This window comes from Lacticaseibacillus songhuajiangensis, from assembly GCF_003946025.1.
Classification (GTDB): domain Bacteria; phylum Bacillota; class Bacilli; order Lactobacillales; family Lactobacillaceae; genus Lacticaseibacillus; species Lacticaseibacillus songhuajiangensis.
On record NZ_RHNR01000009.1, the window covers coordinates 1 to 57,110 of the forward strand.

The window sequence follows — 57,110 nt, forward strand, 5'->3', positions numbered from 1 at the left end:
AATGCGGAAGTAGTTCAGTGGTAGAACATCACCTTGCCATGGTGGGGGTCGCGGGTTCGAATCCCGTCTTCCGCTTTTTTAATACAATCGGGAAATAGCTCAGCTTGGTAGAGCACCACGTTCGGGACGTGGGGGTCGCAAGTTCAAATCTTGTTTTCCCGATCAAAGTAATCATCCTCCGGGATGATTTTTTTGTGTCTTCGCAGCTGTATCTTTGGCATTTGCGATGAAAGAATGTATAATGAAAGTCAAAATTAGTCAAAGAGGAGGGTGGATTGTGCAATCGCAAAACATGTCGGACACAATTGAATCATATTTGAAGGCGATTTTGGCGCAACAGGAACAGATTGAAATTCGCCGCGCGGAAATTGCGGATCGGTTCAACTGTGTACCGTCACAAATCAACTATGTCATTAAGACACGCTTCACGCCGCAACGGGGGTACGTCGTGGAGAGCAAGCGGGGCGGTGGTGGTTATATCCGCATCGTCAAGACACACCTGCGTGATGATCAGACTTCACTGGCCGTCATGCGGGCGAACGTACCCGCACGTCTGCGAGTTCGGGACGCGCAGGCGATGACCCAGCAGCTGTTTGACGCCGGTGTGATTAGCCAAGAAACGGGTAACGCAATGCTGGCGGCCATGAGTCACCACACCCTCGCCGTGGCGGATTCGCGTCTCGAGGAAATGTTGCGCGCGCGACTGTTCTTATCATTTTTGGATAGCTTGCGCTACGAATAAATTGTTACTTACTGAATATACAAACCACATATGGGAGGTTGCCTATGGATAACCTATTTACCACGAGTGCCAAGAATGTTTTGATTATTGCTCAGAAACAGGCGCGGATTTTTCACCATCACGCGGTGAGCACGGAGCACCTCCTCCTTGCGATGACCATGGAAACAGAGGGCATTGCTGGGAAAACTCTGCGTCAGTTAGGTGTTACGGACGAACTGGTGCATGATGACGTCGAAACTTACACTGGCTATGGCGCCTTGCCTGACAGTGCGACTGGCTCGGATGCCTACCTGCCATACTCGCCGAAGGGCAAAGAAGTCCTGGCTGGTGCGGGCGATGAGGCCAAGCGTCTGGGCGCCAGCAAAATTGGCACCGAGCACATTCTGCTCAGTCTGTTGACTGACGAAGAGAGCATTGCCAGCCGGATTTTGAATAATAGCTTTAACTTGACCGGCAAAAAATTACGGCAGCTGATTCTCAAGAAGCTAGGCGTTAGCGACGCACTGATTGCTGGCAGCAAGAACAAGAAGCGACAGACGACAAGCAATGCGCCAACGCCCACCCTTGATGGTTTGGCGCGTGACCTGACGCAACTGGCTCGTGATGGTCAAATTGACCCCGTTGTTGGTCGCGATAAGGAGGTCCGGCGGCTCGTGCAGATTCTTGCACGCCGGACGAAGAACAATCCGGTTCTGATTGGTGAACCTGGGGTTGGTAAAACCGCCATTGCAGAAGGTTTTGCAGAGCGGATTGTTGCCGGACAGGTACCACTGGAAATGCGGACCAAGCGGGTGATGATGCTCGACATGGGGGCGTTAGTTGCCGGCACTAAATACCGTGGTGAGTTCGAAGACCGCTTGAACAAGGTGATTGAAGAAATCTACAAGAATGGGCAGGTTATTTTGTTCATCGATGAACTGCACACCCTTATCGGTGCCGGTGGTGCTGAAGGCGCGATTGATGCCTCTAACATTTTGAAGCCCGCCCTGGCTCGCGGTGAACTGCAAATGATTGGGGCCACCACCCTTGATGAGTATCAGAAGTACATTGAAAAGGATGCGGCCTTGGAACGGCGTTTTGCGACCGTGCAGGTGAACGAACCAAGTCAGCAGGAAGCTGAAGAAATTCTGCGCGGGCTGCGACCACGCTACGAGGAACACCATGGTATTACCATTAGTGATGCTGCGCTCCACGCGGCGGTGGAATTGTCGAGTCGTTACATCACAACCCGCTTTTTGCCAGATAAGGCGATTGATCTGATTGATGAATCTGCGGCGAAGGTGCGCTTAGATAGTGCCGACCGGCCAACCCGTCTTGATAAACTGGAAAAGCAGTTGCACGATCTTACCGAGGCCAAGGATGCCGCAATTACGGCCCAAGACTTCGAGCAGGCAGCAAGTATCCGCGAGAAAGAGCAGAAGCTGCGCGGCAAGATCGAAGCACTGGACGACGGCGACGACAGCAAAATTCGCAAGGACATTGTTGTTAGCGATGAGGACGTCGCCGAAGTAGTTGCCCAGTGGACCGGCGTTCCCGTTCAGCAGATGACCAAGAAGGAAAGCGAACGGCTGCTGAACCTCGAAAAGGAACTGCACAAGCGCGTTGTGGGTCAGGATGAGGCGACCACCGCTGTGGCCCGTGCCATTCGCCGTGCCCGTAGCGGCTTGAAGGCACCGAACCGGCCAATTGGGAGCTTTCTCTTCTTGGGCCCAACTGGTGTCGGGAAGACGGAGCTGGCCAAGGCACTTGCGAACGCGATGTTCGGCAGTGATGACGCGATGATTCGGGTTGACATGTCCGAGTACATGGAGAAATTCAGTACTAGCCGCCTCGTCGGGGCTGCACCTGGTTATGTCGGTTACGAAGAGGGCGGTCAGCTGACCGAGAAGGTGCGCAACAAGCCATACTCCGTTGTTCTCTTAGATGAAGTGGAAAAGGCGCACCCTGATGTCTTTAATCTGTTGCTGCAGGTACTAGATGATGGTTACCTGCGCGACGCAAAGGGGCGGCAGGTTGACTTCCGCAACACCATCCTCATTATGACCTCTAACCTAGGGGCGAACGCCGCCGAGCAGGAGAAGAGCGTTGGTTTTGGCGCCAGCAACGCAGCCGATGACTACGCGGCACTCAAGGCACGGATTATGGGGGCCACCAAGCGCTACTTCCGGCCTGAATTCCTGAACCGGATTGACGAAACACTTGTCTTCCACAGTCTGGGTAAGCCAGAGCTGCACAGCATCGTCAAAATCATGGCTAAGGATCTCCTCGACCGGGTGCGTGAGCAGGGGATGCAGGTGCGGATGACGCCGGCTGCCATTGATGCAGTCGCCAAGGCGGGTTATGATCCTGAGTACGGGGCACGGCCACTGCGCCGGGCACTGCAGCGGGATGTTGAAGATCCGCTCAGCGAATTGCTCCTGGCCGGAACTGCCCACGCCGGGGCCACAATCGTCATTGGTGCCAAGAAGGGTAAAATTACCTTCAACACCAAGGACGCGGAGGCTGAAACGCCAAGTAAGGAACTCGCAACTAGTGCTAAGTAGGGCTTAAAAGCAGATCTGCCGGATAGGCGGTCTGCTTTTGCCTTCGTTAACAGGTGTAAGTGCAGACGTCGGTATAATCACGGTCAGTCACTATAGCGAGTGCGGTTGACAGTGAGAAATACCACTGCTATACTTACAAACAGTTATGTATCGTTACGGCAGGTACGCCCAGTGATCTATTGTCCACGGGGTGTACGGAGAGAAGTCAAAAGTAGCAGCATGTGAAGTGCTACTTTTGGTTTTTTTTTGCCTAAAATAGGTGAAAATCTCGTTTTGTAATCAAACCGTAACATACATGGTTAGCACTACTATTTAATTGTTAACTGCAAATTTACTAGAGGGGTGAATAACTTGGCAGGACACTTAGTCAACTACGGTAAGCACCGCACACGACGTTCCTACTCCCGCATCAAGGAGGTTCTGGATCTTCCTAACCTGATCGAGATTCAGAGCAATTCTTACCAGTGGTTCTTGGATGAAGGACTGCGGGAAATGTTCGACGACATCATGCCAATTTCTGACTTCCAGGGTAACCTGAGTCTGGAATTCGTCGACTACCAGCTTCTTGAACCTAAGTACACGGTGGAAGAGGCGCGCCAACACGACGCGAACTACTCCGCACCGTTGCACGTAACACTGCGTCTCACTAACCACGAAACTGGGGAAATCAAGTCCCAGGACGTGTTCTTTGGTGACTTCCCATTGATGACTGAACAAGGTACCTTCATTATCAACGGGGCAGAACGTGTTATTGTTTCTCAGCTTGTGCGTTCACCTGGTGTTTACTACAACAGCGCGATCGACAAGAACAGCCGCACCACTTGGGGGACTACGGTCATCCCTAACCGGGGTGCCTGGCTTGAATACGAAACCGACGCCAAGGACATCTCTTACGTCCGGATTGACCGGACCCGTAAGATTCCAATGACGGAACTGGTGCGCGCACTTGGTTTTGGCAGCGACCAGGATATCATCAACATGTTTGGTGACAATGACTCCCTGATGCTGACGCTGGAAAAGGACGTGCACAAGAACACGGACGATTCCCGTACCGACGAAGCCTTGAAGGACATCTACGAACGTCTTCGCCCAGGTGAACCAAAGACCGCGGACTCCAGTCGTTCACTGCTGTACGCGCGTTTCTTCGATCCAAAGCGCTACGACCTGGCAAAGGTTGGTCGCTACAAGATCAACAAGAAGCTGTCTTTGAAGACCCGTCTTCTGAACCAGACCCTGGCTGAAACTTTGGCTGACCCAGATACTGGGGAAGTCATTGTGAACAAGGGCGAGAAGATCAACCGTCAGGTGATGGACACGCTTGCGCCATACCTGGACCGTGAAGACTTCAAGATGGTCACCATGCAGCCTAACGCTGATGGTGTTCTCCAGGACCCAGTCGACCTGCAGATCATCAAGGTTTACTCTCAGGAAACTCCTGATAAGGAAATCAACCTGATTGGCAACGGCCACATCGATGAAAAGACCAAGCACCTCACACCTGCCGACATTTTGGCAGCAATGAACTACTTCCTGAACCTTCAGGAAGGACTTGGCACTACCGATGACATTGACCACTTGGGTAACCGCCGGATTCGTTCCGTTGGTGAACTCCTGCAGAACCAGTTCCGGATTGGGCTTTCCCGGATGGAACGTGTGGTTCGCGAACGGATGTCCATTCAGGACGTTTCGACCGTGACACCACAGCAGCTGATTAACATTCGGCCGGTTGTTGCTTCCGTTAAGGAATTCTTCGGTTCATCCCAGCTGTCACAATTCATGGACCAGACCAACCCACTCGGGGAACTGACGCACAAGCGTCGTCTCTCCGCCCTTGGACCTGGTGGTTTGACTCGTGACCGTGCTGGTTATGAAGTTCGAGACGTGCACTACACCCATTACGGTCGTATGTGTCCTATCGAAACGCCAGAAGGTCCTAACATCGGTTTGATTAACTCCCTTGCGAGCTACGCCGTTGTTAACCCATACGGTTTCATCGAAACCCCTTACCGTCGTGTAAGCTGGGAAGACCACAAGGTTACCGACAAGATCGATTACCTGACCGCTGACGAAGAAGATAACTACATCGTTGCGCAAGCGAACTCCCCACTGCTGGACGACGGGACTTTTGAAGAAGCCACTGTTCTTGCCCGGCACAAGGATGACAACATCGAAGTTAGCCCCGAAAAGGTTGACTACATGGACGTTTCGCCTAAGCAGGTAGTTGCTGTCGCTACCGCCTGCATTCCTTTCCTGGAAAACGATGACTCCAACCGTGCCCTCATGGGTGCCAACATGCAGCGTCAGGCTGTTCCTCTGATCAAGCCACACGCACCACTCGTTGGTACCGGGATGGAATACAAGGCTGCGCATGACTCAGGTACCGCTATCCAGGCTAAGTTTGCCGGGACCGTGACCTACGTTGATGCGAAGACAATCAAGGTTCGTCGTGAAGACGGTGCCGAAGATGTCTACAAGCTGATGAAGTTCCGTCGTAGTAACGCTGGTAAGAACTACAACCAGACACCAATCGTGCGCCTCGGCGACAAGGTTGATGTTGGTGAACTGATTGCCGACGGTCCTGCAATGGACAACGGTGAACTTGCTCTTGGTCAGAACCCAGTTATCGCGTTCATGACTTGGAACATGTACAACTATGAAGATGCGATTGTGCTCTCCGAAAAACTGGTTCGTGAAGATGCCTACACTTCAATTCACATTGAAGAGCTGGAATCCGAAGCACGTGATACCAAGCTTGGACCTGAAGAGATCACCCGCGAAATTCCTAACGTTGGGGATGACGCACTCAAGGACCTCGACGAATACGGGATTGTCCGGATTGGTGCCGAAGTTCATGACGGTGACATTTTGGTGGGTAAGGTAACGCCTAAGGGTGTAACCGAACTGTCCGCTGAAGAACGTCTCCTGCACGCTATCTTCGGTGAAAAGGCCCGCGAAGTCCGTGATACTTCCCTCCGTGTTCCTCATGGTGGTGGTGGTATCGTTCAGGACGTCAAGATCTTCACTCGTGAAGCCGGCGACGAACTGTCTCCTGGTGTTAACATGATGGTTCGTGTCTACCTCACCCAGAAGCGGAAGATTTCTGTCGGTGACAAGATGGCCGGTCGTCATGGTAACAAGGGTACCGTTTCAATCGTGGTTCCTGAAGAAGACATGCCATACCTGCCAGACGGTACACCAGTTGACATCTGCCTGTCACCAATGGGTGTGCCATCCCGTATGAACATCGGGCAAGTGCTCGAATTGCACCTGGGGATGGCCGCACGTAAGTTGGGCATTCACGTTGCCACACCAGTCTTTGATGGTGCACGTGAAGATGACCTCTGGAACACCGTTAAGGAAGCCGGCATGCCATCAGATGGTAAGTACATCCTCTACGATGGTCGCACTGGTGAACCTTTTGAAACTCGTGTCTCCGTTGGTGTCATGTACTACATGAAGCTTTCGCACATGTCCGCCGACAAGCTGCACGCTCGTTCCATTGGACCTTACTCTCTTGTTACGCAGCAGCCACTGGGTGGTAAAGCTCAGTTTGGTGGCCAACGTTTCGGGGAAATGGAAGTTTGGGCCCTTGAAGCTTACGGTGCCGCTTACACCTTGCAGGAAATCCTGACCTACAAGTCTGATGACGTTGTTGGGCGTGTTAAGACGTATGAAGCCATCGTGAAGGGCGATCCTATTCCTAAGCCTGGTGTGCCAGAAAGTTTCCGCGTTCTTGTGAAGGAACTGCAGGCACTTGGTCTGGACATGAAGGTTCTGGACGCCGCTAAGAACGAAATTGAACTGCGCGATATGGATGATGAGGACGACGAGGTTGTTAGCGTCGACGCCCTTGCTAAGTTCGCCGCAGAACAAGAAGAGAAGAAAGCCAAGGATGCAGCAGCCAACGCCGCCGCTTCCGACAGCCCAAAACAAGATAAAGAATAGGAGGTTACCCTGTGATAGACGTCAACAAGTTTGAAAGCATGCAGATTGGTCTGGCTTCCCCAGACAAAATCCGTAGCTGGTCTTACGGGGAGGTTAAGAAGCCTGAAACCATCAACTACCGTACTCTGAAGCCAGAGCGCGACGGGTTGTTTGATGAACGGATTTTTGGCCCAACTAAGGACTGGGAATGTGCTTGTGGTAAGTACAAGCGGATTCGCTACAAGGGTATCGTTTGTGACCGTTGTGGTGTTGAAGTTACCCGTTCTAAGGTTCGCCGTGAACGCATGGGTCACATTGAGCTTGCCGCTCCTGTATCCCACATCTGGTACTTCAAGGGTATTCCTAGCCGCATGGGTCTCGTGCTTGACATGTCCCCACGCTCCCTGGAAGAAGTTATCTACTTCGCCTCTTACGTCGTTATCGATCCTGGTGACACTCCGCTGGCTAAGAAGCAGCTTTTGACCGAACGCGAATACCGTGAAAAGCGGGACGAATACGGTCAGGGCTTTAACGCCAAAATGGGTGCTGAAGCGATTAAGGAACTCCTCGATGACGTTGACCTCGAATCCGAAGTCAAGGAACTCAAGGAAGACCTGAAGTCCGCTCAGGGCCAGAAGCGTACCCGTGCCATCCGCCGTCTGGACATTATCGACGCGTTCTACAAGTCTGGGAACAAGCCTTCCTGGATGGTTATGGACACGATTCCGGTTATTCCACCAGACTTGCGGCCAATGGTTCAGCTCGAAGGTGGCCGCTTCGCAACGTCCGACCTGAATGACCTGTACCGTCGTGTCATCAACCGTAACAACCGTCTCAAGCGTCTGCTTGACCTGAACGCACCAAGCATAATTGTTCAGAATGAAAAGCGCATGCTGCAGGAAGCTGTCGATGCACTGATTGATAACGGTCGTCGTGGCCGTCCTGTGACCGGTCCTGGTAACCGTCCCCTCAAGAGCCTTTCCCACATGCTCAAGGGTAAGCAGGGTCGTTTCCGTCAGAACCTGCTTGGTAAGCGTGTTGACTACTCTGGCCGTTCCGTCATTGACGTTGGTCCTACACTGAAGTTCTATCAGTGTGGTTTGCCACGTGAAATGGCACTGGAGCTGTTCAAGCCATTCGTCATGCACGAATTGGTTGAACGCGACATGGCCAGCAACATCAAGAACGCCCGCCGCAAAATTGACCGTCAGGATGACGACATCTGGGATGTTCTGGAAGACGTTATCAAGGAACGCCCAGTTCTTCTGAACCGAGCACCTACCCTGCACCGTCTTGGTATCCAGGCGTTCGAACCTGTCCTCGTTGATGGTAAGGCGATGCGTCTGCACCCAATCGTGTGTGAAGCTTACAACGCTGACTTTGACGGTGACCAAATGGCTATCCACGTGCCACTGTCTGACGAAGCGCAGGCTGAAGCACGTCTGCTCATGCTCGCTGCACACCACATTTTGACTCCTAAGGATGGTAAGCCTATCGTTACGCCATCCCAAGATATCGTTCTTGGTAACTACTACCTGACGATGGAAGAAAATGGCCGTGTTGGTGAAGGCATGATCTTCAAGGATGCAGCCGAAGTTGTTATGGCTCACCAGAACGGTGATGTGCACCTGCACACCCGGATTGGTTTGGCTGTCTCCTCTATGCCTGAAAAGCCATTTACCGATGAACAGCGCTCCAAGATTATGGTAACTAGTGTTGGTAAGGTTATCTTTAACCAGATTATGCCTTCCGGCCTGCCATACTTGAACGAACCAACCATCGACAACATCCAGAATGGTGTCGATGACAAGTGGTTCCTGAAGAAGGGTGAAGACATTCACGACTTCCTCGAAACTGCTGAACTCATCAACCCATTCAAGAAGGGCTTCCTGTCTGACATCATTGACGAAGTGTTCAAGACCTACAAGGTTCAGCGCACTTCCGACCTGCTGGATGACATGAAGACGCTGGGTTACACCCAGGCAACGAACTCCGGTCTGACCGTTGGGGTTGCCGACGTGCCTCACGTTCCTGAAAAGCAGCAGATTGTTGACGATGCCCACAAGCAGGTGGCAACAGTCTCCAAGCAGTTCCGTCGTGGTCTTATCACCGACGACGAACGTCACGAACGTGTTATCAGCATTTGGAACAAGGCCAAGGACGAAATCCAGCAGAAGCTGGTCGACAACTTTGACCCGAAGAACCCAATTTCCATGATGAGTGACTCCGGTGCCCGTGGTAACATTTCTAACTTTACGCAACTCGCCGGGATGCGTGGTCTGATGGCTGCGCCTAACGGTGGGATGATGGAAGTTCCTGTTACCTCGAACTTCCGTGAAGGCCTGTCCGTTCTGGAAATGTTTATGAGTACTCACGGTGCCCGTAAGGGGATGACCGATACCGCGCTGAAGACCGCTGACTCAGGTTACCTGACCCGTCGTTTGGTTGATGTTGCGCAGGACGTTATTGTCCGTGAAGAAGACTGTGGCACCGACCGCGGCCTGGTTGTTTCCGCCATTCGTGAAGGAAACGAAATGATTGAACCTCTGTACGACCGTTTGCTCGGCCGTTACACCCAGAAGTCCGTCATTGACCCACAGACCGGTGAAGAGATCATTGGTAAGAACCAGATGATTGATGAAGACATTGACCAGGCAATTATTGATGCCGGTGTTGAATCCGTTACGATTCGTTCTGTCTTCACATGTAACACCCGTCACGGTGTTTGCCAGAAGTGCTACGGCCGTAACCTGGCTACCGGCCAGCAGGTCGAAGTTGGTGAAGCCGTTGGGACTATCGCCGCTCAGTCTATCGGTGAACCTGGTACTCAGCTGACCATGCGTAACTTCCATACTGGTGGTGTTGCGGGTGGTGACGATATCACGCAAGGTCTTCCTCGTGTCCAGGAAATCTTTGAAGCACGTAATCCTAAGGGGCTTGCCGTTATTACCGAAGTTACTGGTGAAATCACCGGTATCGAAGAGAACCCGGCAGAACACACGCGTGAAATCACCGTTAAGGGTGTCAATGATGAACGCTCCTACAGTGTGCCATACGCATCTAGTGTGGCAGTTGCTGAAGGTGACCACATCAAGCGTGGTTCCCGTCTGACTGGTGGTTCCATCGATCCTAAGGAACTCATCAAGGTTACCGACGTGATGGATACCGAAAACTACCTGCTTGGTGAAGTGCAAAAGGTTTACCGTATGCAAGGTATCGAAATCGGTGACAAGCATATCGAAGTAATGGTTCGCCAGATGCTTCGGAAGGTGCGCGTCATGGACCCAGGTGACACTGACATTTTGCCAGGGACACTTCTGGATATCGGTGACTTCACTGAACAGAACCGTAAGACCCTCATTGGTGGTGGGATTCCTGCCACGAGTCGTCCGGTTCTCCTCGGGATTACCAAGGCTTCTCTTGAAACCAACAGTTTCCTTTCCGCCGCATCATTCCAGGAAACCACCCGTGTCCTCACGGATGCTTCCATTCGCGGCAAGAACGACCCACTGCTCGGTCTCAAGGAAAACGTTATTATCGGGAAGATCATTCCTGCTGGTACTGGTATGGCAACATACCGCCACATGGAACCAAAGACCGTCGGCGCAATGTCCGACAACGTCTACTCCATCTCTGACATTGAACAGAAGATGGCCGATAAGGACGAAAACAGCGACAAGTAAACACTGTCCTTAAGCAAAAAGGCGTAGCCATTATGGCTACGCCTTTTTGTGTGCGCAGGCGGCGGGTGCTTGTCCTTTGGAACGACCACTTAAACGTTTGAATAACCTACTGACGAACGAAGATTCTGTATTCTGTTATCGGTAACAAGCATTAAATAATTGTGGGCGTCGGCGTAATCAGATAGATTTGTGTTTAGAGGGGGAATCAGCCTATGAGTTCATGGTATGATCACGCAATTATTTATCAGGTATATCCGAAGTCTTTTCAAGATAGCAATGGGGATGGGATTGGCGACCTTAATGGGATTCGGCAACGGATTCCCTATTTACAAAAGTTGGGAATTAACGCCGTGTGGCTTAACCCCATTTTCGTGTCGCCGCAAGTTGATAACGGTTATGATGTGGCGAATTACTACGCGATTGATGAGCAAATTGGCACAATGGCAGAAATGGATAGCCTGATTAAGGAATTGCACGCAGCGGGAATTCACCTCATTCTCGATTTTGTGCTTAATCACACGTCAGACCAACACCCATGGTTCAAGGATGCTTTGGCAAATCCGGACGGCTTGTATCGTGACTACTATATTTTTAAGGGACATGACAACCGGCGGCCGAACAACTGGGGAAGTTTTTTTGGTGGCTCAGTATGGGAACCGGATCCATCGGGAACGGGAGAATCATATTTCCACCTTTTCGACAAACACATGCCGGACTTAAACTGGGCTAATCCGGAGGTACGTTTGTCGATGGAAGACGTTGCCCGTTTCTGGCTTGGGCGTGGTGTTGATGGATTGCGAATTGATGCTTTCATTCACATCGCGAAGGCAAATCTTGATCAGGACTTTCCGACAACTGCTGACAATTCACAACCGGTGCTTGCGGAGCCGTTCTACGCCAATTTACCGCAAGTACAAAGCTGGTTGCGTCCGTTCAGCCAGCGCATACGTGCCGATTATCCGGACGTTTTTCTGCTAGGGGAGGCGGCCAGCGCTAACGTTAACTTGGCTGTTGACTACACTAGTCCGGAGGCACACCTGATGGATTCAGTAATCACTTTCCGCTACTTTCCAACCACAAACACAGGAATTGACAGCGCAATTGCGACCAACTTACAACCAGCATCAATCGACTGGCCGGAATTCAAGAAAACACAGGTGACGTGGCAACAAACCCTTAGTGGTGTGTCACGACCAATTCTATATTGGGGTAACCATGATATGGCGCGAGTGATGACCCGCGTTGCCCACACGCCAGTTGCAGCTGCCAGTCTGGCAATGTTGATGTATTTGCAGCAAGGAACCCCGATTATTTATTATGGCGAAGAGTTGGGCATGGAAAACCTGCACTATGATACCGTTGCGCCTTTTGCAGATGGTAGCGTAGACGATTTTGTGGAGACGGCACAAAAGGCAGGCTATTCTGCCGCAGACGCCCTCACGATGGCAAGTGCCACGCACAAAATGCCAGCGCGGGGACCGATGCTGTGGGATGACTCCGCGCACAATGGATTCTCGACGCACAAGCCCTGGAACGATGGCCGGAGCGACGAAACTGCGAGTGCTGAGCGGCAGAGCAGTGACCCGCACAGCATGCTAAGTTTTTACCAGCAATTGATTCAGCTCAAGCAACAAGCGCTTTTCGAAGACGGTGACTACTGTCTACTCAGTACGGGTGATGATACTTATGTCTACCGGCGCCAACTAGGCCAGCAGACTGCCTACGTTGTCATTAATCTCAGTAGCCAGAAGACGGTAATCACCTTACCCGCTGCAGCGGCGCAAGTTATGCTGAGTGCAGGTGATTATACAGTGAATGACCAGCAGATTATTCTGGGGGCACATGCCGGACTTGCGCTTAGCGTTTAAGTAATATGGTGGCTATCTCAATCTCTTCAAATATGGAGGAACAACAGATGAATTCAGCAGCATTTAAGCACCGTCCAGAAAGCGAAGACGCCTACCTCGTGGATGCAGACCATTTGCAGATTCGTTTCCACGCGGCAAAAGATGATTTGCAGTCAGTTGAATTGATTTACGGCGATCCGTACTGGACCATTCCGAACGCAAGCGGCGAAACCACTTTTGCATACAGCCACGTTCCGATGGTCAAAATTAGTACCGGTGAAACACATGATCACTGGGAAGTAACAATCGGTGGGCCATACCGTCGCGAGCAGTACCTGTTTGCAGTGATGGATCAGGACGGAAATCGAGAAGTATTTGGTGATCGGGGGTTGCGGGCCGATACCGAAGAAAACCGGTTGACGATGACGAATTATTTCCGCATTCCGTACTTTCATGTCATTGACATGGTACAAACCCCAGAATGGGTGAAGGACACGGTCTGGTACCAAATCTTCCCTGAACGTTTTGCAAATGGGGATCGTAGCAATGATCCCGCAGGAACTAAGCCATGGCGGCCAGAAGATCACCCCGGTCGGGAAGATTTTTACGGCGGCGATTTGCAAGGTGTCTTGAATCACTTGGACGACTTGCAGGAATTAGGCGTGAACGGGCTATACTTCTGCCCAGTATTCACTGCAAGCTCAAACCACAAGTATGACACGATTGATTACTTGGCAATTGATCCAGCTTTTGGTGACAAGGCCTTGTTTGCCCATCTTGTGACCGAGGCACATAGGCGTGGTATGAAGGTCATGCTGGATGCCGTGTTTAACCACATGGGGTATGAGTCCATGCAGTGGCAAGACGTTTTGCGAAACGGTGCACAGTCGCGTTTTGCAGACTGGTTCCATATCCACGAGTTCCCACTGACGCCCTTCCGTGATCCAATCAAGGGCGAAGGTGAACCGCAGTTTGATACCTTTGGGTTTGAACCGCACATGCCGAAGCTCAACACCGCCAACCCGGAAGTGCAGGCGTACTTGCTGGAGGTGGCAACCTACTGGATTCGTGAATTTGACATTGATGCTTGGCGTCTGGATGTCGCAAATGAGGTGGATCATCATTTCTGGAAACAGTTCTACACCGCGGTCACGGCCGTCAAACCAGACTTTTACGTTCTTGGCGAAGTGTGGCATTCCAGTCAGTCATGGTTGAATGGTGATGAGTTCTCGGGCGTTATGAACTACGCGTACACGCAATTGGTGATGGACCATTTCCTGACTGGTGAGCAGAGTGCTGGGCAAATGCTGGCACGCCTCGCCGATCAGCTGATGCTATATCGGGACCAGACGAACCAGGTGATGCTTAACATGTTGGATTCTCACGACACTGCACGCATTTTGACCTTAGCCGGCGATAATTTTGACCTGGCCTTGCAGACTCTTGCTTTTGTCTTTGTACAGACTGGAGCTCCGTGCATCTATTATGGCACCGAGATGGGCATGGATGGCGCCAATGATCCAGACGACCGGCGACCGATGGATTGGTCGCAACTTGGCGGATTGCAGTGGCAGCGGGTCGCAGCACTGATTCACATGCGCCGCAGTCACGCCCGGATTTTAGGGCGAGGTGCGACGCACTTTGAACTAACGGCGACCGGCTTGATTCGTGTCCGCCGGGGCAGTAGCCACGGTATTGAGGCCTACTTCAACACGACGAAGACAGCGGTCAAGGTGGACGCGACTGCCTTGTTGGAACAGGGCTTCACGGCCAGTGAACTGCAACCAAACGGTTTTGTAATTGCTGAGTATTGATATTCTGATAGCGGTAACAGAGATTTCAATCTAGAAATAGCGCTTTCTTTCCGTAATACTAGAACTTGTAGCAAGCGCCAGTGCGGCGCGAACCTGCGACCATGGGCACAGCTCATGAGTGCAAACAAGAAGCCAAGGGTAAGCACAAGGCCCTTGGCCACGGAGAAGAACATGAAGAGAATATTTGAAATTGATCCGTGGCTGGTTCAGACCCATGAGTTCAGCAAAACGGATAAACGCTTACAAGAAAGTATTACGGCGATTGGCAACGGTTATATGGGGATGCGCGGTAACTTCGAAGAAGGTTACTCTGGTGATCATCTGCAGGGTACTTACATCGGGGGGACATGGTACCCCGATAAAACGCGCGTTGGCTGGTGGAAGAACGGTTATCCCGAGTATTTTGGCAAGGTGATCAACGCTCCAAGTTTTATCGATATTGGTATTAAGGTGAACGGGGTCAAGGTCGACCTTGCGACGAGCCAGTTTCGTGACTTTGCGTTAAGCCTGGATATGCATCAAGGATTGCTTAAGCGCAGTTTCGTGCTTGAAACTGCGGACGCCGAGGTGCGTTTTGACTTCCGCCGTTTCCTCAGTTCGACGGTTAAGCAAGCCGCACTGATTGAACTTGAAGCCACGTTGCTTAGTGGGCACGCGCAACTCGAACTCGATGCCGGCATCAACGGTCAGGTTGTTAACGAGGATAGCAACTATGACGAACACTTCTGGGTGACGGATACGCAGGACGCGGCCGCTGGTTACTTGCAGATGACCACTAAGGCCAATCCGTTCGGAGTTCCGCGGTTCACGGTGGCACTAGGACAGACAATTCGGGTCGACGGTGTACCAACTCAGGGAGCGCAAAGTGCTACTTCTGGATGTGTGAATGCGCACTTCGAATTCAATCTACGTCGGGATGAAACATTGCACTTTGAAAAGGACGTTGCCGTCATCACTAGCCGGGACGTTGAGCCGGCGCGGCAACGTGCAGCAGTCGCCGAGACTCTGACAGCCGTGCAGACGCAAAGCTTTGCGTCTAACTTGCATGCGCACGAGTCCGTCTGGCAGAAACGGTGGGCCCAAAGCGACGTGACCATCACTGGTGATGACGCGGCACAGCAAGGAATTCGCTTTAGTCTCGTGCAGATGTTCATGACCTACTACGGTGAAGACAAGCGTTTGAACATCGGGCCGAAGGGTTTCACCGGTGAAAAATACGGTGGTGCAACCTACTGGGATACTGAAGCGTATGACGTCCCAATGTATCTGGCAGTGACACCGCCGGACGTCACACGTGCACTGCTTCAGTACCGGCACGACCAGCTGCCTGGTGCATACCATAACGCCCGGCAACAAGGTCTCGCCGGCGCCCTCTTCCCTATGGTTACTTTTAACGGGATTGAGTGCCACAACGAGTGGGAAATCACCTTTGAAGAGCTACATCGGAATGCTGCCGTCGCCTTCGCGGTGCGTCAGTACACACAATACACCGGTGACGAAACGTACGTTAATGGCCCGGGACTAGAGGTGCTAGTAGGCATCGCCCGTTTCTGGGCTGATCGGGTGCATTTCAGCCGCCGTAAGCAGCAATACATGATTCATGGTGTAACCGGGCCGAACGAATACGAAAACAACGTCAACAACAACTGGTATACCAACACCATGGCGTCATGGTGTCTGGAATACGCACTTGAGCGGCTACCGCATGGTAACGCCGCGGTGCTGGCAAAGTTGGCAGTGGGCGAAGAAGAACGTGCCCACTGGCAGGACATCATTGACCGGATGTACAAACCAGTTGATGACAAGCTGGGTATCTTCGTTCAGCATGACACCTTCCTGGATAAAGATATCCGTCCGGCTGCCAGCATTCCTGCAGACCAGCGACCAATCAACCAACACTGGTCTTGGGATCGTATTCTACGTTCACCATTTATCAAGCAGGCGGACGTACTCCAGGGCATTTATTTCCTCAATGAACGTTTTACGCGGGAACAAAAGGAAGCTAACTTTGACTTTTACGAACCGCTAACTGTGCACGAAAGCTCACTAAGTGCGTCCATCCACGCCATTTTGGCTGCCGAACTTGGCAAGGACGAAAAAGCTGTTGAATTGTACGCTCGCACGTCCCGCCTGGATCTTGATAACTACAACAATGACACCGACGATGGACTGCACATCACATCGATGAGTGGTGGCTGGCTCGCCATTGTTCAAGGATTTGCTGGGATGCGCTACGACGCTGCCGGCTTACGCTTTAAGCCATTTCTCCCGCGGAAATGGGAGAACTACGGATTTAAACTCAATTACCGGGGACGCATTCTCGGCGTCCAGGTCGGTAAGCAAGCGGTGTTTACCCTGATTCAGGGTGATCCATTGACGATTGAAGTAAACGGGCAAAAGGTTCAGCTTGAGGAGGGGACAGCGCATGCTCAAAGGCTTGATATTTGATTTAGACGGCGTGATTACCGACTCAGCCCGGTTTCACCTCGCAGCCTGGAACGAATTGGCACGGCAATTGGGCATTGAATTACCACCAGAGGCAAATGATGACCTGCGCGGTCGCTCGCGGATGGATTCACTAGCGGTGATTCTAAATTACGGAGGTCAAGTGGGACGCTACAGCGAGGAAGAACTTGCTGCATTTGCCGCACAGAAAAACGCCGCGTACACGAAGTTGATCGCTGGGATGACGGAAGCGGACGTATTGCCTGGCATTCACCGCCTGCTCGATGATGCAAAGACGAGTGGTTTAACAATGGCAATCGCGTCGGCATCGCGTAACGCACCCGTGATTTTGAACCAGCTACGGCTTACGGATTACTTCACGGCAACCGTGGATCCGAATGATTTGCAACATGGAAAACCCGATCCGGAGATTTTTGTCAGGGCGCAGAAGCTCCTCGGACTGCAGACAGATGAGGTGATCAGCTTTGAAGACGCCTCCGCTGGGGTGCAGGCAATTAAAGCTGCGGGACAGTATGCGGTTGGAATTGGGGATGTGCATGTACTGGCGGCAGCTGATTACAATGTTCCGGATACGGGTGCGCTCGTGCTAAGCAAAATAAAAGTAGCGTTTGACACCCAAACGCAAACGAAAGAAGAGATGAGTCATGGTTGAAATTGATCTGAACCACCTGTACAAGCAGTATGAGCATGCAGATTCGCCATCGGTCATGGACTTTGACCTGCACATCAAGGATAAAGAGTTCATTGTGTTTGTCGGACCGTCTGGTTGTGGGAAGTCCACCACGCTGCGGATGATTGCGGGCCTTGAAGACATTACGAAGGGGACGCTCGAAATCGACCACGATGTGAAGAACGACGTGGCCCCCAAAGATCGCAACATTGCGATGGTTTTCCAGAACTACGCGCTGTACCCACACATGAGTGTGTACGACAACATGGCTTTTGGGCTCAAGTTGCGTCATTACAAGAAGGGCGAGATTGACCAGCGTGTAGAGAATGCGGCTGAGATTCTTGGCCTGACTGATTTTCTCGAGCGCAAGCCGGCCGATCTGTCTGGGGGGCAACGCCAACGTGTAGCCCTAGGGCGCGCGATTGTCCGGGACGCCCCAATCTTCCTCATGGATGAACCACTCTCGAACCTGGATGCCAAGCTGCGAATCTCCATGCGTGCCGAGATTGCCCAGTTGCACCAGCGGCTGGGGACCACGACCATTTATGTGACCCATGACCAAACCGAAGCGATGACCATGGCCGACCGCGTTGTCGTCATGTCTGTTGGTAAAATTCAGCAGATTGGAACCCCTGCAGAAATCTACCAACACCCAAAGAATCAGTTCGTGGCGGGCTTCATCGGCTCCCCGGCAATGAACTTTTTCCAAGTGCATTACAAGGATGGTCAGATTAGTGATGGCAAGGGCTTGGTACTTAGCGTGCCGGCCGGCCGTGCCAGCATTTTGAACGAGAAGGGCTATAACGACAAGGACATCATCTTCGGAATTCGCCCTGAAGACATTCACAGTGAGGAAGCCTTCCGCGAAACTTGGCCAGATGCCGTTGTTACCTCCGAGGTTGTGGTTTCTGAATTGTTGGGTGCCACCTTACAGATGTACATGAAGGTGGACGGTACAGAATTCATCTCGATGATTCCTGCTCGCGACTTGCACCAACCAGGCGAAACGATTGAAATGGGTTTCGATATCAACAAGGCGCATTTCTTCGATAAGGACACCACAGACGCAATTGTGGAGGATTCGCCGCAAGCCGGAGTTGCTGCTGAGAACGCCGAGGTCGCTGCAAGTTAGGTGATGACACCTGAAGGAGGTGGTTGCATGGCCCAGTGGTGGCAAAAAGCCGTGATTTACCAGATCTACCCGAAGAGTTTTCAAGATAGCAACGGGGATGGCATTGGTGATATTCCGGGAATTATTTCCCGGCTTGACTACTTGGCAGGTTTAGGAATTGATGCAATTTGGCTGAGCCCAGTGTATCAGTCGCCCGGCGTCGATAACGGCTACGACATCGCGGACTACGAAGCTATCGACCCGCAGTACGGCACAATGGCCGATATGGACGAGTTGATCATGCAGGCACGTAAGCGCGGTATCCGAATTATCATGGATCTGGTCGTTAATCACACATCAGATCAACACGAATGGTTTAAGCAAGCGCGTAGTAGCCGTGATAATCCATATCGTGATTACTATGTCTGGCGTGATGGGCGAGACGGCAATCCGCCAAATGACATGCAGTCAACGTTTTCCGGATCTGCATGGACCTATGACAAAGCCAGCGGCCAGTATTATTTGCACCTCTTTGCAGCGCAGCAACCTGATTTGAATTGGGAAAATCCGGAACTACGGCAGGCTGTTTACAAGATGATGAACTTCTGGATTGCCAAGGGAATCGGTGGCTTCCGAATGGATGTGATTGATCTCATCGGCAAAATTCCGGATGCGCAAATTCGCGAGAACGGGCCGCATTTGCATGACTACCTGAAGGAGATGCGCGCCGCCACCATCGGTGATCAGGACCTGATGACCGTGGGTGAGACTTGGGGCGCTACGCCAGCAATCGCGCAGCAATATTCTGACCCAGCGCGTCATGAGTTGTCCATGGTTTTTCAATTTGAAGCCATGCAACTCGACCAGCAAGCGGGTAAAGAAAAATGGGATTTAATGCCGCTTGATCACGCCACGTTGAAGGCAGTGCTTGTGAAATGGCAGACTGAACTTGATTACACGGCCGGGTGGAATAGTCAATTTTGGAACAATCATGATTTGCCGCGGATTGTCTCTCGCTGGGGTGACGACGGTCAGTACCGCGTCAAGAGTGCCCAGATGTTTGCCATCCTGCTACACCTGTTGCGCGGAACACCTTACATTTATCAGGGCGAGGAAATCGGCATGACCAATCACCACGTCAAGTCCATCGATGAAGTCAGTGATATTGAAAGTCGCAACATGTATCGTGAACGGCTGGCCGCTGGTTATTCGGAATCAGCAATCTTACATTCAATTAACGTTAAGGGGCGTGACAATGCGCGTACCCCAATGCAGTGGACAGACACACGAAATGCCGGCTTCAGTACTGGTCAACCCTGGCTCGCCGTTAATCCTAATTACAAACAGATTAATGTCACAAATACACTGAGGGAAGCGGACTCGGTGTACCGGACATACCGGCAGCTCATCAAGCTCCGGCATGAGGAGCCGATCATCACGAGCGGTAGTTTTACAAACATTACTAACGTTCCGCGGACGGTAATGGCCTACTACCGCCAGGCGAATCAGCAGCGGTGGCTCGTTGTTGCCAACATGACCGCTGAAACACCGACGATTGATTTACCGGATACCGCTAAGCAACTCGTCATTGGTAACGAGCCTGACAGCGATTTGAACCTGCAGAAACGTGTACTAAGACCATATGAAGCATTTGTTGTTGAAGTTTAGCGAAAAAACACATTATTCGACATATGAGGAGAAGAAGATTATGAACATTTGGAAGAAAATTGCACTTGGTAGTAGCACTGTTATTGCGATGACCTTGCTTGCAGCTTGCGGGAGCAGTTCGAGTTCCTCCAGCAGCTCCAGCTCAGACAAAGTTAGCGGTTCCGTCAAGCTGTGGGTAGACACCACTCAGGTGTCTTACTACAAGACAATCGTCAAGAAATTCAATAAAACCTATCCAGATGTGAAGGTTAAGGTCACTCAGAGTCCTAACGGTTCTGCAAACGCCAAGACCGATGTAGGTAAGGACCCATCCAAGGCAGCTGATGTTTTCGAAGTGCCTAATGACCAGCTAGGTTCCATGGCTGATCAGGGATACATCAACCCACTGTCCCCAGCGGCAACTAAGACCATCAAGAGTGACAACACCGAGGCGTCCGTTAAGGGTGTCACCTGGAAGAACAAGTTGTATGGGTTCCCATTCGCCGAACAGGCCCAGGTACTTTACTACAACAAGTCCAAGCTTTCCGCACAGGATGTTAAGTCATGGGAAACGCTCACTTCAAAGGGGACGGTTGCGACTGACTTTACTAACGCGTACGTCTTCTACCCAATCTTCTTCTCTGCTGGCACTCAGCTATACGGGAAGAATGGCGAAACCCTCAAGGGCACCAACGTTGCCAGCCAGAAGGGTGTGAACGCCTTAACCTGGATTGCACAGCAGAAGAGTAACAAGGGTGTGATGCAGACTTCTAACGCACTGAATCAGTTGAAGTCCGGCAACGCGTCGGCAACCATCGACGGTCCTTGGAATACTGCTAACATCAAGAAGATTCTTGGCAAGAATTTTGCAGTCGCACCATACCCAACCATCACCGTTGGTGGTAAGACAGTGCAGATGAAGGCCTTCCTCGGTATTGAAGCTTTTGCTGTTAACTCCCACACGGACACCAAGAACCAGAAGGCAGCCGCAACATTGGCGCAGTACATCACCAACAAGCAGTCCCAGCTGACCGTTTACAAGGAATCTGGCCAGATCCCAGTTGATAAGTCTGCACAAAAGAGCACAACCATCACCAGTGATGAAGCAGCCAAAGCCGTTATGACCATGGCTAAGTCTGACAAGTCCGTGCTGATGCCAAAGATGTCCCAGATGGCAACATTCTGGAATCTGGCCGCACCGCTTATCAACGGTTCTTACACCGGCTCCATTAAGGCGAGCGACTACAGCGCAAAACTGGCAAGCTTCCAGAAGTCAATCTCACAGAAAAACTAGTGTTGTTGACCAGTAGTTATTTACGATAATGCCGCGCTGATTGACAGTCGTAGCACGAGGAGGGTGAAGCACAATGTTTAAACGGAAGAGCAGACGGCCTAAGTCGGCGACGTACAAAGAAGTATGGCAGCGCGGTAACCTCGCAACCAAACTTTCTTTCATCTTCATGGGCTTGGCACAACTAAAGCACAAACAATGGGTCAAGGGATTAGCGTTCTTAATCACCGAAATTGTTTTCCTAATCTGGTTTGTGTTCAGTGGGGTAAGTGCACTGAGCATGCTGACCTCGCTGGGGAGCATTAAGAGTAAGCGTGTTGTTTACGATAGCACGCAGGGCGTTTACATTACCAAAATGCCGGATAACTCGGTTGTCATCCTCCTGTTTGGGGTTTTAGCCGTGATTCTTGTTCTCGCAATGATTGGTCTGTACATCGCCAATCTGCGTTCGGTGCGAAAATTGTACGTCCTCGAACGCGACGGGAAGCACGTGCCGACAAATGGCGAAGACTTAGCAGCGCTTCTAGATCGCAAGTTGTACGCCACGTTACTGGCAGTACCCATCATTGGTGTGGTGGCCTTTACGGTGTTACCAACCATCTACATGATTTCGATGGCGTTCACTAATTACGATTCCAAACACCCAATTGGGTTCTCCTGGACCGGCTTTGCGGCGTTCAAGAACGTATTGAGCGGTGATCTAGCCGGCACCTTCTTCCCAGTATTGGGTTGGACGCTTGTCTGGGCAGTCTGTGCGACGGCAACCACCTTCTTCTTCGGTGTACTGCTGGCCATGCTCATTGAATCCAAAGGAATTAAGCATAAGGGTTTCTGGCGGACAATTTTTATCATTGTCTACGCCGTACCACAGTTTATTTCACTGCTCATGATGGCGCAGTTCCTGGATCTGCAGGGCCCGCTGAACACACTGCTCATGAACTGGGGCTGGATTAGTCATCCCATTAACTTCATCAGCGCATCTGCCAATCCGATGGTTGCGCGCATCACGGTTATCATCGTGAATATGTGGATTGGGGTGCCGGTCTCGATGTTGGTATCCACGGCAATCATCCAAAATCTGCCGCAAGACCAGATTGAGGCAGCCCGGATTGACGGTGCGAACTCGTTCCAGATCTTCCGTTCCATTACTTTCCCGCAAATCTTGTTTGTCATGGCGCCAGCCTTGATTCAACAATTCATCGGGAACATTAATAACTTTAATGTGATTTACCTGTTAACCGGTGGGTACCCAATGAACAACAACTACAACGGCGCGGGGGATACCGACTTACTGGTAACCTGGCTGTACAACTTGGTGTTCGGGCAAACGCAGCGGTACAATGCGTCCGCCGTCTTGGGGATTCTCATCTTCATCATCAGCGCGACGGTCTCACTGATTGCCTACCGACGGACCAACGCATTTAAGGAGGGATAGCCATGAAATCTTATCGTGCACAGCGGCGTTTCTCGCTGATTATGCGTTACATCTTGCTGGTCATTCTGGCGATTGTGTGGATTTTTCCCATCATCTGGATCGTTTTAGCAAGCTTCTCGTATAACGATACTGGGTTTGTTTCTACAATCATTCCCAGCAAGTTCACCTTGCAAAACTATATCGGAATTTTCACCAGCAAGCAGTTTCCGTTTATGAACTGGATTCTCAATACCACTTTCGTCTCTGTCGTTTCGGCGACGCTCTCAACGCTGGTGACGATTTGCGTTGCCTACGTGCTTTCACGCCTGCGTTTTCGCTTACGCAAGCCGTTTCTCCAGATTGCCCTGGTATTGGGGATGTTCCCTGGGTTCATGTCGATGATTGCCTTGTACTACATTCTGAAGAGTTTCAACATGCTCAACCTCTTCGGATTGATTCTGGTCTATGTCGGCGGTGCTGGGCTTGGGTTTTACGTGGCAAAAGGTTTCTTTGATACCATTCCAATGGCAATTGATGAAGCAGCCGAGATGGATGGTGCAACCGAATGGCAAACGTTCATTCACATCGGTCTACCGATGTCGCGCCCGATTATCGTCTACACGGCGCTGATGGCCTTTATCGGTCCCTGGATCGACTTCATCTTCTCCGGGATTATCCTTTCGTCGTCGGGGAACGCGAAAAACTACACCATTGCGTATGGTCTGTACAACATGGTGCATGCGACTAAGGGGACCTCAACACAGTACTTCACCCAGTTCATTGCGGGGTGTGTGATTATCGCAATTCCGATTACCGTGCTGTTCATCATCATGCAGAAGTTCTATGTGAATGGGATTACTGCTGGGGCAGACAAAGGTTAACAAAATATTTACAAAAAAACGCTGGGCCGGTGGTCTAGCGTTTTTTTGTGTATCGCGCCAAGCGGCGGTTCCTGGTGGCGGCATTAACAAACAGCACTTTAATAATAGCTGTTATGGTAAACTGGTCTACGTAGTGAATGAATTTACGGGGGTTGAAAACGTGATTACCTTGTCGGATGTGGCAAAAAAAGCGAATGTTTCCAAGATGACTGTTTCAAGGGTCATTAATCACCCTGAACAAGTCACAGATGAATTGCGCGAGTTGGTTGAAAATGCCATGCTTGCGCTTAACTATCGTCCGAATTCCGTGGCCAAGGCCTTGGCGAATAACCGTACGAATGTGGTGAAAGTGGTTATCTTGGAAGATACCGGTGTGGAGCCTTACTACATGAGTTTACTCTTTGGCATTGCCAAGGGACTGGACAAGCGGCAATACGCCTTGCAACTGGTAACAGATCACAACGCAATCAGCGTTGGGGTTCAGGACGGCTATATTATTACGGGTGCCCGCAGTGCCGATACCGATGAGTTAAATGCGCTGACGGATCCAGTCGTCATTTTTGGTGAGAATCGTAACGGTTTTGATTTTATTGATAACGACAACAAGGCTGGAATCACTATTGCTACTGAGTATGCGCTGGCTAAGAACTACCAGTCCATAATCTTCATTGGCATCGATGTTAAGGAGCCATTCGAATATTCCCGTGAGGCTGGTTACATCAATACCATGCAGAAACATCAGCAGATTCCCCGAATTCACCGAATGGCGAATCATTCCCACTTATCTCAAGCGTTCGTGAGTGCTCATTGGCGGGAATTTGCGCGCAATACAATCTTTATCTGCGCCAGTGACCGCCTTGCTGTCGGTATCGTGCGGGGAATTTTGGAAAATGGGGGAAACATTCCCAATGATTTTGGTGTCATTGGTTATGATGGCGTTTTTCTCGACCAGGTGTCCAATCCCAAACTCAGTACGATCAAGCAGCCTGTGCAGCGCCTTGGGGAACATTTGGCGCGCATGCTACTGCAAAAAATCGACCAGTCGGGTGCACAGCAGGGAGAATTGATGATTGAGCCGGAATTAGTCGTGCGCGGCACTACGCGTGATTAAGTTAATTCAAGAGCCGCTGGGCCGCTGGTAGAAGCAGTACAAGGCCGCTAACAGTACTCCCAAACAATAAGTGGGGGATGAACGCGATGCGATGATTGTGTGTGCACAGTGACCAGCAGAGACTGCTGAGACTGGCGCACAGCAGGGTCAGCAGCGAACCGCTTGTTCCCAGTACGGCCGTTGTCGCAGCGATGACAATAATATCGGCACTACCCAAGCCCCGCGTTAAATAAGCAAAGGCAGTCAGGATAATCGCGCCACCACATGCGGCAGCAAGATAGATGGGGCGGTAGAGGGCACTCAGTAATATGATGGTGAACAGCCAACTATCGCTGAGTAACGCCGGTACCGATAAGCAGCGTGCGTCTTCGTATGCCAGAACCATCATTCCACCGAAGTAGCATAAAAGCTGAAGAGTTAACATTTTGCATCACCTCAGCAATAGATTCCGCCAAAATGGGATGAAACACGCCTGGATGAGTTGTTTTTTAAATGAAAACGCATTTATCCGGCAAAAGGTTTGACACCCGGACTTAAACCTGGTTATACTATCAAAGGTGCTTTTTTCCAGTTAATTCGGGGTTGCCCGACGAGCTGGATGTCCGATGTCGCGAAGGAAGTTCCTTCAGACAGGCACCGGTCGATCTACTCGCCGGGCAGGCCAATTTTTTTAATCAAAAATGAACCGCCTGGATGTGTGGACTTAAAACAGCACATAAATCGAAAGGAGGAACCTTGGAAATGCCTACTATCAACCAATTGGTACGTCAAGGTCGTAAATCTCACACAACCAAGTCAAACTCTCCAGCTTTGAACTTTGGTTACAACAGCAAGAACAAGTCCCTCACTAGCAACCCAGCACCACAGAAGCGTGGTGTTGCTACTCGTGTCGGGACCATGACACCTAAGAAGCCTAACTCCGCTCTGCGGAAGTACGCTCGTGTGCGTCTGTCCAACCTGATTGAAGTTACTGCTTACATTCCAGGTATCGGTCACAACCTTCAGGAACACTCCGTTGTCCTGATCCGTGGGGGCCGTGTTAAGGACTTGCCTGGGGTACGCTACCACATCATCCGTGGTGCACTCGATACCGCCGGTGTTGACGGCCGTATGCAGAGCCGTTCTAAGTACGGTGCTAAGCGCCCTAAGGATAAGAAGTAATTTAGTAAATCTCGTCAAAAAATCTACTCCCCACTCGGGAAATAGGAGGCTATCAGGATGCCACGTAAAGGCAATGTATCAAAACGAGATGTCCTGCCTGACCCAGTTTACAACTCTAAGCTGGTTAGTCGCTTGATCAACCACTTGATGATTGATGGCAAGCGCGGTAAGGCTTCTACAATTCTTTATGATGCTTTCGACATCATTAAGACTCAGACCGGTAACGAACCCGTTGAAGTATTCGAGGAAGCCATGAAGAACATCATGCCTGTCCTTGAAGTTAAGGCTCGCCGTATCGGTGGTTCTAACTACCAGGTTCCTATCGAAGTACGTCCAGAACGTCGGACCACACTTGGTCTACGTTGGCTCGTACAGTACTCTCGCCAGCGCGGCGAACACACCATGGACGAACGTCTTGCACGTGAAATCATGGATGCTGCAAACAACACAGGTTCTGCAGTTAAGAAGCGTGAAGATACCCACAAGATGGCTGAGGCCAACCGGGCATTCGCACACTATCGTTGGTAAGAAGATTGGCTATTATATGCGGTTACCATCGTCATATAGTAGCCTTTTTTTCAGAAAAAATAGCTTAGACCTAGCCGCCTAAGTAATCAGAATTTTGCTTAATGCAAATTAACCTGAGAGGAGAAAAATATTCACATGGCTAACAAGCGTGAATTCCCACTTGAAAAGACCCGGAATATCGGTATCATGGCCCACATTGATGCGGGTAAGACTACCACTACCGAACGTATTCTCTACTACACGGGTAAGATTCACAAAATCGGTGAAACCCATGATGGTGCTTCACAGATGGACTGGATGGCTCAGGAACAGGAACGTGGTATTACCATCACGTCCGCTGCGACGACTGCCGTTTGGAAGAACCACCGTGTTAACATCATTGACACCCCAGGTCACGTTGACTTCACTATGGAAGTTGAACGTTCTCTCCGTGTCCTTGATGGTGCCGTAACCGTTCTTGATGCCCAGGCCGGTGTTGAACCACAGACCGAAAACGTTTGGCGTCAGGCAACGACTTACAGCGTTCCCCGGATTGTTTTCGTTAACAAGATGGACAAGATTGGTGCTGACTTCAAGTTCTCCGTCAACTCCATCCACGACCGTCTTGGTGCTAACGCCCACGCCGTTCAGCTCCCAATCGGTGCTGAAGACAACTTCGAAGGGGTTATCGACCTCCTTGAAATGAAGGCTGACCTCTACGACGAAGACGAACTTGGTTCAGAATGGGATGTTGTTGACATTCCTGATGACTACAAGGAAGCTGCCGAAGAAGCACGGACAGAACTCGTTGAAGCCGTTGCTGACATCGACGAAGACATCATGGACAAGTACCTTGAAGGGGAAGAAATTTCCTCCGACGAACTGCGTGCCGCAATTCGTAAGGGTACTATCAACCTTGAATTCTACCCTGTATTTGCAGGTTCTGCCTTCAAGAACAAGGGTGTTCAGATGATGCTTGATGGTGTTGTTGACTACCTGCCAAGCCCACTTGACGTTAAGCCATACAACGCTACCGACCCTGACACGGGTGAGGAAGTTGCTCTGATCGCCGGTGACGACAAGCCATTTGCCGCACTTGCATTTAAGATTGCAACCGACCCATTCGTTGGTCGTCTGACCTTCATCCGTGTTTACACCGGTACCCTGGAATCTGGTTCATACGTATTGAACACCTCCAAGGGCCAGCGTGAACGTGTTGGTCGTCTTCTCCAGATGCACAGTAACCACCGTCAGGAAATCCCAGAAGTATTCTCTGGTGATATTGCCGCGGTTATTGGTCTGAAGAACACCACCACCGGTGACTCCCTGACTGATAAGGATCACCCACTGATTCTTGAATCAATGGAAATCCCAGAACCAGTTATCCAGGTTTCCGTAGAACCTAAGTCCAAGGAAGACCGTGACAAGCTGGACGTTGCGATTCAGAAGCTTTCTGAAGAAGACCCAACTTTCCGTGCCGAAACCAACCCTGAAACCGGTGAAACTCTGATCGCCGGGATGGGTGAACTGCACTTGGACATCATGGTTGACCGGATGCGTCGTGAATTCAACGTTGACGCGCAGATCGGTGCACCTCAGGTTGCTTACCGTGAAACCTTCACCAAGACTGCTAGCGCACAAGGTAAGTTTGTTCGCCAGTCTGGTGGTAAAGGTCAATATGGTGATGTTTGGGTTGAATTCACACCTAACGAAGAAGGCAAGGGCTTCGAATTCGAAGACGCCATCGTCGGTGGTGTTGTTCCTCGCGAATACATCCCAGCTGTAGAACAGGGTCTGAAGGAATCCATGGCTAACGGTGTTCTCGCCGGCTACCCATTGATTGACGTTAAGGCTAAGCTCTACGATGGTAGCTACCACGAAGTCGACTCCTCTGAAGCCGCATTTAAGGTTGCTGCAAGCATGTCCCTGAAGGCTGCTGCTAAGGCTGCCGGTGCCGTTATCCTCGAACCTATCATGAAGGTCGAAGTTGTTGCTCCTGAAGAAAACTTCGGTGACATCATGGGTCAGGTAACCGCACGTCGTGGTCGCGTTGAAGGTATGGAAGCACGTGGTAACGCCCAGGTGGTTAACGCCATGGTCCCACTTGCTGAAATGTTCGGTTACGCAACGACACTTCGTTCTGCTACGCAGGGTCGTGGTACCTTTACCATGACCTTCGACCACTACGAAGCCGTTCCTAAGAGCATCCAGGAAGACATCATCAAGAAGAACGGCGGCCAGTAATTTACTGCTGACGCACGACTTGAAAAAGCCGCTCACTCCGAAAGGGGTGGGCGGCTTTTTTGTTGTGATGCTTCTATAGTACGGTGGCGCCGAGTACATTCTTGAAATGATCCAGGGCAAAATTTTGTCCGTCGGGATTAAATGTTGCGCAGGCATCACTGTGAATGGTGATGGTGTAACCGAGGTTGTAGGCATCGATGGCGGTGTGCAGCACGCAGATGTCGGTGCAGACACCAACGATGTGCAAATCCGTGACGTGGCGTTCGCGTAGCCACTGGTCAAGTGGCGTACCGGCAAAACTTGAGTAGCGGCGCTTAGGGAAGGCTTGGACATTCGTTTCAGCCTTGTGCTGCTGGTACCAAGGTTCCAAGTCGCCGTAGTAAGCCCGTCCCCAGGTGCCTTCTTCATTGTGGGGCGGGAACAATTTGGTTTCCGGATGGTAGGGGTCGCCGGCGACGTGCAGGTCGGTGGGGAGGAAGACAAAATCTTGTTGGGCGCGGAAGGCTTCAGCAAGGCGGTTGATTGCGGGCGCGATTGACTGTGCAGGTGTGCCTGCGGTAAGCTTACCGGCAGGCGCAACGAAATCATTGGTGTAATCAACAATAAGCAAGGCTTTAGGCATGGACAGTTCCTTCTTTCAGGGGATCAACCGTTATTTATCGCTATTATACCTGTCTTGACACCTAATGGGTAGCGAAAACATTTTCAGTGGAATCGCTACCATTTTAACGCAGCGAGTTTTTCCTGTGAATTCGCAAATTTCGTGTATAAATCGCTTGATACAGGCCTTTGCTTGCTGTATAGTACTAAGAGTGCTGATTATCAGGGGCATCCTGTGTGCCCATGACCATGTTAGCGCAGAGTAGCAAGGATGTGAGAAGTTGCGACACGCCCGGCCGCTTTGCCACGGCAGCGCGTCGGTAATTTTCACGGAGCTAGTCTACTATTGATAATAGACGAAGGAGGAAACACAATGGCAAAACAAAAGATTCGGATCCGGCTTAAGGCTTACGAACACCGGATTCTCGATCAGTCTGCGGAGAAGATTGTTGAGACCGCAAAGCGCACTGGCGCTGCTATCTCAGGTCCTATCCCACTTCCAACGGAGCGCACCCTTTACACGGTTCTGCGTTCCCCACACAAGTACAAGGACTCTCGCGAACAGTTCGAAATGCGCACCCACAAGCGTTTGATCGACATCGTGAACCCAACACCAAAGACTGTTGACGCGCTTATGAAGCTTGATCTTCCAAGTGGCGTTGACATTGAGATCAAACTTTAATCTATTAGGAAATTGGAGGTGCACCCATGTCTCGTAAAGGAATCTTAGGTAAAAAGGTCGGCATGACCCAGGTCTTTACCGAAAACGGCGAACTCGTACCCGTTACTGTCATTGACGTAACGCCTAACGTTGTTCTCCAGGTTAAGACTAACGAAACTGATGGCTACGAAGCTGTTCAGCTCGGGTTTGGCGACAAGCGTGAAGTTCTGACCAACAAGCCTGCCCAAGGGCACGCTAAGAAGGCGAACACCACCCCTAAGCGCTTCATTAAGGAACTCCGCGATGTAGTGCTTAGCGATTACGAAGTTGGCTCTGAAGTTAAGGCCGACACCTTCGCTGCTGGCGACATCGTTGATGTTACCGGGACAACGAAGGGTCACGGTTACCAGGGTAACATTAAGAAGGACGGTCAGTCCCGCGGTCCTATGGCCCACGGTTCTCGTTACCACCGTCGTCCAGGTTCCCTCGGTGCTATTATTAACAAGGTCTTCAAGGGCAAGAAGCTCCCAGGCCGCATGGGTAACAAGACTGTTACCATGCAGAACCTCGAAGTTGTCTCTGCTGACCTGGACCACAACGTATTGCTCATTAAGGGTAACGTCCCTGGGGCAAACAAGTCTTTTGTCACCGTCCGGACCGCTGTTAAAGCGGATCACAAATAATTACGAAGGGAGGACATTAACAGATGGCTAACGTTACTTTGTACAAGCAAGATGGCTCAGAAAACGGCTCCGTTGAACTCAACGATGCAATTTTCGCCATTGAACCTAACGAAAACGTCGTATTTGATGCAATCATCATGCAGCGTGCTTCTCTTCGCCAGGGTACCAGCAAGGTTAAGAATCGTCACGAAGTTTCTGGTGGTGGCCGCAAGCCATGGCGCCAGAAGGGTACGGGTCGTGCTCGTCAGGGTTCCATCCGTTCACCACAGTGGCGTGGCGGTGGTATCGTCTTCGGACCACACCCACGTTCATACAGCTACAAGCTTCCTAAGAAGGTTCGTCGCTTGGCTCTCAAGTCCGTTCTTTCCGAAAAGGTTAACGAGAACGCACTTGTTGCAGTTGACGCTTTGAGCTTCGCTGCACCAAAGACTGCTGACTTTGCCAAGGCTCTTAAGAACCTGAAGGCAGACGAAAAGACTCTGGTTGTATTGGAATCCGGCAACGACAATGCTGCTTTGTCAGCACGCAACTTGCCAAATGTTAAGGTTGTTGAAGCCGAAGGTATCAACGTCCTTGACATCGTCAACGCAAAGAAGCTGGTTGTTACACAGGCAGCTCTCCAGAAGATTGAGGAGGTGTTCGCATAATGGATGCACGCGATGTAATTCTTCGCCCGATCATTACCGAACAGTCTACCGCCGAAATGGACAACCGCAAGTACACTTTTGAAGTTGCTCTGAACGCAGACAAGACGCAAGTTCGTCGTGCTGCTGAAGAAATCTTCGGTGTTAACGTCAAGAGCGTAAACATTGCGAATGTTCGCGGTAAGAAGAAGCGCCAGGGTCGCTACGAAGGCACGACGCGTCGTCGTCGTAAGGCTATCGTAACCTTGACGAAAGACTCCAAAGATATTCAAATCTTTGGTGAATAATTCTAAATAGGAGGTAAAAATCGTGGCTGTTATTAAGTACAAACCAACCACCAACGGTCGTCGTAACATGTCTGTCTCCGACTTTGCAGATATCACCAAGAAGAAGCCTGAAAAGTCCCTTCTTGAAAGCCAGAGCCACACAGCCGGCCGTAACGCTCATGGGCACATCACAGTGCGTCACCGTGGCGGTGGTAACAAGCAGTTCTACCGTGTGATTGACTTCAAGCGGCAGAAGGATGGCGTTGTAGCTAAGGTTACCGCTATCGAATACGATCCAAACCGCACGGCAAACATTGCCCTGCTCACTTACGAAGATGGGGTTAAGACCTACATCATCGCACCTAAGGGCCTCAAGGTAGGCGACAAGGTGGTTTCCGGTTCTGATGTCGACATCAAGGTCGGTAACTCCCTGCCACTTTCCGAGATTCCTGATGGTACTACCATTCACAACATCGAGCTCAAGCCTGGTAAAGGTGGTCAGCTTGCCCGCAGTGCTGGTGCTTCCGCACAGCTGCTGGGTCACGATGGCAAGTACGTTTCCGTACGTCTGGCTTCCGGCGAAGTTCGTATGATTCGCTCCGTTAACCGTGCAACCATCGGTGAAGTTGGTAACTCCGAACATGCTCTTATCAGTATTGGTAAGGCTGGTCGCAAGCGCTGGCTCGGTTTCCGTCCTACCGTTCGTGGTTCTGTAATGAACCCTAACGATCACCCACATGGTGGTGGTGAAGGTAAGGCGCCTATCGGTCGTCCAAGTCCTCTTTCTCCATGGGGTAAGAAGACCCTTGGTAAGAAGACGCGTGACCACAAGGCCAAGTCTGAGAAGTTCATTATTCGTCACCGTAAGCACAAGTAAGCTTATAGCAACTGTTAAGGAGGTCACACAATGGGTCGCAGTCTTAAAAAAGGACCTTTTGCAGATGCTTCTCTCCTGAAGAAGGTAGAAGCTCTTGCAGATAGCGACAACAAGCCAGTCATCAAGACCTGGTCACGTCGCTCAACCATTTTCCCAAGTTTCATCGGGTTCACATTTGCCGTTTATGACGGTCGCAAGCACGTCCCGGTATTCGTTACCGAAGACATGGTTGGCCACAAGCTCGGTGAATTCGTACCTACACGTACATTCCGTGGTCACTTAGTTGACGACAAGAAGACAGGACGTTAGAAAGGAGCAATTCAAACATGGCTGAAACAATTACCTCAGCAACTGCTACGGCAAAGACGGTTCGAATTGCTGCTCGTAAGGCGCGTCTTGTAATCGATTTGATTCGCGGCCGTCAGGCTGACGAAGCACTCGCGATTCTTGAATTCACGCCACGTGCAGGTTCACCAATCATTGCTAAGGTGCTCAAGAGCGCCATTGCAAATGCTGAAAACAATTTTGACCTTGATGCTCAGAACCTTTACGTTAAGGAAGCTTACGTAAACGAAGGCCCAACCCTTAAGCGGTTCCGCCCTCGTGCAAAGGGTTCTGCATCACCTATCAACAAGCGTACCAGTCACATCGTTGTGACTGTTGCAGAAAAAGAAGCATAAGGAGGGATAGAGCGTGGGTCACAAGATTAATCCAAATGGGTTCCGTGTTGGTGTAATTCGTGACTGGGAAGCTAAGTGGTATGCCGAAAAGGACTTTGCCACCTTCCTTCACGAAGATATCAAGATTCGGAGCTTCATTAACGAGAAGCTCGCCGATGCGTCTGTCTCGACCATCGAAATCGAACGTGCAGCTAACAAGGTAAACATCTCCATTCACACTGCCAAGCCAGGTATGGTTATTGGTAAGGGTGGTGCCGAGGTTGAAGCACTGCGTAAGCAGCTTGCAGCACTTACCGGCCGCAACGTTCACATTAATATTGTTGAAATCAAGAAGCCCGATCTGGATGCCAAGCTTGTTGGCGAGAACATCGCTAAGCAGCTTGAACAGCGGATCGCCTTCCGTCGCGCTATGAAGCAGACGATGCAGCGTACCATGCGTGCAGGTGCCAAGGGTATTAAGACCCAGGTTTCCGGCCGTTTGAACGGTGCCGACATTTCCCGTCGCGAACATTACGCTGAAGGAACTGTACCTCTGCACACTCTGCGCGCGGATATTGACTATTCTTGGGTAGAAGCTCGCACCACATACGGTCAGCTGGGTGTTAAGACCTGGATTTACCGTGGTGAAGTTCTCCCTGAAAAGAAGAATTCTACGAAGGGAGCGAAGTAACCGATGCTTGTACCTAAGCGTGTTAAGCACCGCCGTGAGTTCCGCGGTAAGATGCGTGGTGCCGCCAAGGGCGGTAAAGAAGTTAGCTTCGGCGAATTCGGTCTGCAGGCTCTGGAATCCCACTGGATTTCAAACCGTCAGATTGAAGCAGCCCGTGTTGCTATGACCCGCTACATGAAGCGTGGCGGTAAAGTTTGGATTCGCATTTTCCCACAGAAGTCTTACACCAGTAAGGGTGTTGGGGTTCGTATGGGTAATGGTAAAGGTGCACCAACTGGCTGGGTAGCCGTTGTTAAGCGCGAGAAGGTTATGTTCGAAGTTGCTGGCGTTCCAGATGACGTCGCACGCGAAGCCCTTCGTCTCGCTTCAAACAAACTCCCCATTCGCACCAAGATTTTAAAGCGTCAGGAAGTAGGTGGGCAATCAAATGAAGGCTAAAGAAATCACCGCATTGAGCGCTGCTGAAATGCTTGATAAGGAAAAGCAGTACAAAGAAGAACTCTTCAATCTGCGTTTCCAGCAGGCTACCGGTCAACTCGAAAACACTGCTCGTTTGAAGCAGGTTAAGAAGAACATTGCCCGGATTAAGACGGTTCTGCGTCAGCAGGAATTGAACAAGTAGGAAGGGAGACTTAACCTTGGAAGAACGCAACAGTCGTAAAGTTTATCAGGGTCGCGTGGTTTCCGCCAAGATGGATAAAACCATCGTCGTTGAGGTAAGTACAACTAAGACTCACCCAACGTATGGCAAGCGCGTTAAGTACTCCAAGAAGTACTACGCCCACGACGAAGACAACGCAGCCAAGCTTGGTGATACCGTTCAGATTATGGAAACTCGTCCTCTGTCTAAGCAGAAGCGTTTCCGTCTGATCAGCATCGTCGAAAAAGCTGTTATTATCTAACAGAATTTCGTGACGAAAGGAGGACACAATAGTGATTCAACAAGAAAGTCGCCTCAAAGTGGCAGATAACTCCGGTGCACGCGAAATCCTCGTAATCAAGGTGCTCGGCGGTTCATTCCGCAAGACCGGTAACATCGGTGATGTTGTCGTAGCAACTGTTAAGCAGGCTACGCCAGGTGGTGTTGTCAAGAAGGCAGACGTCGTTAAGGCCGTTATCGTCCGTACGAAGTCTGGTGCACGCCGTAATGACGGTTCTTACATCAAGTTCGATGAAAACGCAGCAGTTATTATCAACGCTGACAAGTCTCCTAAGGGTACTCGTATCTTTGGACCTGTCGCTCGTGAACTGCGTGACCACGACTTCATGAAGATCGTTTCCCTGGCACCCGAAGTTCTGTAATTTTCCCCACAAGAGGAGGTGCAACATGTTTATCAAAACTGGTGACAAAGTCCGTGTTATGCGTGGTAAAGACGCAGGCAAGGAAGGCACCGTGACCAAGATCCTCAAGAACAAGGATCGTGTGATCGTTGAAGGTGTCAACATGATTAAGAAGCACGTGAAGCCATCCACGACTAACCCTAACGGTGGGGTTATCGATACGGAAGCTGGTATCCACGTGTCTAACGTGATGTTGCTTGACCCTAAGGACGGCAAGCCAAGTCGTATTGGTAAGTCCGTTGTTGATGGCAAGCGCGTACGCGTCGCTAAGAAGTCTGGCTCCGCGCTGGACGACTAAAGAAGAAAGGAGGACCTAATTTTCATGGCTAACCGTTTACAAGAACGCTACAGCAAAGAAATCGCACCTGCACTCGTTGAGAAGTTTAGTTACAAATCAACAATGCAGACACCAAAGATTGACAAGATCGTGCTGAACATGGGTGTCGGTGACGCTACTCAGAACGCAAAACTTCTGGACGAAGCAGTCGAAGAACTCAAGCAGATCTCTGGTCAGCAGCCACTTATCACCAAGGCTAAGAAGTCCATTGCCGGCTTCCGTCTTCGTGAAGGCATGCCAATCGGTGCTAAGGTCACCCTTCGTGGTGAACGCATGTACGACTTCCTTGACAAGCTCATCAACGTATCCCTTCCCCGTGTTCGTGACTTCCGTGGTATCTCTTCTAAGAGTTTCGACGGTCGTGGTAACTACACGCTCGGTGTACGTGAACAGTTGATCTTCCCAGAAATCGATTACGATAAGGTCAACCGTGTTCGTGGTTTGGATGTTGTTATCGTTACAACTGCAAACACTGATGAAGAAGCACTCGAATTGCTCAAGCAGTTCGGGATGCCATTTGCTAAATAAAGGAGGTCTACCACTTGGCTAAGAAGTCTCTCATTATCAAGAACGAGCGCCCGGCTAAGTTTGCAGTGCAGGAATACACCCGCTGCAAGCGCTGTGGTCGGCCACACTCTGTATACCGTAAGTTTCAGCTTTGCCGGATCTGCCTTCGCGAGTTAGCACATGCCGGTCAGATCCCTGGCTTGAAGAAGGCCAGCTGGTAGTATTTACCTAGACAAAGGAGGTTTAACAATGGTCCTGACTGATCCAATTGCAGATTACTTGACCCGGATTCGTAACGCCAACATGGTTCGTCACGAGAGTCTCGTAGTGCCATCATCCAAGATGAAGATCGCCCTCTCCGAAATTATGAAGAGCGAAGGTTTTATCCGCGACTACGAACTTATCGAAGACGACAAGCAGGGCGAAATCCGTATTTTCCTTAAGTACGGTATGAACAACGAACGTGTCATTTCCGGCTTGAAGCGTATTTCCAAGCCTGGTCTGCGCACGTACGTTAAGGCTGACGCAGTGCCAAAGGTTCTTAATGGCCTTGGTATTGCGATCATCTCCACTTCCACCGGTGTAATGACCGATAAGGAAGCTCGGGCAAAGAACGTCGGCGGCGAAGTTCTCGCTTACGTTTGGTAAAAATTAATTAACAAAGGAGGTGCAAACCTGTGAGTCGTATCGGTTTGAAAGATGTCAACATCCCTGCTGGGGTAACTGTATCCCAGAACGGTAACAGCGTTACTGTTAAGGGTCCCAAGGGTGAACTCACCCGCGAATTTGCCGAAGAAATCACGATGAACGTCAAGGATAACGTTGTTTCCTTTACACGTGAAAATGATTCTGACAAGGCACTTCACGGCACAACCCGCGCTAACTTCAACAACATGGTTATTGGGGTTACCGAAGGTTACAAGAAGACTATGACACTTGTCGGTGTTGGTTACCGTGCACAGATGCAGGGCAAGAAGCTTGTCCTTAACGTTGGTTACTCCCACCCAGTTGAGATGGAAGCACCAGCAGGCATCGCGGTTGAAGTACCAAGCACAACCAGCATTGTCGTTAGTGGTATTAGTAAGCAGGAAGTCGGCCAGTTTGCTGCGGAAATCCGTTCCGTACGCGCACCTGAACCTTACAAGGGTAAGGGTATTCGTTACGAGGACGAAGTTGTCCGTCGTAAGGAAGGTAAGACTGGTAAGTAAAACTAAGCTTGCTGCTTAGTTTCCCAAACAATTAACAAGAGGTGAACATTGTGATTTCTAAACCAGATAAGAACAAGACTCGTGCAAAGCGCCACGCGCGTGTACGGGGCAAGATTTCTGGTACGAGCGAGTGCCCACGCTTGAACGTATTCCGTTCGAACAAAAACATCTACGCGCAAGTTATTGATGACGTAGCGGGTGTGACGCTAGCAAGTGCCTCCACTCTTGATAAAGAAGTTAGCGATGACGCAAGCAAGACCGAACAGGCTGCTAGTGTTGGCGCACTTGTTGCTAAGCGCGCTGTTGCCGCTGGCAAGAAGGAAGTTGTATTTGACCGTGGTGGATACCTCTATCACGGGCGTGTAGCTGCACTTGCTGAAGCTGCTCGTGAGAACGGTCTCGAATTCTAAGAAAAAGGAGGATATCCAACACATGGCAAATTACATCGATCCAAACCAGCTTGACCTGGAAGACCGCGTTGTTTCCATCAACCGTGTTACAAAGGTTGTTAAGGGTGGTCGTCGCCTCCGTTTCGCAGTAATCGCGATCGTCGGTGATAAGGCCGGTCACGTCGGCTTTGGTACTGGTAAGGCTCAGGAAGTTCCTGAAGCAATCCGTAAGGCTGTCGAAGACGCCAAGAAGAACCTGATCGAAGTACCTATCGTGGGAACTACGATTCCTCACGAAGTAATCGGTCACTTCGGCGCTGGTGAAGTTATGCTTAAGCCAGCCGTTGAAGGTTCTGGGGTTGCCGCTGGTGGTGCTGTCCGTGCCGTTATGGAACTTGGCGGTATCACTGACATTACCAGTAAGTCACTCGGACGGAACACACCTATCAACATGATCCGCGCTACCATGGACGGCTTGGCTCAGCTCAAGACCGCTCAGCAGCTCGCAGATCTCCGTGGTGTGTCCGTTGCGCACCTGCAAGACTAGGAGGTAGACAACAATGGCTCAACTGAAGATCACGTTGGTTAAGAGCGCAGTGCACCGTCTGCCTAAGCAACGTAAAATCGTCAAGGAAATTGGTCTTGGCCGTGTTAACAGTTCTGTTATCAAGCCAGACAACGCTGCAACTCGCGGTGTTATCTTCCAGATTTCCCACCTTGTTTCCGTTGAGGAAATTAAGGACTAATTTAAAACCTAGAACAAGGAGGTGCGAATTTTCATGAAACTGCACGAATTGACACCAAGCGAAGGCTCACGTCACTCCAGCAAGCGTCTTGGCCGTGGTACTTCTAGCGGTCAGGGTAAGACTGCTGGTAAGGGTACTAAGGGTCAGTTGGCTCGTCAGGGTGGTAAGACCCGTCTCGGTTTCGAAGGTGGCCAGATGCCACTCTTCCGTCGTATGCCAAAGCGCGGCTTTAACAACATTAACCGCAAGGAATACGCCATCGTAAACCTGAAGGACCTTAACCGTTTTGATGACGGCACAGATGTTACATCTGCATTGCTCGTCGAAGCAGGTCTTGTTAAGAACGAACGCGACGGCATCAAGTTGCTCGCGAACGGTGAACTTAGCAAGAAGCTTACCATTAAGGTAGCTAAGGCATCTAAGGCGGCTCAGGATGCTGTAGTCGCTGCAGGCGGTTCGATTGAGGTGATCTAATGATTGCAACCCTCAAAAACGCGTTTAAGGTTAAGGATATTCGCAAGAAGCTGTTCTTCACCTTGGCCGTTTTGCTGGTTTATCGCTTAGGGGCTCAGATTGCGGTACCTGGTATTAATGCCGGGGCACTGACGAAAATCGGTTCAACCGGACTGATTTCGATTCTGGATACTGTGAGTGGTGGGGGGCTTTCAAACTATTCCATCTTTGCGATGGGGGTTTCGCCTTACATCACCGCGCAGATTGTTATCCAGCTGCTCCAGATGGATATTGTCCCGAAGTTCGTTGAGTGGAGCAAACAGGGTGAAGTTGGTCGGCGTAAGTTGAACCAATGGACCCGTTACCTCACCATCGTGCTCGGCCTGTTCCAGGCAATCGGGATTACTGCTGGGTTCCAAGTGCTTTCCCAATACGGTTTGGTGAAGAACCCAAGCGTTACCACGTTTGTTACCCTCGGGATTATCCTGACGGGTGGCACGATGTTGCTGACCTGGATGGGTGAGCAGATTACGGATAAGGGTCTCGGTAACGGGATTTCCCTTATCATCTTTGCAGGGATTATCGCGCGGCTCCCTAGTGGAGTGAAGGAAATCTGGACTGACCAGATTATCAACAACACGCCTGCTGATCGCTGGAAGGGTATTCTGTTCATGCTTGCGTTGCTCGCGCTGATTGTTATCGTCGTTACTTTTGTAACCTGGGTACAGCAAGCGAACCGCAAAATTCCAATTCAGTACACACGTCGCGTAACGAGCGCAGGGGATAACTCATACCTGCCCCTGAAGATTAACGTTGCCGGTGTTATCCCAGTTATCTTTGCTAGTTCTTTCATTGTGACGCCTCAGACAATTCTGATGGCGTTCTCGAAGTCACACGGCAGTGATGGTTGGTACATCGCATTAACGAACATCTTCAGCATGCAAAAACCAGCGGGGATTGCACTCTACACCATTCTGATTGTCTTGTTCACCTTCTTCTACGCCTTCGTTCAGGTTAATCCTGAGAAGGTTGCGGAGAACTTGACCAAGCAGGGTAGCTACATCCCAGGCGTTTGGCCTGGGAAAGGCACTGAGAAGTACATCTCAGGTGTTCTGATGCGGTTGTCCACTGTTGGTGCTCTGTTCCTGGGTTTTGTGGCACTGCTTCCGCAGCTTGCTGCAAGTATCTGGAACCTACCACAGTCAATCGGTCTTGGTGGGACTAGCTTGCTGATTGTGGTCATGACGGCTATTGAACTGGTTCGCCAGATCAATGGGTTGATGATGAAGCGTGAATACGTTGGATTCATCCGTGGTGACTTGAACAAGAAGTAGGCTGAAAACGGAGGATACACACAGTGAATCTGATTCTTATGGGCCTTCCAGGTGCCGGTAAAGGTACCCAGGCCGAGAAGATTGTGGACAAGTTTCCAATTGCTCACATCAGCACCGGTGACATGTTCCGTGCCGCTATGGCTAACGGGACTGAGTTAGGTAAGCAGGCCAAGTCCTACATGGATGCTGGTCAGCTGGTTCCTGATGAAGTTACCGAAGGACTTGTCAAGGAGCGTCTGCAGGAAAAGGATACGGAATCCGGCTACATGCTAGACGGTTTCCCCCGGACCATCGCGCAGGCTGAAGCACTGGAAACAATTGCCAGTGACCTCAGCAAGCCCCTTGATGCCGTCATCAACATTGATGTTGATCCGGCGATTTTGACAGAGCGGCTTACCGCTCGATTCATTTGCAAGACCTGCGGCGCAACTTACAACAAGTTGTACCACATGCCTAAGGTTGAAGGTACGTGTGACCGCTGTGGGGGACATGAGTTCTTCCAGCGCGACGACGACAAGCCAGAAACCGTGCAAAACCGCCTCAAGGTCAACATCGAAATGAACACGCCCCTGCTTGATTTCTACGCTGACCGCAAGTTGCTGTTCAATGTGAATGGTGACCAGGACATTGACGCGGTATTCGCAGAGATTGAATCAATCCTTGATGCACGCAAGTAATTCAGGATTGACATCGTCTGTCGGCGGGCAGACTTGTTTTCAACGTGCGAAGAATGTGATACACTGACGCAGTGTGTCACACGGTCGAGGTCCAGCATTTTGGGCGCAGTTATATATTGACCAACCGGACGAGGAGGAAAAAGTTCCGTGGCAAAAGACGATGTCATTGAAATTCAGGGCACCGTGGTGGATAACCTACCCAACGCGATGTTCCAAGTCGAACTTGAAAATGGTGCTAAGGTTTTGGCCCATGTTTCAGGTAAAATTCGGATGCATTACATCCGGATTCTGCCAGGTGATCGTGTGACAGTTGAACTGTCACCATACGATTTGACCAAGGGCCGAATCACATACCGTTTCAAGTAGCCAAGACAGGAGGCTTAAAACAACAATGAAAGTACGTCCATCAGTTAAGAAAATGTGCGAGCACTGCAAAGTTGTACGCCGCAAGGGTCGCGTTATGATTATTTGCTCCGCTAACCCAAAGCACAAGCAGCGTCAGGGCTCATAATTTTAGAATAATAGGAGGTGTCATTACATGGCTCGTATCGCAGGTGTCGACTTGCCCCGTAACAAGCAGATCGTAATCGGTCTGACTTATATTTACGGTATTGGTAACACTACTGCTAAGAAGATTCTTGCCGAAGCAGGCGTCGCCGAAGACATTCGTGTCTCCGACCTCACTCCTGAACAGGAAGACAAGATTCGTGCTGGGGTAGACAACTACCGCGTCGAAGGTGACCTTCGTCGTGAAGTTAACCTCAACATCAAGCGTCTCATGGAAATTGGCGCTTACCGTGGCATTCGTCACCGTAAGGGTCTTCCAGTTCGCGGTCAGCACACCAAGAACAACGCACGCACTCGCAAAGGTAAGAAAACTACCATTGCCGGTAAGAAGAAGTAAGTAAAGGAGGTCTGTATTAGATGGCAACACGTAAGACAACCCGGAAGCGCCGTGTACGCAAACACATCGAAAGTGGTGTAGCGCACATCCACTCCACGTTTAACAACACCCTGGTTATGATTACTGATCCCCAGGGTAACGCAGTGGCTTGGTCTTCTGCTGGTGCTCTTGGTTTCAAGGGTAGCCGTAAGTCCACTCCATTTGCAGCCCAGATGGCCGCTGAAGCAGCAGCCAAGGAAGCTATGGAACACGGTATGAAGTCCGTTGAAGTAGCCGTTAAGGGCCCAGGTTCAGGCCGTGAAGCTGCCATTCGTGCAATTCAGGCAGCTGGTATCGACGTCACCGCTATTCGCGATGTTACGCCAGTTCCGCACAACGGTTCTCGTCCTCCAAAGCGGCGTCGGGTGTAGTTTGCATGCCCGTATGTCTCATTTGGAGATTGGGTAAGCTGACGACACTCTCGTTCTGAAAGGGGTACACTTTAGATGATCGAATTTGAAAAGCCAAACATTACTAAGGTTGATGAAAACAGCAACTACGGTAAGTTTGTCATCGAGCCACTCGAACGCGGGTATGGTACAACGCTCGGCAATTCGTTGCGGCGGATTTTACTTTCATCTTTGCCTGGGGCTGCGGTCTCAAGCATCCAGATTGACGGCGTGCTCCACGAGTTCTCCACAATCGATGGGGTGCTCGAGGACGTCACCCAGATCATCCTGAACATCAAAAAGCTTGCTTTGAAGATGCACGGTGATGACGACAAGACAGCTGAAATCAACATTGAAGGTCCTGCGACCGTTACGGCGGGCGACATCAAGGCCGATGCCGATGTTGAAGTTTTGAACCCTGAGCAGTACATCTGCACGGTTGCCGAAGGTGCTTCATTGCACATGCGGATGAACGTGAAGACTGGACGTGGTTACGTTCCAGCTGACCAGAACAAGACCGATGACATGCCAATTGGCGTCATCGCTGTTGACTCGATTTTTACCCCAATTAGTCGGGTTAATTACCAGGTTGAAAGTGCACGTGTGGGTCGCCGTAGTGACTTTGATAAGCTCACTTTGGATGTTTGGACCAATGGTTCAATCAACCCGCGCGAAGCAATCGCCCTGGCTGCGAAGATTTTGACAGATCACCTGGCAATCTTCGTTAACCTGACCGACGAAGCTAAGAATACTGAAGTCATGGTCGAGAAGGAAGAGGACCACAAGGAAAAGATGCTCGAGATGACAATCGAAGAGCTCGACCTTTCCGTCCGTTCTTACAACTGCTTGAAGCGTGCTGGTATCAACACGGTTCAGGAGCTTACTGACAAGACTGAAGCGGAAATGATGAAGGTGCGCAACTTGGGCCGGAAGTCACTTGAGGAAGTTAAAAACAAACTCTCTGACTTGGGTCTCAGCTTGCGCCAGGATGACTAATTCGTAAAGGAGGCCAAAATTCATGAGTTACCGGAAATTGGGACGTACCAGTTCCCAGCGTAAGGCACTTCTCCGTGACCTTACTACTGACCTGATTATCAACGAACGTATCATCACAACCGAAGCACGCGCTAAGGAAGTGCGTTCTACGACCGAAAAGATGATCACTCTCGGCAAGCGCGGCGATTTGCACGCTCGTCGTCAGGCAGCAGCATTTGTACGTCGCGAAGTCGCTGACGTAATTGAAAAGGATGACACGGTTGTTGTACAGTCTGCTTTGCAGAAGCTGTTCAGCGACGTAGCTCCTCGTTACGCAGAACGTAACGGTGGTTACACTCGTATCCTTAAGACGAGCCCACGCCGTGGTGACGGCGCACCGATGGTTATCATCGAACTCGTTTAATCAATTCCGGCGGGTGCGCGCACACGTACCCGCCTAGTTGGTGGAGGTGCGATTCCTCCGGCCGGATTCCCCCCGGTCTAACAAGCGGGTGCGTAAGCAATTGCGAACCCACAAAGTAAAACCGAACTGACCCTAGTGGCCGGTTCACTTTGATCATTTGATCGATGGAGCGTTACGATGATGGCTGCTCGTTCTTCCCTGGAGAGTAGGGCGTTTCGACGCCGGGAATATCCCATTCCTCTTAGTCTAGCTTGCGAGTGCTGAGGCAACTCGGCCCTCCATCTCAAATGATTTTACATAATGGCGTCCTGCATAGCGGGACGCTTTTTGTGTGCGTGTAAGCAGATTGTAGGTAATGAATACGCGCACGCAAATAGCCCAGTTGCCAGTGGCGAAGAAGCAGCGGTGACAAACCTTTGGTAATGACTGCCTCCGCAGGCGGTGGTACGGCGCACAGTATGCTAAAATGTTGACATGTATTATTTGTAAGGAGGACGACACGGTGGCAGGGATTATTGATGTGCAGGACCTTAAATTTACTTACTCGGGGCAGCAGCGGCCGGCGCTGGATGGCGTGAGCCTCTCCATTCCTGCAGGTAAGTGGGTTGCTGTCGTGGGCCATAATGGTAGCGGCAAGAGCACACTCGCCAAGAATATTTTGGGACTACTTGAACCGGAGTCCGGCAGTGTCGAGGTGGCCGGTATGCGGCTCACCGCTGATTCAGTCTGGGATATTCGCGCCGAGGTAGGCATCGTGTTTCAGAACCCTGATAATCAGTTCGTGGGAGCAACCGTGGCGGATGACGTAGCGTTTGGTCTCGAGAACCGGGCCGTGCCCCGTCCGGAAATGCTGCAGCGAGTTGATGGGGCGCTTGCCGCAGTCGGCATGACCGCCTTCAAAAATCGCGAGCCGGCACACCTGTCTGGCGGTCAGAAGCAACGCGTTGCGATTGCGGGCGTGGTTGCACAACGCCCTCAGATTCTGATTCTGGATGAAGCAACGTCGATGCTTGATCCAGCTGGGCGGCGGGATGTCATGAGTCTAATTCATAATCTGAAGACGCAACTTAACTTAACCGTGTTGTCCATCACGCATGACTTGGAAGAGGCGGCGAGTGCTGATCAGATTATTGTGCTGGATAATGGCAAGATTGTGCGTAGTGGGACCCCAGAAACAATTTTTGCGCACGGCAGTCAGGTGGCGGAATGGGGACTGGATGTCCCTTACTCTGAAGACCTCAAGGAGCGCCTCGCCGCGGCGGGGCTCCAGATGCCGCTGACGTATACTGATGAAGAAAGGTTGGCTGATTACCTGTGGACATTAAATTCGACCAAGTAGGGTACACCTACCAGGCGGGGACCCCGCTGGCGGCTGTTGGCCTGCAGGACGTCTCGTTCACCATTCATGGTGGTGACTACACGGCCATCATCGGCCAGACCGGCTCGGGGAAGTCGACACTCCTGCAACACCTGAATGCCCTCCTTAAGCCCAGCACGGGCACTGTAACGGTCGGGGACCGGGTAATCACCAGCAAGACCTCAAACAAGAACCTGCGGCCGCTACGGCAGAAGGTGGGCATGGTGTTCCAGTTCGCCGAGAGTCAATTATTTGAATCCACGGTGGAACGCGACGTCGCTTTTGGCCCGCAAAATTTTGGCGTGTCCCAAGACGAAGCCTTCGCACTGGCTGCACAGAGTGTCGAGCGGGTGGGGTTACCCGCCGACGTGCTACAGAAGTCGCCTTTTGATCTGTCTGGTGGGCAGATGCGGCGGGTGGCCATTGCGGGCGTGCTGGCAATGCAGCCGGAGGTGCTCGTACTTGATGAACCCACTGCAGGACTTGATCCCCGCGGCCGCCGGGAGATGATGACCCTTTTTGCCCGCTTGCACGCCGAGGGGAAGACGGTGGTGCTGGTAACGCACCAGATGGATGACGTGGCCGATTACGCGGATAAGGTCCTCGTCATGGATGAGGGCAAGCTGGTCGCGAACACGACCCCCGCGGGATTGTTCCAGAATCCTGATTGGCTGCTAGCTCACCACTTAGGTTTGCCGAAAACGACGAATTTTGCGCGTAGCCTGCAGAACCGCGGGTTTCAGTTCGACCGCTTGCCGATTAGAGAAGACGAGCTGGTCGCCATCCTGAAGCAGCAGTTAGGGGGGCAGCAGCATGAGTAAAATGATTCTTGGTCGCTACATTCCCGGCGATTCGTTTATTCACCGCCTAGACCCACGCACGAAGCTGCTGGCGACCTTCTACTACATCGCCATCGTGTTCCTGGCGAACAACTGGGTCAGCTACCTGTTTCTGGCTCTGGCGACGCTCGCCATCATTCCCCTTGCACGGGTTAGCTTCCGCTTCTTCCTGCGCGGGCTACTGCCTGTTCTCTTCCTGATTGTGTTCACGGTGCTGATTCAGATTTTCTTCACCACTGGAGGTCAGGTTTATTGGCACTGGGGTTGGTTCACCTTAAGTAGCGCGGGGCTGATTAACGCCGCGTACATCTTCATCCGTCTGGTGCTTATCATCTTCATGTCCACACTGCTGACGCTCACGACGCCTTCCTTGTCGCTGGCAGACGCGGTAGAATCGCTGCTTAAGCCATTAGCGGCAATCAAGTTTCCCGTCACCGAGGTGGCCCTGATGCTCAGCATTGCGCTGCGTTTTGTGCCCACGCTGATGGACCAGACGAGCAAAACGATGAACGCTCAGCGGGCACGCGGGGTGGACTTTGGGTCAGGTGGCCTGGTTAAGCAGGTGAAGTCCATTGTGCCCCTGTTCATTCCCTTGTTTGTGTCAGCGTTCGCGATGGCGGACGACCTCGCCACGGCGATGGAAGCACGCGGGTACAAGGACGGCTACGGCCGGACGCGTTACCGGGTGCTGCATTATGGGCGCGGTGACTTGCTGACGCTGGTGGTCATGGCTGTACTGACGCTCGGCCTCGTATTGCTTAGGAAATAATGGAGGACAGATTTTGACGCACTACAAGTTAACGCTTGCCTATGACGGCACCCGCTTTGCGGGTTACCAAGTACAACCAGAGCAGCGCACCGTGCAGGGTGTGTTGCAAAAGGCGCTCAGCAAAATGGCCAAGGCCCCCGTTCACGTCGATGGGTCCGGCCGCACGGATTCCGGTGTGCACGCATTAGGGCAGGTCATCTCCTTTGATTTCCCGGGAAATATTCCCGAACCGAACATGGTGATGGGGCTGAACAGCATGATGCCGCTCGACATTTTGATTAAGCAGGCCGAGATTGTGGATGCAGACTTCCACGCCCGTTACTCGGCGAAGGGCAAACGGTACCTGTACAAGGTCGCACTTGGCAAGTACACCGACCCGTTTAAGCGGCTGTACACCGGTCATTATCCCTACAGAATTGACCCGAAACGCATTAGTATTGCCCTCCAGGACCTGATTGGCACGCATGATTTCACCAGCTTTGCTGCAAGTGGCGGGGTGATTAAAGACAAGGTGCGCACCATTTATGACGCAACCTGCGTTTACGATCAAGCCAGCAACGAACTCATCATGGAGTTCTACGGCAACGGTTTTCTTTACAACATGGTGCGGATTCTTGTGGCAACCGCGCTGGAGATTGGCAACGGCCGTCGCGACCTGCATGACTTTAAGCGCCTGATTGAGGTGCGTGATCGCCAGCAGGCCCGCGGTACTGCGCCCGCTTCTGGCTTGTACTTGAAGGAAGTTTATTACTAGAACTCAGTGCGTCATGTAAAAAGACACCGGTTCAGCAAACATTTTACTGAACTGGTGTCTTTTACTATTTGCGATACGCCCCGACGAGCCCGAGTACGGCGTCAACCAGCATGATGATGGCCATGAGGTACATTGCAATCATCATCTGGCCTTTCGCGACCAAGTATAACAGCACCAAATTGGCGAGTACCATGACCCAACAGAATCCTTTGGACATCCTAAGCATTATTACCACCTCCGCTGGCAGTTTAGCACGTGCTTGTGAAGTCGTAAACAATAACTGAAGTGACTGGGGATAAGGTGTAGAATTGAAGTGAATTGAGGTTACAACTTGTACATGCTGAGGAGGCAATCTGATGATAGAAAAGGTTTATACTGACTATTTCTTTGACGAACCCGCTTATGATTACCATGACGCGGGCTACGTGCCACTAGAGGTGGCAGACGCGCCGGAGAAGCCACTGGCCGTGCCGCCACTACTGGAACCCGATAAGATTGACGGGGATGATATTTACTACACCGTGACCGCGGAGGCGGGCGAGACCCAACTACTCCCGGGTGCGAAGACCAAAACTTGGGGCTATAACGGGACACTACTGAGCCCGACAATTCGTTTTGAAAACGGCAAGCATTACCATGTGACCTTGCGCAATGAGTTACCAGAACTGACGACTTTCCACTGGCACGGGTTGAACGTGAGTGGCCCCTACGTTGATGGGGGCTGCCACGCCCCCGTTTACCCAGGCGAAGAGAAGCAAATTGAGTTTACGCTGAACCAGCCAGCCGCGATGTGCTGGCTGCACGCGCATCCGTGCCCATCCACTGCTGAACAGGTTTGGCACGGACTTGCCGGCATCGTCTACGTCACCGACAAGCATGAGCAGACACTCGTGGTTCCCCATGAGTACGGCGTTGATGACATTCCGCTGGTACTGCAGGACCGCCGCTTCCACGAGAATAACCAGTGGGACTACCGTGCGGACTACGATCCAGACGGGGTGGCCGGGCCAACCGCCATGCTCAATGGGACTGTACGCCCGTATTTTGACGTCACGACGACGAAACTGCGCTTGCGGATGCTCGATGGGGCCAACCGCCGCGAGTGGCGTCTGCACCTGAGTGGCGACCGGCCGTTCACGCAGATTGCCAGTGACGGTTCCTACCTGCCCGAACCTGTACAGTTGACGAAGGTGATGATGACCTGCGCCGAGCGGGTCCAGATTGTGATTGATTTCGCAGACTGCAAACCTGGCGACACGGTTACCCTCTACACGGATGACGCGCCGCTGATGACTTTCCGTATCCATGAATTCGCTAAGCAAAATGCGGAACTACCCGCACACCTTTTGGATATTCAGGCACCTACCGTAAATCCGCAGACACCAGTACGCCGCATCGTCATGTCGGGGATGGACGAAACGGTCGCGATTGATGGTAAGAAGTTCCAGATGGACCGGATTGATGCGCAGCAGCCAATTGGTCAGGCCCAATACTGGGACATTGTGAACACCAACGACAAGCCAGGGATGGTGCACCCCTTCCACTGCCACGGGACCCAGTTCCTGGTGGTCAGTCGTAATGGCAAAGCCCCATATCCCAATGAGCATGGCTACAAGGACACTATGGGCGTGAACCCTGGCGAGACTGTGCGGCTGCTCGTGCGTTTTGACCTGCCTGGTGTGTACATGTACCACTGCCACATCATCGAGCACGAAGACGGCGGGATGATGGCCCAGATTGAGACCTACGACCCAAGTAAGCCGCGTCCGCACTATGAGCTGATGACGATGGATAAACTGATGCAGGCCTTATCTGAAGAGCGCGGGGTCCCAATGGATCAGCTCTGGATGGGCGGCATGGCGTCTTATGAAGCCATGGGGATGAAGATGTAAGGGGGCTTTTGGTGACTACGCAATTGGAAGGCAAAAGGCGAACTGCCTTCGTCGCCACGCTCCTGACGGGAACGTTCTCGATGTCGATTTCCCAGTCGGCTCTCAGCACCGCCTATCCCAGTTTCATGCGGGCCTTCAATGTGTCCGCAGACACGGTGGCGTGGCTGACAACCGGCTTTATGTTGATGATGACCCTGATGATTCCGGTGAGTCCCTGGTTGCTGAGCAACGTGCCGTTTAAGCGCTTGTTTCAGGCCGTCGAACTGATTTTCGCGGTTGGTACGGCCTTGTGTGTGTGGGCGCCGAGCTTTCCGGTGCTGCTCGCGGGGCGACTGCTGGAGGCCATTGGAGTGGGAGTAATCTTCCCCAGTTTCCAGACGGTGCTCCTCACGATTACGCCGCAAAAGGCACGCGGAAGCGTCATGGGGACTGCAGGTCTGGTTATGGGTTCAGCGCTCGCCGTTGGTCCCATAATCTCCGGGGTGCTCCTCACCTGGTTTAGCTGGCAGGCACTGTTCGTGTTCTTCCTGATTGTGGCGCTGGGCGTGCTGCTGGTCAGCACCGGCACCATCAGCTCGGTAATGCCACTGGCCCCGCGCGGGCTGGACTGGCTATCTGTTCTGCTGAGTGCGGGTTTACCACTGACACTGCTGGCGCTGAGCATGCTGACAAAAGGCCGGGAGCGTCTCGGCGGCTTAGTGCTGCTACTGGTCGGAGTGCTGCTGATTGCAGCCTTCACCTGGCGGCAATTGCATTTGGACAAGCCGATGCTGGAGCTGCGCGTTTTGCGGACGGGGATGTTCACCAAGGCGGTGTTGCTGACGGGAATCTCCTACGTGGCGCTGATTGTCACGACCATACTCATGCCGCTGTACTTTCAAACGGTACTGAAGGTCTCGCCACTGGTTTCCGGGCTGAGCCTGGTACCTGCCGCGGTGTTACTCAGTTTTCTCAACCCGCTCAGTGGACGGATGCTCGATAGTTTCGGGCCGCGGCGCGTGGCAGCTATCGGCATGGGACTGATCATTATCGGCTTCGGCTTACTGGCTTCACTAAGCGGCCGGATGTCGCTGCTGCTGGCGATTGTGCTGGCGGCGTGCTGTGAGGCGGGGAACGCCTTCGTCATGATGCCGTCCGTGACGGCAGGGGCGAACGCACTCCCGGCAAAATTAGTGCCGGATGGCACCGCGGTAACGACAACTGCCCGCCAGTTGTTTGGCTCCGCGGGGGTGCTGCTGGCCACCGTCTTATTGGCAAGTTTGCAGTTGCAGATGAGCAGTCAAACTCTTGGCTTTGCCCTGACTTTTGCACTGTTTGCCCTCATCGGCATTTGTGGCCTGCTGCTGGCACTTAGCTTACCGAAGAAATTGCAAACTCGGGACTAGGCAAGCGCGGTGTTTTCATGTAAACTAAGCTCCGCTGGGAGCGCGAAGAAGCGACCGACACGGTGAGGATTAGCACACTGCGCCGGCCACTTTTGTGAGTAAAGCGTATTCTTCATGAATAAATGCCCGCGACCCGCCCGGAGCCGTTGACGTGGGCGAACAATTTTGCTATTCTTATAGCTGGTATTGTTTGCCCCACGTAAGCCCCGGAAATCTTACAAGTGTCAAACAAACACAGAAATTTGGAGGAAACTCATCGTGCGTACAACATTTCTGGCTAAGCCAGGTGAAATCGAACGCAAGTGGTATGTAGTCGACGCAACCGACATTTCTCTTGGTCGTCTTGCTTCCGTCGTCGCATCTATCCTGCGCGGTAAGAACAAGCCAACATACACCCCTAACGTAGATACTGGTGACCATGTCATCGTCATCAACGCTTCTAAGGTTAAGCTGACTGGCCGTAAGGCTACTGACAAGATCTACTACCGTCACAGCCAGCATCCAGGTGGTCTTAAGCAGGAAATTGCTGGGGACCTTCGGGAAAACAACCCAGAACGTTTGATTGAATACGCAGTTAAGAAGATGCTGCCAACCAAGAACACTCTTGGTCACCAGCAGTTCATGAAGCTGCACGTGTACGCAGGCGCAGAGCACGACAACGCTGCTCAGAAGCCTGAAGTACTCGACATCAAGGATCGTATCTAAGGAGGAACATCATGGCAGACGTTGTAGCATACAGCGGCACAGGCCGCCGCAAGAACTCCGTTGCCCGTGTACGTCTCGTACCAGGTACCGGTAAGATTACTATGAACGGCAAGGATGTTCGCGAATACCTTCCGTTCGAAACACTTATTTTGGATATGGAACAGCCATTTACACTGACCGAAACCAAGGGCCAGTACGACGTTCTCGTTAACGTCAATGGTGGTGGTTTCACAGGTCAGGCCGGGGCAACCCGTCACGGTATCTCCCGTGCTCTGCTTAACGTAGACCCTGACTTCCGTGCAGCCCTCAAGAAGGCCGGCATGCTCACACGTGACCCTCGTATGAAGGAACGTAAGAAGCCAGGTCTCAAGAAGGCCCGTAAGGCTAGTCAGTTCTCCAAGCGTTAATTCGCAAAGAGAAGCGCCGTTACAGCGGCGTTCAGACGAAGACTTTTACAAGAAAGCAGCTACCTCAGCAATGGGGTGGCTGCTTTTTTGTGCCACATTTGGCTGATTTGGTGGTAGCCCTCGGGTTCGAGGCCAAGCTGAAAACAGACGGATTGCGTTGCAATCTTCTCGCTATCGGATGCTGCCAGTAAAGAAAATTGATGACTTCTATGACACAATTAAAACGAAAAAAAATTTCAAAATTCACAAGTTAATGGCGCGAAGAAGGGTGGGCATCCCTAAATCACAAGCCAAAATCTGATGTATAGAAAAAGCACCACAACGGGTGCTAAGCTCGCAAACTTATTCAACTATGCCATCAATTCACGAATTAACGCCTCGACACTAGGCAATGAGTTAATGGTATCAACGCCATTGTTCACACTAATTATCCCACGCTCGAAGTCTCCCAGTAACATACCTGGTCTCAATCCGCCGTTGATACTGATTTCACGATCAAGTACAGCGTCAGGATTGTTGCGGTACCGACTGGCATATTTTAATGCTGCCGGCGTTTTCACAGAGCGTTGCGTAGGCGAAACCCTCAAGACATCGCTAAAGTGTGCCTTAAGCACAGCAGCTTTTGCCGCATCAGACATCGGCGATTCCTGGGTCATCAAGAAACGACTGCCAATATAAGCCCCTTGCGCGCCCAAGGCAAAAGCTGCCCGCACGCCGCGGGCATCGTTGATTCCACCGGCCGCTAATACGGGTGTAGATACTGCATCAACCATGGCGGGCACAACAGTAAACGTTCCAAAGTCCTGGTGTGGCATCACACCACCTTCATCACTACCAGTCGCGACTAAAATATCAGCACCAAGGCGTTGCCCTGCACGCATTTGTGCGACTGTCGGCGTCAAAGGACGGAAAATCAAGATTCCTCCATGCGCTTTGATGTCGGCGAACAACTCTTCATGAGCGCTTCCGACCACCGCAAAGTGATGAACATTTTCTTCGTAGGCCATCTTCAACAATGCAGCAGTAAATATGTTGTCCGCAACGCTTTGATCTGGTTCAGGCGTCAATATGTTCAATCCGATTGGCCGATCAGTCAACGTTCGGGCCATGCGCAGCTCCTGGCGCATGCGCTCTGCAGTGAGCACCGGGTCATTCGTCACGCTTGTTTGCCCGGCATTCGGGCCAAGTACACCTAAACCACCAGCATTGCTAACTGCAGCTACCAGTCTTGCGTCCGTTACCCAAGACATAGGTGCTTGAATCAGCGGATATTTAGTCCCTAAAATTTCGGTCACGCTACGCGTCATGATTGCCGTCCTCCGTTAAAAATTGGTAACTGATTCAACCCGCGATGCAAATTCAACGCATCCCAAGGCATGTGTTCCGCAATGCTTAGCCCGACCAAATCAGCTTGGTGGCTCACGTTCGTCAACAACGCAATCACTTGATCAAGCGTCATACTACCGATGGCTGCACCAAACTGGGCGCGATCAAAGTGCGGTTTAGCTGGTAGAATCGAACGAAAATCGTCTGGGTCTAATACGTCTAAATCAAAATGTAGCGCAACATGGCGAATGGCATGTGCAACTAACCAGTCTTGAATTGGGTGACCTTGACGCAACTGTTGCGGCGTGGCGGTTGCCAAGCCCATGTCTCTCACCAGTTGATCCATCGGTCGCAATGCCGCCACCGTTAAACCAGCAAAGAAGACTTGTGCTGGTCGCAGTGGATTTTGAACCTGTTGCGCAAATTCGGAATTACTGGCATGTAGCAGATCGGCCACCACCATTTCATGCAAGTGGTGCGTATCGCTGATTGTTGAAATATCCGGATGCGCATCTAACCAAATCACACCAAAATCGTCCGGATACCGGCCATTCAAATAATCAAAGGGTACTTCTGAAACGGCACAATCACCACCTAGCGTAATCACACGTTGCGGCTTGTTTTTCACCAAAGCGTCTCGGGCAAATTGTTGTTGATTAGCTAACTGAACCCCGCCATCAATTCCAGACTTCTTGTTGGCATCTGGGCTGACAGGAACATTCACTTGTAGTGCATCCAAAATCTCAGGTACGATGGCACGTAATACGCGGTTGCCCATTTGGTAATCGGGATTCATGCCGCCTTGCCACTCTGGCCAGTTAAGCATCATCGTTGTCATTAATCTGCATCTCCATATCTACAAATCGTGAATTATCGATTTATCACGTTAAAAAAGGCTCTTTTTACAGGGCCGTAGCAACCAATGAGGCTAATGCCTGCACATTGGCCTCATTGCGGCGATAATAGGTCCATTTTCCATGGCGTTCTGATTCTAATAAGCCGCAATCTTGCAAATCGCTCAAGTATTTAGATACCGTGGACTGGGCCAAACCGGCATTTTTGACGATATCCTGCACACAGATGCCGCCTTTTTCAGTCATCATATACCGCACGGTTTCGCATGATACGCTGGTGATTTCCTTTTCAGGGTCCTTGAGCCACTGCAAGATGTCTAAACGAGTCTGATTTGCCAGTGCTTTGAAGAGTTTCTCATTCATTTCCATGGCTTCAGTTTAACAGAATTGCCGTGAAAGTAAATATCGACTTTTCTCGATTTATCGATTGACAGCTAAAAAATAGCCTGCTAACCTAATGTCAGTGATTCACTAAGAACGCATTAGACGGCCGCTAACACGCGTTTAACATTCACTCAATTTAAATACGTGGAGGTCATTTTCATGATAAATACCCAATTACACAAAGACATCGTCACTAAGCTGATTGCTGAAGCGCTACCAAACAACGATGTGGCCTACGTCGAATCCGTGGTCACACCTGAAACCGTTACTCGTCGTGCAGGGTTTGCCAGTCTCTTACAGGCAACCGACCAGATTAAACCTGCACCAAGCAACTTCATGGATTGGGTCCGTAACGGCTGGGACAGCTTACACGCCGCCCTCAGCGAACAGAAGGTCACCATGCGCGAGGTCGTCGCTGATGGCAACCAAGTCATTGCCCACTACACGTACACTGCAAAACATGCAGGTACTTTTGCGTCGGCACCAGCTACTGGCAAAACCATCCATTGGGACGAAATTGGGATCTTCAAATTCAACAATGACGACAAACTCATCGATATGTGGTACATGATTGATGAATTACGCGTTGCCGAGGAACTTGGACATCAGCTCCTGCAGGCGACCAAGTAATTCATTCAGTAACATCCTATCTGCCCAATTGCCTTCTGGCTGCTGGGCTTTTTTTGCACGGTAGATTCTTGAATCAAGGACAACAAACTAATCTCGTTGAGTCGTTCAACGCTTATTGAATGCCAATGCTAATTAGGTTAGTGTGAGGATGATTAACCGTAGGAACGAATGATACGCCAGTCTGTATCCCCACAATTCAAGTTCTAAACGGAGGCATTATGGACAAAGAAGCAACCTACCAATATTTGAAGGCCCATGGCATAGACTTTGAAGTGAATGAGCACAAAGCGGTTTTTAATATGGGAGCGCTAGCGTCTGTGCACTTGGCTTATCCTGAGTGGGATGCCAAAAATCTATTTCTTCGCGATGATAAAAAACGGCATTACTATCTGATTTCAGTTAAAGGTGACAAAAGAGTTGATCTGAAAGCCTTCCGCAAGCAATATGGACTGCGACCACTTTCGTTTGCGTCAGAGCATGACTTGCTCGCTCTTCTGGGGTTAACACCAGGCTCTGTGACGCCGCTTGGGCTTTTGAATGATGCAGACTGCATCGTTCATTATTATCTTGATGCCGAATTTTTAGGCAATATCATTGGGGTACATCCTAACGAGAATACGGCCACAGTATGGTTGCGTGCTGATGCACTTATTCGAATCATTAAAGCGCATGGCAATGACGTCGATATCATTGATTTAAATGGGTGAATTTTCTTGTGATGTCAATCGGTATCATAGGTGAAGCAACTGTGTGCGAATTTTTTCATCCACACATTGAAGAAAGGTGAGGTGCAAATGGATAATACAATCACATACAGCATCGGCGACGTTGCCAAGCGCTTAGGCTTGACCGTTCAAGCTATTCGTTATTATGATGCGGAAGGTTTGTTACCGTTGTTGAAACGCGATGCTGGCGGCAGGCGCGTGTTTACCGAAGATGATATCCGCACTTTGCAGATGATCTTAGACTTACGCGATGCCGGCGTGTCGATTAAAGATAGTGCGCAGTTTGAAAACTGGCGCTTACAAGGGGATCAAACACTGCAAGATCGTGCTGATTTTTTGGATGCACATGAACATGAACTACAGTCGCGCATTGATAGCCTTAATGCGTCAATGGCGCATCTGCATTTTAAACAGTGGTATTATCGAACCGCGCTGCAAGCTGGCACGGAGCAGATTCATTTGGTTGGTGATACCAAAGAAATCAAACAGGCCACCTTTGATGATTACGCCAAATTGCAGAACGATTCGCCTCTTGACCTCTAGTCGACTATAGGGACTATGCTGTGATCTGAGGAGGTCATGGCATGAAAATTATGATCATTGGCGTGTTCGGTCACGCTGGGCGGGCGATTTATCGCGAAGCCAAGCGACGTGGACACGTTGTCGTCGGCGTTGCGCATCGGCGCCACAAGCATCCCGTGGTGGATCAGTTGATTCTCAAGGATATCCAAGCGTTGACCCAAGACGACGTTAAAGGTTTTGATGCAGTGATCGACGCCGTCGGGGCTTGGTCCACGCAAACTGAAGTCGTGCACACATTAGGACTGGCCCATGTGATTGCCTTATTGCAAGCTACCAAGACGCGCTATTTGAAAGTTGGCGGGGCGAATACGCTGTATACAGATTCTGAGCATCGCCATCAACTCCAAGAATATCGGCGGTATTACCCACGCTATATGCAGGATTTGTGTTTAGCGCATAGCATCGGCTTGCAACAGCTCAAAGATAGCCACGATGTCTTGTGGACATACGTGACGCCGCCGTACAATTTTGATCCTGAAGGTCGTGCGACTGGACACTATCAAGTGACTGGGGATGAATATTTCCCCACACCTGATCCAAGCGCTGGGCAAAATGATTACATCAGTTATTCAGATTATGCCAAAGGGATGATCGATATCGTTGAGCATCATCAATATGTTGGCCAGCAGATTACACTATTT

64 protein-coding genes and 2 tRNA genes (1 of these 66 running past the window's edge) are annotated in these 57,110 nt (G+C 51.1%); 60 read left to right on the forward strand and 6 right to left on the reverse strand.

The window, feature by feature from the left end; translation table 11 throughout:
- Positions 1-3: 3 nt before the first annotated feature.
- The 16 genes from EKM97_RS03785 (at position 4) to EKM97_RS03860 (ending at position 25,144) form a co-directional block, all read left to right on the forward strand.
- Positions 4-75, forward strand: a tRNA-Gly gene (locus EKM97_RS03785).
- Positions 76-88: 13 nt separating this feature from the next.
- A tRNA-Pro gene (locus EKM97_RS03790) sits at positions 89-162 on the forward strand.
- 115 nt (positions 163-277) lie between these two features.
- Positions 278-742 carry a CtsR family transcriptional regulator gene (locus EKM97_RS03795; protein ID WP_164507429.1) on the forward strand — a complete coding sequence of 155 codons (465 nt, stop codon included), beginning with the start codon at positions 278-280 and terminating at the stop codon, positions 740-742.
- Positions 743-786: 44 nt separating this feature from the next.
- Positions 787-3,285, forward strand: a complete 2,499-nt coding sequence (locus EKM97_RS03800) for an ATP-dependent Clp protease ATP-binding subunit (RefSeq protein ID WP_125570955.1) — start codon at positions 787-789, stop codon at positions 3,283-3,285.
- 351 nt (positions 3,286-3,636) lie between these two features.
- Positions 3,637-7,230: a DNA-directed RNA polymerase subunit beta gene (gene rpoB / locus EKM97_RS03805; protein ID WP_125570956.1), complete on the forward strand. Its 3,594-nt coding sequence runs from the start codon at positions 3,637-3,639 to the stop codon at positions 7,228-7,230.
- Positions 7,231-7,241: 11 nt separating this feature from the next.
- Positions 7,242-10,892: a DNA-directed RNA polymerase subunit beta' gene (gene rpoC, locus EKM97_RS03810; RefSeq protein ID WP_125570957.1), complete on the forward strand. Its 3,651-nt coding sequence runs from the start codon at positions 7,242-7,244 to the stop codon at positions 10,890-10,892.
- A 212-nt stretch (positions 10,893-11,104) separates the two neighbouring features.
- Positions 11,105-12,760: a glycoside hydrolase family 13 protein gene (locus tag EKM97_RS03815; protein WP_125570958.1), complete on the forward strand. Its 1,656-nt coding sequence runs from the start codon at positions 11,105-11,107 to the stop codon at positions 12,758-12,760.
- Positions 12,761-12,807: 47 nt separating this feature from the next.
- Entirely contained in the window at positions 12,808-14,553 is a 1,746-nt protein-coding gene (locus EKM97_RS03820; RefSeq protein ID WP_125570959.1) for a glycoside hydrolase family 13 protein, read from the forward strand.
- A gap of 171 nt (positions 14,554-14,724) precedes the next feature.
- Positions 14,725-17,001 carry a glycoside hydrolase family 65 protein gene (locus EKM97_RS03825; RefSeq protein ID WP_125570960.1) on the forward strand — a complete coding sequence of 759 codons (2,277 nt, stop codon included), beginning with the start codon at positions 14,725-14,727 and terminating at the stop codon, positions 16,999-17,001.
- Positions 16,979-17,671, forward strand: coding sequence for a beta-phosphoglucomutase (gene pgmB / locus EKM97_RS03830; protein ID WP_125570961.1), 693 nt, complete (start codon positions 16,979-16,981; stop codon positions 17,669-17,671). Before EKM97_RS03825 ends, pgmB begins: the two co-directional genes overlap by 23 nt.
- The gene (locus EKM97_RS03835) at positions 17,664-18,821 is read left to right on the forward strand and encodes an ABC transporter ATP-binding protein (protein WP_125570962.1); all 1,158 of its coding nucleotides are present in this window, start codon (positions 17,664-17,666) and stop codon (positions 18,819-18,821) included. Before pgmB ends, EKM97_RS03835 begins: the two co-directional genes overlap by 8 nt.
- A 27-nt stretch (positions 18,822-18,848) precedes the next feature.
- Positions 18,849-20,468: a glycoside hydrolase family 13 protein gene (locus EKM97_RS03840; RefSeq protein WP_125570963.1), complete on the forward strand. Its 1,620-nt coding sequence runs from the start codon at positions 18,849-18,851 to the stop codon at positions 20,466-20,468.
- Between the two features lie 40 nt (positions 20,469-20,508).
- Positions 20,509-21,741, forward strand: a complete 1,233-nt coding sequence (locus EKM97_RS03845) for an extracellular solute-binding protein (RefSeq protein WP_125570964.1) — start codon at positions 20,509-20,511, stop codon at positions 21,739-21,741.
- Between the two features lie 73 nt (positions 21,742-21,814).
- Positions 21,815-23,173 (forward strand): carbohydrate ABC transporter permease, encoded by a 1,359-nt coding sequence (locus EKM97_RS03850; protein WP_125570965.1) that lies wholly within the window; start codon positions 21,815-21,817, stop codon positions 23,171-23,173.
- 2 nt (positions 23,174-23,175) lie between these two features.
- Entirely contained in the window at positions 23,176-24,033 is an 858-nt protein-coding gene (locus EKM97_RS03855; protein WP_125570966.1) for a sugar ABC transporter permease, read from the forward strand.
- 160 nt (positions 24,034-24,193) lie between these two features.
- A complete protein-coding gene (locus tag EKM97_RS03860) occupies positions 24,194-25,144 on the forward strand; it encodes a LacI family DNA-binding transcriptional regulator (RefSeq protein ID WP_125571015.1) in 951 nt (316 codons plus the stop codon).
- A 1-nt stretch (position 25,145) separates the two neighbouring features.
- On the opposite strand, the gene EKM97_RS03865 is transcribed toward EKM97_RS03860, so the two are convergent.
- Positions 25,146-25,532, reverse strand: coding sequence for a hypothetical protein (locus EKM97_RS03865; RefSeq protein ID WP_125570967.1), 387 nt, complete (start codon positions 25,530-25,532; stop codon positions 25,146-25,148).
- Between the two features lie 353 nt (positions 25,533-25,885).
- On the opposite strand from EKM97_RS03865, the gene rpsL reads away from it, so the two are divergent.
- The 3 genes from rpsL to fusA all read left to right on the forward strand — a co-directional run bounded on the left by rpsL (position 25,886) and on the right by fusA (position 29,056).
- On the forward strand, positions 25,886-26,305 hold the full coding sequence (gene rpsL / locus EKM97_RS03870; RefSeq protein ID WP_125570968.1) for a 30S ribosomal protein S12: 420 nt from the start codon (positions 25,886-25,888) through the stop codon (positions 26,303-26,305).
- A gap of 57 nt (positions 26,306-26,362) precedes the next feature.
- A complete protein-coding gene (rpsG, locus tag EKM97_RS03875) occupies positions 26,363-26,833 on the forward strand; it encodes a 30S ribosomal protein S7 (RefSeq protein WP_125570969.1) in 471 nt (156 codons plus the stop codon).
- 135 nt (positions 26,834-26,968) lie between these two features.
- The gene (gene fusA, locus EKM97_RS03880; RefSeq protein ID WP_125570970.1) at positions 26,969-29,056 is read left to right on the forward strand and encodes an elongation factor G; all 2,088 of its coding nucleotides are present in this window, start codon (positions 26,969-26,971) and stop codon (positions 29,054-29,056) included.
- A gap of 73 nt (positions 29,057-29,129) precedes the next feature.
- Here fusA and EKM97_RS03885 read toward each other — a convergent pair whose 3' ends face one another.
- The gene (locus EKM97_RS03885; protein WP_125570971.1) at positions 29,130-29,678 is read right to left on the reverse strand and encodes a cysteine hydrolase family protein; all 549 of its coding nucleotides are present in this window, start codon (positions 29,676-29,678) and stop codon (positions 29,130-29,132) included.
- Between the two features lie 351 nt (positions 29,679-30,029).
- Between EKM97_RS03885 and rpsJ the strand changes: the two genes are divergently transcribed.
- The 33 genes from rpsJ to truA all read left to right on the forward strand — a co-directional run bounded on the left by rpsJ (position 30,030) and on the right by truA (position 47,579).
- Complete coding sequence (gene rpsJ, locus EKM97_RS03890; protein WP_125570972.1) at positions 30,030-30,338, forward strand: 30S ribosomal protein S10; 309 nt, start codon at positions 30,030-30,032, stop codon at positions 30,336-30,338.
- A 26-nt stretch (positions 30,339-30,364) separates the two neighbouring features.
- Positions 30,365-31,000, forward strand: coding sequence for a 50S ribosomal protein L3 (gene rplC / locus EKM97_RS03895; protein ID WP_125570973.1), 636 nt, complete (start codon positions 30,365-30,367; stop codon positions 30,998-31,000).
- 23 nt (positions 31,001-31,023) lie between these two features.
- Complete coding sequence (gene rplD / locus EKM97_RS03900) at positions 31,024-31,647, forward strand: 50S ribosomal protein L4 (protein ID WP_125570974.1); 624 nt, start codon at positions 31,024-31,026, stop codon at positions 31,645-31,647.
- Positions 31,647-31,931 carry a 50S ribosomal protein L23 gene (rplW, locus tag EKM97_RS03905; protein ID WP_125570975.1) on the forward strand — a complete coding sequence of 95 codons (285 nt, stop codon included), beginning with the start codon at positions 31,647-31,649 and terminating at the stop codon, positions 31,929-31,931. Before rplD ends, rplW begins: the two co-directional genes overlap by 1 nt.
- A 22-nt stretch (positions 31,932-31,953) precedes the next feature.
- Entirely contained in the window at positions 31,954-32,787 is an 834-nt protein-coding gene (gene rplB, locus EKM97_RS03910) for a 50S ribosomal protein L2 (protein ID WP_125570976.1), read from the forward strand.
- Between the two features lie 30 nt (positions 32,788-32,817).
- Positions 32,818-33,096, forward strand: a complete 279-nt coding sequence (gene rpsS, locus EKM97_RS03915) for a 30S ribosomal protein S19 (RefSeq protein WP_125570977.1) — start codon at positions 32,818-32,820, stop codon at positions 33,094-33,096.
- 17 nt (positions 33,097-33,113) lie between these two features.
- Positions 33,114-33,467, forward strand: a complete 354-nt coding sequence (gene rplV / locus EKM97_RS03920; RefSeq protein ID WP_125570978.1) for a 50S ribosomal protein L22 — start codon at positions 33,114-33,116, stop codon at positions 33,465-33,467.
- Positions 33,468-33,480: 13 nt separating this feature from the next.
- Positions 33,481-34,137: a 30S ribosomal protein S3 gene (gene rpsC, locus EKM97_RS03925; RefSeq protein WP_125570979.1), complete on the forward strand. Its 657-nt coding sequence runs from the start codon at positions 33,481-33,483 to the stop codon at positions 34,135-34,137.
- A gap of 3 nt (positions 34,138-34,140) precedes the next feature.
- The gene (gene rplP / locus EKM97_RS03930) at positions 34,141-34,575 is read left to right on the forward strand and encodes a 50S ribosomal protein L16 (protein ID WP_125570980.1); all 435 of its coding nucleotides are present in this window, start codon (positions 34,141-34,143) and stop codon (positions 34,573-34,575) included.
- On the forward strand, positions 34,565-34,759 hold the full coding sequence (rpmC, locus tag EKM97_RS03935; protein WP_054675477.1) for a 50S ribosomal protein L29: 195 nt from the start codon (positions 34,565-34,567) through the stop codon (positions 34,757-34,759). The genes rplP and rpmC overlap by 11 nt, the downstream gene beginning before the upstream one ends.
- A 16-nt stretch (positions 34,760-34,775) precedes the next feature.
- Entirely contained in the window at positions 34,776-35,039 is a 264-nt protein-coding gene (gene rpsQ, locus EKM97_RS03940; protein ID WP_125570981.1) for a 30S ribosomal protein S17, read from the forward strand.
- A gap of 31 nt (positions 35,040-35,070) precedes the next feature.
- On the forward strand, positions 35,071-35,439 hold the full coding sequence (rplN, locus tag EKM97_RS03945; RefSeq protein ID WP_125570982.1) for a 50S ribosomal protein L14: 369 nt from the start codon (positions 35,071-35,073) through the stop codon (positions 35,437-35,439).
- A gap of 25 nt (positions 35,440-35,464) precedes the next feature.
- On the forward strand, positions 35,465-35,776 hold the full coding sequence (gene rplX, locus EKM97_RS03950) for a 50S ribosomal protein L24 (RefSeq protein WP_125570983.1): 312 nt from the start codon (positions 35,465-35,467) through the stop codon (positions 35,774-35,776).
- 24 nt (positions 35,777-35,800) lie between these two features.
- Positions 35,801-36,343 (forward strand): 50S ribosomal protein L5, encoded by a 543-nt coding sequence (gene rplE, locus EKM97_RS03955; protein ID WP_125570984.1) that lies wholly within the window; start codon positions 35,801-35,803, stop codon positions 36,341-36,343.
- A gap of 14 nt (positions 36,344-36,357) precedes the next feature.
- Positions 36,358-36,543, forward strand: a complete 186-nt coding sequence (locus EKM97_RS03960; protein WP_054675492.1) for a type Z 30S ribosomal protein S14 — start codon at positions 36,358-36,360, stop codon at positions 36,541-36,543.
- A 28-nt stretch (positions 36,544-36,571) separates the two neighbouring features.
- On the forward strand, positions 36,572-36,970 hold the full coding sequence (gene rpsH / locus EKM97_RS03965) for a 30S ribosomal protein S8 (RefSeq protein ID WP_125570985.1): 399 nt from the start codon (positions 36,572-36,574) through the stop codon (positions 36,968-36,970).
- 29 nt (positions 36,971-36,999) lie between these two features.
- Positions 37,000-37,530, forward strand: a complete 531-nt coding sequence (gene rplF / locus EKM97_RS03970) for a 50S ribosomal protein L6 (RefSeq protein ID WP_125570986.1) — start codon at positions 37,000-37,002, stop codon at positions 37,528-37,530.
- A 50-nt stretch (positions 37,531-37,580) separates the two neighbouring features.
- Entirely contained in the window at positions 37,581-37,940 is a 360-nt protein-coding gene (gene rplR / locus EKM97_RS03975) for a 50S ribosomal protein L18 (RefSeq protein ID WP_125570987.1), read from the forward strand.
- A gap of 22 nt (positions 37,941-37,962) precedes the next feature.
- Positions 37,963-38,466, forward strand: coding sequence for a 30S ribosomal protein S5 (gene rpsE, locus EKM97_RS03980; protein ID WP_125570988.1), 504 nt, complete (start codon positions 37,963-37,965; stop codon positions 38,464-38,466).
- Between the two features lie 13 nt (positions 38,467-38,479).
- On the forward strand, positions 38,480-38,665 hold the full coding sequence (gene rpmD, locus EKM97_RS03985) for a 50S ribosomal protein L30 (protein WP_125570989.1): 186 nt from the start codon (positions 38,480-38,482) through the stop codon (positions 38,663-38,665).
- Between the two features lie 33 nt (positions 38,666-38,698).
- Positions 38,699-39,139: a 50S ribosomal protein L15 gene (gene rplO / locus EKM97_RS03990; protein WP_125570990.1), complete on the forward strand. Its 441-nt coding sequence runs from the start codon at positions 38,699-38,701 to the stop codon at positions 39,137-39,139.
- The gene (gene secY / locus EKM97_RS03995; protein WP_125570991.1) at positions 39,139-40,452 is read left to right on the forward strand and encodes a preprotein translocase subunit SecY; all 1,314 of its coding nucleotides are present in this window, start codon (positions 39,139-39,141) and stop codon (positions 40,450-40,452) included. The genes rplO and secY overlap by 1 nt, the downstream gene beginning before the upstream one ends.
- A gap of 23 nt (positions 40,453-40,475) precedes the next feature.
- Positions 40,476-41,129, forward strand: coding sequence for an adenylate kinase (locus EKM97_RS04000; RefSeq protein WP_125570992.1), 654 nt, complete (start codon positions 40,476-40,478; stop codon positions 41,127-41,129).
- 147 nt (positions 41,130-41,276) lie between these two features.
- The gene (gene infA, locus EKM97_RS04005; protein WP_125570993.1) at positions 41,277-41,495 is read left to right on the forward strand and encodes a translation initiation factor IF-1; all 219 of its coding nucleotides are present in this window, start codon (positions 41,277-41,279) and stop codon (positions 41,493-41,495) included.
- Between the two features lie 25 nt (positions 41,496-41,520).
- Positions 41,521-41,640: a 50S ribosomal protein L36 gene (gene rpmJ, locus EKM97_RS04010; RefSeq protein ID WP_125570994.1), complete on the forward strand. Its 120-nt coding sequence runs from the start codon at positions 41,521-41,523 to the stop codon at positions 41,638-41,640.
- Positions 41,641-41,667: 27 nt separating this feature from the next.
- Positions 41,668-42,033: a 30S ribosomal protein S13 gene (gene rpsM, locus EKM97_RS04015; protein WP_125570995.1), complete on the forward strand. Its 366-nt coding sequence runs from the start codon at positions 41,668-41,670 to the stop codon at positions 42,031-42,033.
- 20 nt (positions 42,034-42,053) lie between these two features.
- Positions 42,054-42,443: a 30S ribosomal protein S11 gene (rpsK, locus tag EKM97_RS04020; protein WP_125570996.1), complete on the forward strand. Its 390-nt coding sequence runs from the start codon at positions 42,054-42,056 to the stop codon at positions 42,441-42,443.
- A 75-nt stretch (positions 42,444-42,518) separates the two neighbouring features.
- Entirely contained in the window at positions 42,519-43,457 is a 939-nt protein-coding gene (locus tag EKM97_RS04025; RefSeq protein WP_125570997.1) for a DNA-directed RNA polymerase subunit alpha, read from the forward strand.
- 22 nt (positions 43,458-43,479) lie between these two features.
- A complete protein-coding gene (rplQ, locus tag EKM97_RS04030; protein ID WP_125570998.1) occupies positions 43,480-43,860 on the forward strand; it encodes a 50S ribosomal protein L17 in 381 nt (126 codons plus the stop codon).
- A gap of 502 nt (positions 43,861-44,362) precedes the next feature.
- On the forward strand, positions 44,363-45,199 hold the full coding sequence (locus EKM97_RS04035; protein ID WP_125570999.1) for an energy-coupling factor ABC transporter ATP-binding protein: 837 nt from the start codon (positions 44,363-44,365) through the stop codon (positions 45,197-45,199).
- Positions 45,175-46,038, forward strand: coding sequence for an energy-coupling factor ABC transporter ATP-binding protein (locus EKM97_RS04040; protein WP_125571000.1), 864 nt, complete (start codon positions 45,175-45,177; stop codon positions 46,036-46,038). Before EKM97_RS04035 ends, EKM97_RS04040 begins: the two co-directional genes overlap by 25 nt.
- The gene (locus EKM97_RS04045) at positions 46,031-46,825 is read left to right on the forward strand and encodes an energy-coupling factor transporter transmembrane component T family protein (protein WP_125571001.1); all 795 of its coding nucleotides are present in this window, start codon (positions 46,031-46,033) and stop codon (positions 46,823-46,825) included. The genes EKM97_RS04040 and EKM97_RS04045 overlap by 8 nt, the downstream gene beginning before the upstream one ends.
- 13 nt (positions 46,826-46,838) lie before the next feature.
- Complete coding sequence (truA, locus tag EKM97_RS04050; RefSeq protein WP_125571002.1) at positions 46,839-47,579, forward strand: tRNA pseudouridine(38-40) synthase TruA; 741 nt, start codon at positions 46,839-46,841, stop codon at positions 47,577-47,579.
- Positions 47,580-47,643: 64 nt separating this feature from the next.
- Here truA and EKM97_RS11915 read toward each other — a convergent pair whose 3' ends face one another.
- Complete coding sequence (locus EKM97_RS11915; RefSeq protein ID WP_164507428.1) at positions 47,644-47,805, reverse strand: hypothetical protein; 162 nt, start codon at positions 47,803-47,805, stop codon at positions 47,644-47,646.
- Between the two features lie 130 nt (positions 47,806-47,935).
- Here EKM97_RS11915 and EKM97_RS04055 point away from each other — a divergent pair, with 130 nt between their 5' ends.
- The 4 genes from EKM97_RS04055 (at position 47,936) to rpsI (ending at position 51,968) form a co-directional block, all read left to right on the forward strand.
- Positions 47,936-49,471, forward strand: a complete 1,536-nt coding sequence (locus tag EKM97_RS04055) for a multicopper oxidase family protein (protein ID WP_125571003.1) — start codon at positions 47,936-47,938, stop codon at positions 49,469-49,471.
- Between the two features lie 11 nt (positions 49,472-49,482).
- Positions 49,483-50,856 carry an MFS transporter gene (locus EKM97_RS04060; RefSeq protein ID WP_225419205.1) on the forward strand — a complete coding sequence of 458 codons (1,374 nt, stop codon included), beginning with the start codon at positions 49,483-49,485 and terminating at the stop codon, positions 50,854-50,856.
- A gap of 258 nt (positions 50,857-51,114) precedes the next feature.
- Entirely contained in the window at positions 51,115-51,561 is a 447-nt protein-coding gene (gene rplM, locus EKM97_RS04065) for a 50S ribosomal protein L13 (RefSeq protein ID WP_125571004.1), read from the forward strand.
- 11 nt (positions 51,562-51,572) lie between these two features.
- Entirely contained in the window at positions 51,573-51,968 is a 396-nt protein-coding gene (gene rpsI / locus EKM97_RS04070; protein WP_125571005.1) for a 30S ribosomal protein S9, read from the forward strand.
- Positions 51,969-52,318: 350 nt separating this feature from the next.
- Here rpsI and EKM97_RS04075 read toward each other — a convergent pair whose 3' ends face one another.
- The 3 genes from EKM97_RS04075 to EKM97_RS04085 form a co-directional block, all read right to left on the reverse strand.
- Positions 52,319-53,275, reverse strand: coding sequence for an NAD(P)H-dependent flavin oxidoreductase (locus EKM97_RS04075; RefSeq protein ID WP_125571006.1), 957 nt, complete (start codon positions 53,273-53,275; stop codon positions 52,319-52,321).
- Positions 53,272-54,132 carry an arginase family protein gene (locus EKM97_RS04080; RefSeq protein WP_125571007.1) on the reverse strand — a complete coding sequence of 287 codons (861 nt, stop codon included), beginning with the start codon at positions 54,130-54,132 and terminating at the stop codon, positions 53,272-53,274. Before EKM97_RS04080 ends, EKM97_RS04075 begins: the two co-directional genes overlap by 4 nt.
- Positions 54,133-54,196: 64 nt before the next feature.
- Positions 54,197-54,517, reverse strand: a complete 321-nt coding sequence (locus EKM97_RS04085) for an ArsR/SmtB family transcription factor (RefSeq protein WP_125571008.1) — start codon at positions 54,515-54,517, stop codon at positions 54,197-54,199.
- 174 nt (positions 54,518-54,691) lie between these two features.
- On the opposite strand from EKM97_RS04085, the gene EKM97_RS04090 reads away from it, so the two are divergent.
- The 4 genes from EKM97_RS04090 to EKM97_RS04105 form a co-directional block, all read left to right on the forward strand.
- Entirely contained in the window at positions 54,692-55,162 is a 471-nt protein-coding gene (locus tag EKM97_RS04090) for an ester cyclase (protein WP_125571009.1), read from the forward strand.
- Between the two features lie 218 nt (positions 55,163-55,380).
- The gene (locus EKM97_RS04095) at positions 55,381-55,869 is read left to right on the forward strand and encodes a prolyl-tRNA synthetase associated domain-containing protein (protein ID WP_191985982.1); all 489 of its coding nucleotides are present in this window, start codon (positions 55,381-55,383) and stop codon (positions 55,867-55,869) included.
- 87 nt (positions 55,870-55,956) lie between these two features.
- Complete coding sequence (locus tag EKM97_RS04100; RefSeq protein WP_125571011.1) at positions 55,957-56,430, forward strand: MerR family transcriptional regulator; 474 nt, start codon at positions 55,957-55,959, stop codon at positions 56,428-56,430.
- Between the two features lie 41 nt (positions 56,431-56,471).
- Positions 56,472-57,110, forward strand: the 5' portion of a protein-coding gene (locus EKM97_RS04105; RefSeq protein WP_125571012.1) for an NAD(P)-dependent oxidoreductase. 36 nt of this gene lie beyond the right edge of the window; only the first 639 of its 675 coding nucleotides appear in the window; the start codon lies at positions 56,472-56,474; its stop codon lies beyond the right edge, outside the window.

Coding starts and splice junctions, on each gene's coding strand:
- EKM97_RS03800 (WP_125570955.1), top strand. CDS start 787: ATGGATAACCTATTTACCACGAGTGCCAAGAATGTTTTGATTATTGCT.
- EKM97_RS03815 (WP_125570958.1), top strand. CDS start 11,105: ATGAGTTCATGGTATGATCACGCAATTATTTATCAGGTATATCCGAAG.
- EKM97_RS03820 (WP_125570959.1), top strand. CDS start 12,808: ATGAATTCAGCAGCATTTAAGCACCGTCCAGAAAGCGAAGACGCCTAC.
- EKM97_RS03825 (WP_125570960.1), top strand. CDS start 14,725: ATGAAGAGAATATTTGAAATTGATCCGTGGCTGGTTCAGACCCATGAG.
- pgmB (WP_125570961.1), top strand. CDS start 16,979: ATGCTCAAAGGCTTGATATTTGATTTAGACGGCGTGATTACCGACTCA.
- EKM97_RS03835 (WP_125570962.1), top strand. CDS start 17,664: ATGGTTGAAATTGATCTGAACCACCTGTACAAGCAGTATGAGCATGCA.
- EKM97_RS03840 (WP_125570963.1), top strand. CDS start 18,849: ATGGCCCAGTGGTGGCAAAAAGCCGTGATTTACCAGATCTACCCGAAG.
- EKM97_RS03845 (WP_125570964.1), top strand. CDS start 20,509: ATGAACATTTGGAAGAAAATTGCACTTGGTAGTAGCACTGTTATTGCG.
- EKM97_RS03850 (WP_125570965.1), top strand. CDS start 21,815: ATGTTTAAACGGAAGAGCAGACGGCCTAAGTCGGCGACGTACAAAGAA.
- EKM97_RS03855 (WP_125570966.1), top strand. CDS start 23,176: ATGAAATCTTATCGTGCACAGCGGCGTTTCTCGCTGATTATGCGTTAC.
- EKM97_RS03865 (WP_125570967.1), bottom strand. CDS start 25,532: ATGATGGTTCTGGCATACGAAGACGCACGCTGCTTATCGGTACCGGCG.
- rpsL (WP_125570968.1), top strand. CDS start 25,886: ATGCCTACTATCAACCAATTGGTACGTCAAGGTCGTAAATCTCACACA.
- rpsG (WP_125570969.1), top strand. CDS start 26,363: ATGCCACGTAAAGGCAATGTATCAAAACGAGATGTCCTGCCTGACCCA.
- fusA (WP_125570970.1), top strand. CDS start 26,969: ATGGCTAACAAGCGTGAATTCCCACTTGAAAAGACCCGGAATATCGGT.
- EKM97_RS03885 (WP_125570971.1), bottom strand. CDS start 29,678: ATGCCTAAAGCCTTGCTTATTGTTGATTACACCAATGATTTCGTTGCG.
- rpsJ (WP_125570972.1), top strand. CDS start 30,030: ATGGCAAAACAAAAGATTCGGATCCGGCTTAAGGCTTACGAACACCGG.
- rplC (WP_125570973.1), top strand. CDS start 30,365: ATGTCTCGTAAAGGAATCTTAGGTAAAAAGGTCGGCATGACCCAGGTC.
- rplD (WP_125570974.1), top strand. CDS start 31,024: ATGGCTAACGTTACTTTGTACAAGCAAGATGGCTCAGAAAACGGCTCC.
- rplW (WP_125570975.1), top strand. CDS start 31,647: ATGGATGCACGCGATGTAATTCTTCGCCCGATCATTACCGAACAGTCT.
- rpsS (WP_125570977.1), top strand. CDS start 32,818: ATGGGTCGCAGTCTTAAAAAAGGACCTTTTGCAGATGCTTCTCTCCTG.
- rplV (WP_125570978.1), top strand. CDS start 33,114: ATGGCTGAAACAATTACCTCAGCAACTGCTACGGCAAAGACGGTTCGA.
- rplP (WP_125570980.1), top strand. CDS start 34,141: ATGCTTGTACCTAAGCGTGTTAAGCACCGCCGTGAGTTCCGCGGTAAG.
- rpmC (WP_054675477.1), top strand. CDS start 34,565: ATGAAGGCTAAAGAAATCACCGCATTGAGCGCTGCTGAAATGCTTGAT.
- rplX (WP_125570983.1), top strand. CDS start 35,465: ATGTTTATCAAAACTGGTGACAAAGTCCGTGTTATGCGTGGTAAAGAC.
- rplE (WP_125570984.1), top strand. CDS start 35,801: ATGGCTAACCGTTTACAAGAACGCTACAGCAAAGAAATCGCACCTGCA.
- rpsH (WP_125570985.1), top strand. CDS start 36,572: ATGGTCCTGACTGATCCAATTGCAGATTACTTGACCCGGATTCGTAAC.
- rpsE (WP_125570988.1), top strand. CDS start 37,963: ATGGCAAATTACATCGATCCAAACCAGCTTGACCTGGAAGACCGCGTT.
- rpmD (WP_125570989.1), top strand. CDS start 38,480: ATGGCTCAACTGAAGATCACGTTGGTTAAGAGCGCAGTGCACCGTCTG.
- rplO (WP_125570990.1), top strand. CDS start 38,699: ATGAAACTGCACGAATTGACACCAAGCGAAGGCTCACGTCACTCCAGC.
- secY (WP_125570991.1), top strand. CDS start 39,139: ATGATTGCAACCCTCAAAAACGCGTTTAAGGTTAAGGATATTCGCAAG.
- rpmJ (WP_125570994.1), top strand. CDS start 41,521: ATGAAAGTACGTCCATCAGTTAAGAAAATGTGCGAGCACTGCAAAGTT.
- rpsM (WP_125570995.1), top strand. CDS start 41,668: ATGGCTCGTATCGCAGGTGTCGACTTGCCCCGTAACAAGCAGATCGTA.
- rpsK (WP_125570996.1), top strand. CDS start 42,054: ATGGCAACACGTAAGACAACCCGGAAGCGCCGTGTACGCAAACACATC.
- EKM97_RS04025 (WP_125570997.1), top strand. CDS start 42,519: ATGATCGAATTTGAAAAGCCAAACATTACTAAGGTTGATGAAAACAGC.
- rplQ (WP_125570998.1), top strand. CDS start 43,480: ATGAGTTACCGGAAATTGGGACGTACCAGTTCCCAGCGTAAGGCACTT.
- EKM97_RS04045 (WP_125571001.1), top strand. CDS start 46,031: ATGAGTAAAATGATTCTTGGTCGCTACATTCCCGGCGATTCGTTTATT.
- EKM97_RS11915 (WP_164507428.1), bottom strand. CDS start 47,805: ATGCTTAGGATGTCCAAAGGATTCTGTTGGGTCATGGTACTCGCCAAT.
- EKM97_RS04055 (WP_125571003.1), top strand. CDS start 47,936: ATGATAGAAAAGGTTTATACTGACTATTTCTTTGACGAACCCGCTTAT.
- rpsI (WP_125571005.1), top strand. CDS start 51,573: ATGGCAGACGTTGTAGCATACAGCGGCACAGGCCGCCGCAAGAACTCC.
- EKM97_RS04075 (WP_125571006.1), bottom strand. CDS start 53,275: ATGACGCGTAGCGTGACCGAAATTTTAGGGACTAAATATCCGCTGATT.
- EKM97_RS04080 (WP_125571007.1), bottom strand. CDS start 54,132: ATGACAACGATGATGCTTAACTGGCCAGAGTGGCAAGGCGGCATGAAT.
- EKM97_RS04085 (WP_125571008.1), bottom strand. CDS start 54,517: ATGGAAATGAATGAGAAACTCTTCAAAGCACTGGCAAATCAGACTCGT.
- EKM97_RS04090 (WP_125571009.1), top strand. CDS start 54,692: ATGATAAATACCCAATTACACAAAGACATCGTCACTAAGCTGATTGCT.
- EKM97_RS04095 (WP_191985982.1), top strand. CDS start 55,381: ATGGACAAAGAAGCAACCTACCAATATTTGAAGGCCCATGGCATAGAC.
- EKM97_RS04100 (WP_125571011.1), top strand. CDS start 55,957: ATGGATAATACAATCACATACAGCATCGGCGACGTTGCCAAGCGCTTA.